This window comes from Flavobacterium flevense (assembly GCF_900142775.1).
In the GTDB taxonomy this organism is placed as follows: Bacteria; Bacteroidota; Bacteroidia; order Flavobacteriales; family Flavobacteriaceae; genus Flavobacterium; species Flavobacterium flevense.
Genome location: NZ_FRCC01000007.1, coordinates 1 through 57,671, shown reverse-complemented (window position 1 = coordinate 57,671; position 57,671 = coordinate 1). Strand labels below are relative to the sequence as shown.

At 34.1% G+C, this 57,671-nt stretch carries 58 protein-coding genes, 1 other RNA gene and 1 pseudogene (1 of these 60 running past the window's edge); 42 read left to right on the top strand and 18 right to left on the bottom strand.

What is annotated here, in order from left to right:
• Positions 1 to 75: the final stretch of a PepSY-associated TM helix domain-containing protein gene (locus BUB89_RS12320; protein WP_073245513.1), read on the top strand. The gene continues 1,521 nt to the left of window position 1, outside the view; only the last 75 of its 1,596 coding nucleotides appear in the window; the start codon falls outside the window, past its left edge; it ends in the stop codon at positions 73 to 75.
• A gap of 67 nt (positions 76 to 142) precedes the next feature.
• On the opposite strand, the gene BUB89_RS12315 is transcribed toward BUB89_RS12320, so the two are convergent.
• Positions 143 to 805 carry a TrmH family RNA methyltransferase gene (locus tag BUB89_RS12315; RefSeq protein WP_073245511.1) on the bottom strand — a complete coding sequence of 221 codons (663 nt, stop codon included), beginning with the start codon at positions 803 to 805 and terminating at the stop codon, positions 143 to 145.
• Between the two features lie 221 nt (positions 806 to 1,026).
• Here BUB89_RS12315 and BUB89_RS12310 point away from each other — a divergent pair, with 221 nt between their 5' ends.
• The 20 genes and pseudogenes from BUB89_RS12310 (at position 1,027) to BUB89_RS12215 (ending at position 21,598) form a co-directional block, all read left to right on the top strand.
• A complete protein-coding gene (locus BUB89_RS12310) occupies positions 1,027 to 1,722 on the top strand; it encodes an SIR2 family NAD-dependent protein deacylase (protein WP_073245509.1) in 696 nt (231 codons plus the stop codon).
• Between the two features lie 221 nt (positions 1,723 to 1,943).
• Positions 1,944 to 3,290 (top strand): adenylosuccinate lyase, encoded by a 1,347-nt coding sequence (gene purB / locus BUB89_RS12305; protein ID WP_073245507.1) that lies wholly within the window; start codon positions 1,944 to 1,946, stop codon positions 3,288 to 3,290.
• Positions 3,291 to 3,430: 140 nt separating this feature from the next.
• The gene (locus BUB89_RS12300) at positions 3,431 to 5,668 is read left to right on the top strand and encodes a cation:proton antiporter domain-containing protein (protein ID WP_073245505.1); all 2,238 of its coding nucleotides are present in this window, start codon (positions 3,431 to 3,433) and stop codon (positions 5,666 to 5,668) included.
• A gap of 226 nt (positions 5,669 to 5,894) precedes the next feature.
• On the top strand, positions 5,895 to 6,794 hold the full coding sequence (locus tag BUB89_RS12295; RefSeq protein ID WP_073245504.1) for a DnaJ C-terminal domain-containing protein: 900 nt from the start codon (positions 5,895 to 5,897) through the stop codon (positions 6,792 to 6,794).
• Positions 6,791 to 7,084, top strand: coding sequence for a chaperone modulator CbpM (locus BUB89_RS12290; RefSeq protein ID WP_174799730.1), 294 nt, complete (start codon positions 6,791 to 6,793; stop codon positions 7,082 to 7,084). Before BUB89_RS12295 ends, BUB89_RS12290 begins: the two co-directional genes overlap by 4 nt.
• Before the next feature lie 230 nt (positions 7,085 to 7,314).
• A complete protein-coding gene (locus BUB89_RS12285) occupies positions 7,315 to 8,529 on the top strand; it encodes a cation:proton antiporter (protein WP_073245500.1) in 1,215 nt (404 codons plus the stop codon).
• Positions 8,530 to 8,791: 262 nt separating this feature from the next.
• Positions 8,792 to 9,247, top strand: coding sequence for a MarR family winged helix-turn-helix transcriptional regulator (locus tag BUB89_RS12280; protein ID WP_073245498.1), 456 nt, complete (start codon positions 8,792 to 8,794; stop codon positions 9,245 to 9,247).
• A gap of 7 nt (positions 9,248 to 9,254) precedes the next feature.
• The gene (locus BUB89_RS12275) at positions 9,255 to 9,887 is read left to right on the top strand and encodes an NAD(P)H-dependent oxidoreductase (RefSeq protein WP_073245496.1); all 633 of its coding nucleotides are present in this window, start codon (positions 9,255 to 9,257) and stop codon (positions 9,885 to 9,887) included.
• 29 nt (positions 9,888 to 9,916) lie between these two features.
• Positions 9,917 to 10,483: a YceI family protein gene (locus tag BUB89_RS12270; protein WP_073245494.1), complete on the top strand. Its 567-nt coding sequence runs from the start codon at positions 9,917 to 9,919 to the stop codon at positions 10,481 to 10,483.
• Positions 10,484 to 10,802: 319 nt separating this feature from the next.
• Positions 10,803 to 12,203 (top strand): anthranilate synthase component I family protein, encoded by a 1,401-nt coding sequence (locus BUB89_RS12265; protein WP_073245490.1) that lies wholly within the window; start codon positions 10,803 to 10,805, stop codon positions 12,201 to 12,203.
• Between the two features lie 132 nt (positions 12,204 to 12,335).
• Entirely contained in the window at positions 12,336 to 12,902 is a 567-nt protein-coding gene (locus tag BUB89_RS12260; RefSeq protein ID WP_073245487.1) for an anthranilate synthase component II, read from the top strand.
• Between the two features lie 95 nt (positions 12,903 to 12,997).
• Positions 12,998 to 13,990 carry an anthranilate phosphoribosyltransferase gene (gene trpD / locus BUB89_RS12255; RefSeq protein WP_073245486.1) on the top strand — a complete coding sequence of 331 codons (993 nt, stop codon included), beginning with the start codon at positions 12,998 to 13,000 and terminating at the stop codon, positions 13,988 to 13,990.
• Between the two features lie 49 nt (positions 13,991 to 14,039).
• A complete protein-coding gene (trpC, locus tag BUB89_RS12250) occupies positions 14,040 to 14,831 on the top strand; it encodes an indole-3-glycerol phosphate synthase TrpC (protein ID WP_073245485.1) in 792 nt (263 codons plus the stop codon).
• A gap of 195 nt (positions 14,832 to 15,026) precedes the next feature.
• Positions 15,027 to 15,632, top strand: a pseudogene (locus BUB89_RS18250) (phosphoribosylanthranilate isomerase); the annotation flags it as partial.
• Positions 15,633 to 15,671: 39 nt separating this feature from the next.
• Entirely contained in the window at positions 15,672 to 16,853 is a 1,182-nt protein-coding gene (gene trpB, locus BUB89_RS18245) for a tryptophan synthase subunit beta (RefSeq protein WP_073245793.1), read from the top strand.
• Positions 16,854 to 16,985: 132 nt separating this feature from the next.
• Positions 16,986 to 17,306 carry a gamma-glutamylcyclotransferase family protein gene (locus BUB89_RS12235; protein WP_073245792.1) on the top strand — a complete coding sequence of 107 codons (321 nt, stop codon included), beginning with the start codon at positions 16,986 to 16,988 and terminating at the stop codon, positions 17,304 to 17,306.
• A gap of 127 nt (positions 17,307 to 17,433) precedes the next feature.
• On the top strand, positions 17,434 to 18,195 hold the full coding sequence (gene trpA / locus BUB89_RS12230) for a tryptophan synthase subunit alpha (RefSeq protein WP_073245483.1): 762 nt from the start codon (positions 17,434 to 17,436) through the stop codon (positions 18,193 to 18,195).
• Between the two features lie 384 nt (positions 18,196 to 18,579).
• Positions 18,580 to 19,338, top strand: a complete 759-nt coding sequence (locus tag BUB89_RS12225; protein ID WP_073245480.1) for a hypothetical protein — start codon at positions 18,580 to 18,582, stop codon at positions 19,336 to 19,338.
• A gap of 212 nt (positions 19,339 to 19,550) precedes the next feature.
• Complete coding sequence (locus BUB89_RS12220) at positions 19,551 to 20,141, top strand: hypothetical protein (protein WP_073245478.1); 591 nt, start codon at positions 19,551 to 19,553, stop codon at positions 20,139 to 20,141.
• Positions 20,142 to 20,215: 74 nt separating this feature from the next.
• A complete protein-coding gene (locus BUB89_RS12215) occupies positions 20,216 to 21,598 on the top strand; it encodes a DUF6055 domain-containing protein (RefSeq protein ID WP_073245476.1) in 1,383 nt (460 codons plus the stop codon).
• Between the two features lie 60 nt (positions 21,599 to 21,658).
• Here BUB89_RS12215 and BUB89_RS12210 read toward each other — a convergent pair whose 3' ends face one another.
• The 4 genes from BUB89_RS12210 to BUB89_RS12195 are packed head-to-tail and all read right to left on the bottom strand — an operon-like array spanning position 21,659 to position 25,298.
• Positions 21,659 to 22,660 carry an NADP-dependent oxidoreductase gene (locus tag BUB89_RS12210; protein WP_073245474.1) on the bottom strand — a complete coding sequence of 334 codons (1,002 nt, stop codon included), beginning with the start codon at positions 22,658 to 22,660 and terminating at the stop codon, positions 21,659 to 21,661.
• Between the two features lie 21 nt (positions 22,661 to 22,681).
• On the bottom strand, positions 22,682 to 23,446 hold the full coding sequence (locus BUB89_RS12205) for an SDR family oxidoreductase (protein ID WP_073245472.1): 765 nt from the start codon (positions 23,444 to 23,446) through the stop codon (positions 22,682 to 22,684).
• A gap of 37 nt (positions 23,447 to 23,483) precedes the next feature.
• Complete coding sequence (locus BUB89_RS12200; protein WP_073245470.1) at positions 23,484 to 24,188, bottom strand: SDR family oxidoreductase; 705 nt, start codon at positions 24,186 to 24,188, stop codon at positions 23,484 to 23,486.
• Positions 24,189 to 24,206: 18 nt separating this feature from the next.
• On the bottom strand, positions 24,207 to 25,298 hold the full coding sequence (locus BUB89_RS12195) for an alkene reductase (protein ID WP_073245468.1): 1,092 nt from the start codon (positions 25,296 to 25,298) through the stop codon (positions 24,207 to 24,209).
• A gap of 96 nt (positions 25,299 to 25,394) precedes the next feature.
• On the opposite strand from BUB89_RS12195, the gene BUB89_RS12190 reads away from it, so the two are divergent.
• Positions 25,395 to 25,808 (top strand): winged helix-turn-helix transcriptional regulator, encoded by a 414-nt coding sequence (locus tag BUB89_RS12190; protein ID WP_073245466.1) that lies wholly within the window; start codon positions 25,395 to 25,397, stop codon positions 25,806 to 25,808.
• Between the two features lie 72 nt (positions 25,809 to 25,880).
• Positions 25,881 to 26,645: a type I methionyl aminopeptidase gene (gene map, locus BUB89_RS12185; protein WP_073245464.1), complete on the top strand. Its 765-nt coding sequence runs from the start codon at positions 25,881 to 25,883 to the stop codon at positions 26,643 to 26,645.
• A gap of 416 nt (positions 26,646 to 27,061) precedes the next feature.
• Here map and BUB89_RS12180 read toward each other — a convergent pair whose 3' ends face one another.
• Together BUB89_RS12180 and BUB89_RS12175 are read right to left on the bottom strand one after the other, a co-directional pair.
• Positions 27,062 to 27,931 carry a DUF3037 domain-containing protein gene (locus BUB89_RS12180; RefSeq protein WP_073245463.1) on the bottom strand — a complete coding sequence of 290 codons (870 nt, stop codon included), beginning with the start codon at positions 27,929 to 27,931 and terminating at the stop codon, positions 27,062 to 27,064.
• On the bottom strand, positions 27,928 to 28,710 hold the full coding sequence (locus tag BUB89_RS12175) for a HipA family kinase (RefSeq protein ID WP_073245461.1): 783 nt from the start codon (positions 28,708 to 28,710) through the stop codon (positions 27,928 to 27,930). The genes BUB89_RS12180 and BUB89_RS12175 overlap by 4 nt, the downstream gene beginning before the upstream one ends.
• Positions 28,711 to 29,114: 404 nt before the next feature.
• Between BUB89_RS12175 and BUB89_RS12170 the strand changes: the two genes are divergently transcribed.
• Complete coding sequence (locus tag BUB89_RS12170) at positions 29,115 to 29,555, top strand: hypothetical protein (RefSeq protein WP_159434579.1); 441 nt, start codon at positions 29,115 to 29,117, stop codon at positions 29,553 to 29,555.
• 70 nt (positions 29,556 to 29,625) lie between these two features.
• Here BUB89_RS12170 and BUB89_RS12165 read toward each other — a convergent pair whose 3' ends face one another.
• A complete protein-coding gene (locus BUB89_RS12165; RefSeq protein WP_073245457.1) occupies positions 29,626 to 30,750 on the bottom strand; it encodes a cysteine desulfurase family protein in 1,125 nt (374 codons plus the stop codon).
• 82 nt (positions 30,751 to 30,832) lie between these two features.
• Between BUB89_RS12165 and BUB89_RS12160 the strand changes: the two genes are divergently transcribed.
• The gene (locus BUB89_RS12160) at positions 30,833 to 31,807 is read left to right on the top strand and encodes a hypothetical protein (protein ID WP_073245455.1); all 975 of its coding nucleotides are present in this window, start codon (positions 30,833 to 30,835) and stop codon (positions 31,805 to 31,807) included.
• A 76-nt stretch (positions 31,808 to 31,883) separates the two neighbouring features.
• Here BUB89_RS12160 and BUB89_RS12155 read toward each other — a convergent pair whose 3' ends face one another.
• Both BUB89_RS12155 and BUB89_RS17995 read right to left on the bottom strand, forming a co-directional pair.
• The gene (locus BUB89_RS12155; RefSeq protein ID WP_073245453.1) at positions 31,884 to 32,432 is read right to left on the bottom strand and encodes a Smr/MutS family protein; all 549 of its coding nucleotides are present in this window, start codon (positions 32,430 to 32,432) and stop codon (positions 31,884 to 31,886) included.
• Positions 32,422 to 32,607 (bottom strand): hypothetical protein, encoded by a 186-nt coding sequence (locus BUB89_RS17995; protein WP_073245451.1) that lies wholly within the window; start codon positions 32,605 to 32,607, stop codon positions 32,422 to 32,424. Before BUB89_RS17995 ends, BUB89_RS12155 begins: the two co-directional genes overlap by 11 nt.
• Positions 32,608 to 32,852: 245 nt before the next feature.
• On the opposite strand from BUB89_RS17995, the gene BUB89_RS12145 reads away from it, so the two are divergent.
• Both BUB89_RS12145 and cysM read left to right on the top strand, forming a co-directional pair.
• The gene (locus tag BUB89_RS12145) at positions 32,853 to 33,644 is read left to right on the top strand and encodes a serine O-acetyltransferase (RefSeq protein ID WP_073245449.1); all 792 of its coding nucleotides are present in this window, start codon (positions 32,853 to 32,855) and stop codon (positions 33,642 to 33,644) included.
• Complete coding sequence (cysM, locus tag BUB89_RS12140; RefSeq protein ID WP_073245447.1) at positions 33,645 to 34,532, top strand: cysteine synthase CysM; 888 nt, start codon at positions 33,645 to 33,647, stop codon at positions 34,530 to 34,532.
• Positions 34,533 to 34,612: 80 nt separating this feature from the next.
• Here the strand turns inward: cysM and BUB89_RS12135 are convergent, their stop codons facing one another.
• The gene (locus BUB89_RS12135) at positions 34,613 to 35,668 is read right to left on the bottom strand and encodes a sensor histidine kinase (protein WP_073245445.1); all 1,056 of its coding nucleotides are present in this window, start codon (positions 35,666 to 35,668) and stop codon (positions 34,613 to 34,615) included.
• A 148-nt stretch (positions 35,669 to 35,816) separates the two neighbouring features.
• On the opposite strand from BUB89_RS12135, the gene BUB89_RS12130 reads away from it, so the two are divergent.
• Together BUB89_RS12130 and BUB89_RS12125 are read left to right on the top strand one after the other, a co-directional pair.
• On the top strand, positions 35,817 to 36,449 hold the full coding sequence (locus BUB89_RS12130; protein WP_083552752.1) for an SGNH/GDSL hydrolase family protein: 633 nt from the start codon (positions 35,817 to 35,819) through the stop codon (positions 36,447 to 36,449).
• Between the two features lie 186 nt (positions 36,450 to 36,635).
• Entirely contained in the window at positions 36,636 to 37,622 is a 987-nt protein-coding gene (locus tag BUB89_RS12125; RefSeq protein ID WP_073245444.1) for an aldo/keto reductase, read from the top strand.
• A 61-nt stretch (positions 37,623 to 37,683) separates the two neighbouring features.
• On the opposite strand, the gene BUB89_RS12120 is transcribed toward BUB89_RS12125, so the two are convergent.
• On the bottom strand, positions 37,684 to 38,580 hold the full coding sequence (locus BUB89_RS12120; protein ID WP_073245442.1) for a LysR family transcriptional regulator: 897 nt from the start codon (positions 38,578 to 38,580) through the stop codon (positions 37,684 to 37,686).
• A gap of 95 nt (positions 38,581 to 38,675) precedes the next feature.
• Here BUB89_RS12120 and BUB89_RS12115 point away from each other — a divergent pair, with 95 nt between their 5' ends.
• Entirely contained in the window at positions 38,676 to 39,287 is a 612-nt protein-coding gene (locus tag BUB89_RS12115) for an NAD(P)H-dependent oxidoreductase (RefSeq protein ID WP_073245440.1), read from the top strand.
• A gap of 48 nt (positions 39,288 to 39,335) precedes the next feature.
• Here BUB89_RS12115 and BUB89_RS12110 read toward each other — a convergent pair whose 3' ends face one another.
• Complete coding sequence (locus tag BUB89_RS12110) at positions 39,336 to 39,788, bottom strand: hypothetical protein (RefSeq protein ID WP_073245438.1); 453 nt, start codon at positions 39,786 to 39,788, stop codon at positions 39,336 to 39,338.
• Between the two features lie 218 nt (positions 39,789 to 40,006).
• On the opposite strand from BUB89_RS12110, the gene ilvD reads away from it, so the two are divergent.
• The 7 genes from ilvD to BUB89_RS12070 all read left to right on the top strand — a co-directional run bounded on the left by ilvD (position 40,007) and on the right by BUB89_RS12070 (position 47,328).
• Entirely contained in the window at positions 40,007 to 41,695 is a 1,689-nt protein-coding gene (ilvD, locus tag BUB89_RS12105) for a dihydroxy-acid dehydratase (protein ID WP_073245436.1), read from the top strand.
• Positions 41,696 to 41,821: 126 nt separating this feature from the next.
• Positions 41,822 to 42,319 (top strand): DUF1905 domain-containing protein, encoded by a 498-nt coding sequence (locus BUB89_RS12100; protein ID WP_073245434.1) that lies wholly within the window; start codon positions 41,822 to 41,824, stop codon positions 42,317 to 42,319.
• A gap of 167 nt (positions 42,320 to 42,486) precedes the next feature.
• Positions 42,487 to 43,200, top strand: coding sequence for a S1 family peptidase (locus tag BUB89_RS12095; RefSeq protein WP_073245432.1), 714 nt, complete (start codon positions 42,487 to 42,489; stop codon positions 43,198 to 43,200).
• Positions 43,201 to 43,391: 191 nt separating this feature from the next.
• On the top strand, positions 43,392 to 43,931 hold the full coding sequence (locus BUB89_RS12090) for a hypothetical protein (protein ID WP_073245430.1): 540 nt from the start codon (positions 43,392 to 43,394) through the stop codon (positions 43,929 to 43,931).
• Between the two features lie 584 nt (positions 43,932 to 44,515).
• Entirely contained in the window at positions 44,516 to 45,928 is a 1,413-nt protein-coding gene (gene rlmD, locus BUB89_RS12080; protein ID WP_073245426.1) for a 23S rRNA (uracil(1939)-C(5))-methyltransferase RlmD, read from the top strand.
• A gap of 70 nt (positions 45,929 to 45,998) precedes the next feature.
• Positions 45,999 to 46,523, top strand: coding sequence for a DUF6452 family protein (locus tag BUB89_RS12075; protein ID WP_073245424.1), 525 nt, complete (start codon positions 45,999 to 46,001; stop codon positions 46,521 to 46,523).
• Positions 46,495 to 47,328, top strand: coding sequence for a DUF6048 family protein (locus BUB89_RS12070; RefSeq protein WP_073245422.1), 834 nt, complete (start codon positions 46,495 to 46,497; stop codon positions 47,326 to 47,328). The genes BUB89_RS12075 and BUB89_RS12070 overlap by 29 nt, the downstream gene beginning before the upstream one ends.
• A gap of 82 nt (positions 47,329 to 47,410) precedes the next feature.
• Here the strand turns inward: BUB89_RS12070 and rnpB are convergent.
• Positions 47,411 to 47,752, bottom strand: an RNA gene (gene rnpB, locus BUB89_RS12065) — RNase P RNA component class A.
• 127 nt (positions 47,753 to 47,879) lie between these two features.
• Between rnpB and BUB89_RS12060 the strand changes: the two genes are divergently transcribed.
• The 4 genes from BUB89_RS12060 (at position 47,880) to BUB89_RS12045 (ending at position 50,668) form a co-directional block, all read left to right on the top strand.
• Positions 47,880 to 48,179, top strand: a complete 300-nt coding sequence (locus BUB89_RS12060) for a hypothetical protein (protein ID WP_073245421.1) — start codon at positions 47,880 to 47,882, stop codon at positions 48,177 to 48,179.
• A gap of 66 nt (positions 48,180 to 48,245) precedes the next feature.
• Positions 48,246 to 48,887 carry a hypothetical protein gene (locus BUB89_RS12055; protein ID WP_141384514.1) on the top strand — a complete coding sequence of 214 codons (642 nt, stop codon included), beginning with the start codon at positions 48,246 to 48,248 and terminating at the stop codon, positions 48,885 to 48,887.
• A 72-nt stretch (positions 48,888 to 48,959) separates the two neighbouring features.
• The gene (gene dnaX, locus BUB89_RS12050; protein ID WP_073245417.1) at positions 48,960 to 50,045 is read left to right on the top strand and encodes a DNA polymerase III subunit gamma/tau; all 1,086 of its coding nucleotides are present in this window, start codon (positions 48,960 to 48,962) and stop codon (positions 50,043 to 50,045) included.
• Between the two features lie 206 nt (positions 50,046 to 50,251).
• Positions 50,252 to 50,668: a DNA polymerase III subunit gamma/tau gene (locus BUB89_RS12045; protein ID WP_073245415.1), complete on the top strand. Its 417-nt coding sequence runs from the start codon at positions 50,252 to 50,254 to the stop codon at positions 50,666 to 50,668.
• Between the two features lies 1 nt (position 50,669).
• Here BUB89_RS12045 and BUB89_RS12040 read toward each other — a convergent pair whose 3' ends face one another.
• From BUB89_RS12040 to BUB89_RS12025, 4 genes are all read right to left on the bottom strand, one after another.
• Positions 50,670 to 51,254, bottom strand: a complete 585-nt coding sequence (locus BUB89_RS12040; RefSeq protein WP_073245413.1) for a TMEM175 family protein — start codon at positions 51,252 to 51,254, stop codon at positions 50,670 to 50,672.
• Positions 51,255 to 51,486: 232 nt separating this feature from the next.
• Complete coding sequence (locus tag BUB89_RS12035) at positions 51,487 to 52,377, bottom strand: Ppx/GppA phosphatase family protein (RefSeq protein ID WP_073245411.1); 891 nt, start codon at positions 52,375 to 52,377, stop codon at positions 51,487 to 51,489.
• Positions 52,378 to 52,405: 28 nt separating this feature from the next.
• Positions 52,406 to 54,478 carry a polyphosphate kinase 1 gene (gene ppk1, locus BUB89_RS12030; protein ID WP_073245409.1) on the bottom strand — a complete coding sequence of 691 codons (2,073 nt, stop codon included), beginning with the start codon at positions 54,476 to 54,478 and terminating at the stop codon, positions 52,406 to 52,408.
• A gap of 3 nt (positions 54,479 to 54,481) precedes the next feature.
• Positions 54,482 to 54,967, bottom strand: coding sequence for a SixA phosphatase family protein (locus BUB89_RS12025; protein ID WP_073245407.1), 486 nt, complete (start codon positions 54,965 to 54,967; stop codon positions 54,482 to 54,484).
• Between the two features lie 578 nt (positions 54,968 to 55,545).
• Between BUB89_RS12025 and BUB89_RS12020 the strand changes: the two genes are divergently transcribed.
• Positions 55,546 to 57,671 (top strand): PKD-like domain-containing protein (locus BUB89_RS12020; protein WP_143161162.1); only part of this gene is annotated, 2,126 nt, incomplete at its 3' end.

Below are 57,671 nucleotides of genomic sequence, written 5' to 3'. Positions count from 1 at the left end.
TTAACCATGGTTTTAGCTGCTCTTTGTATTTTAATAGTGAGTGTGCTTGGATTGATTCTTTTTATAAAGAAATAGTTTCTAAGTTCCTAAGAAGCTAAGATTCTGAGTTCCTTTTCACTTAGAGCCTTAGCTTCTCAGCAACTTACTTAGTATTTTCTTCGAAATATCGTGCTTCAATTCGTTTAATATCTTTAATGGATTTTCGGGCCCAATCTAAACGTTTTTCCAGAATTTCAGCATCGGTTAATTTCCAGTCGATATCCGAACGACGCAACCTGTTAGTCAAATCCTGAATGATAATCGCTGCCGAAACGGATATATTTAAACTTTCGGTAAAACCTACCATTGGAATTTTCAAAAAACCATCGGCTCTTTTCATCACTTCTTCTGACAATCCTTCTTTTTCTGTTCCAAAAAATAAAGCGCTTGGTTTTGAAATATCAAATTTTTCTACCGTGCTGTCTTTTTCATGAGGTGTAGTAGCAATGATTTGGTAACCTCGTTCTTTTAAAGTTGAAATACAGTTGGAAACCGAATCATGTCTGTTGATATCCACCCATTTTTGAGCTCCCATGGCAATTTGTTTATCGATTCTTTTGCCAAAACGCTCTTCTATAACATTCAGTTCCTGAATCCCAAAAACTTCACAACTGCGCATTACCGCAGAAGTATTGTGTAACTGATACACATCTTCTACTGCTACGGTAAAATGTTTGGTTCGGTTGTGTAATACTTCTAAAAAACGTTCTTTACGATTGTCCGTTAATATGTTCTCAAGGAAATTCAGGTAATCTATATCAATCATTGTTGTGGTTTAATTTTTGGGCAAAAATAGTAAAAAAGAAAAAAAGCTAGGAACACAACATATTTCTTTATGATTGAAAACTAAAATTCAATTACAAACTCGTTCTGCTATTTATTAACCACAAATTACACAAATTAGCACTAATTAATTTGCGTTAATTTGTGTAATTTGCGGTTAATTTTTTTTTAAAATTAAAAATTCATTATATCCCTCAAATAAACATGAAAAAAAAATTAGTCGTTTTAACCGGAGCCGGAATCAGTGCCGAAAGTGGCATCAAAACCTTTAGAGATGGAGATGGCCTCTGGGAAGGACATGATGTAATGGATGTAGCTTCGCCGGAAGGCTGGCACAGAAATCCCGAATTAGTTTTGGATTTTTACAATCAAAGACGCCGGCAACTGAAGGAAGTAAAACCCAATTCCGGACATCGGGAATTAGCGCAACTTCAGATTCATTATGACGTTCATATTATCACTCAAAACGTAGATGACCTTCACGAACGAGCGGGCAGCAAAAAGGTTTTGCATTTGCATGGCGAACTTTTAAAAGTAAGAAGCACTAAAAACCCAAAGTTTATTTTAGAGTGGGAAGGCGATTTGAATTTAGGCGATACGGATTCTTTTAATAATCAATTGCGTCCGAATATTGTATGGTTTGGTGAATCTGTACCTGCTTTTGATGAAGCCCTTACAATTACTGAAAGTGCGGATTATTTTGCAGTTATCGGAACTTCATTACAGGTATATCCGGCAGCAGGATTAATAGCTTTTGTGCCTCCACATGTACCTGTTTTCTATATTGATCCTAAACCAATCCAGATTCCTGATTTAAGAAATACATTAGAAACATTTCCACTAGTAGCTTCAGAAGGAGTACTACAATTAAAAAACAGATTATTAGCCGAATTTCAGTAATAAATTCTTCGAATACATAAAAAATCAGCCCACAGATTCAACAGATTCAACGGATAAAAACGGATTTTAAATAACTTTGTCAAAACACAATCTGTGCTAATCTGTAAAAATCAGTTTTATCTGTGTTCCATTTTTTTTTATCGCTAAAATCAATGCTAAAAATAGCCCGGAATTCCTAAAATTCTGCCTATATTTGTGCCTTTCGAAAAAATAAAAACACAATGACGACTTTAAACGAATTGAATGCTATTTCTCCAATTGACGGAAGATATAGAAATAAAACGCTTTCATTAGCTCCTTTTTTCTCTGAAGAAGCTTTAATCAAGTACCGTGTATTGGTAGAAATTGAATATTTTATTGCTTTGTGCGAAGTTCCTTTGCCACAATTAAAAAATGTAAATCCTAATGTATTCGAAAGTTTACGTAACATTTATAAAAATTTCTCTACTGCAGATGCGCTTTGGATTAAAGAAACAGAAAAAGTAACCAATCACGATGTTAAAGCCGTTGAATATTTTATCAAAGATGCCTTTGAAAAATTAGGCTTATCTGAATATAAAGAATTCATCCATTTTGGACTGACTTCTCAGGATATCAACAACACTGCCATTCCGCTTTCTACAAAAGAAGCTTTTGAAAGAGTTTACATGCCTTCTTTAATTGCTTTAATTTCGAAATTAAAAGAATTAAGCGTAGAATGGAAGGACATTCCTTTATTAGCCCGTACTCACGGACAACCGGCTTCTCCTACTCGTTTAGGGAAAGAAATTGCCGTTTTTGTAGAGCGTATCGAAGAACAAATGCGTTTGTTATTCAACATTCCGTTTGCAGCTAAATTTGGTGGAGCAACAGGAAATTACAATGCACATCACGTAGCGTATCCGCAAATAGACTGGAAGCAATTTGGTACTAAATTCGTTCAGGAAAATTTAGGATTACACCATTCATTCCCAACTACACAAATTGAACATTACGATCATTTTGCTGCTTTTTTTGATGCGTTAAAAAGAATCAATACCATCATCATCGATTTAGACCGAGATATCTGGACTTATGTTTCGATGGAATATTTCAAGCAAAAAATCAAAGCAGGAGAAATCGGTTCATCGGCAATGCCACATAAAGTAAACCCGATTGATTTTGAAAACTCAGAAGGAAACTTAGGAATTGCGAATGCTATATTCGAACATTTATCGGCTAAACTACCTATTTCAAGATTGCAACGTGACTTGACTGACAGTACTGTTTTAAGAAATATAGGTGTACCAATGGGACATACTATTATCGCATTTGAAGCCTCGTTAAAAGGATTAAACAAGTTGTTACTGAACGAATCTAAATTCCACGAAGACTTAGAAAACAACTGGGCGGTGGTTGCTGAAGCTATTCAGACTATTTTACGTCGTGAAGCCTATCCAAATCCTTATGAAGCTTTAAAAGGTTTAACCAGAACAAACGAAGCCATTACTAAGAAATCCATGCATGAGTTCATTGGCACACTTGATGTTTCTGATGCCATCAAAACAGAGTTGTTGCAAATTACTCCGGGTAACTTTTTAGGAATCTAATAAGAAAAATTATATTTATTTTTGAAAGCTATCCTAATCGATAGCTTTTTTTATAAATATATTTATAATTAATTCTGAAATAGGAAATAAAAACTGCTTTTACTATATTTAGCAGAATTGTAAAAATAAACAATATTATTATGAGTACAGTTTCCGCAGCTGTTGAAGCATCTCAACATTTAAAACCCTTAATCAGCGATTTAGGTTTAATACTTATGACCGCAGGTATTGCCGTGCTGCTTTTTAAAATAATTAAACAACCGTTAGTCCTGGGCTACTTAATAGCCGGATTTTTAGCGGGAAATCATTTTGATTTTTTTCCATCGATAAAGGATGTTCACAGCGTTGAAGTCTGGGCTGAGATAGGAGTAATATTTTTATTATTTAGCTTAGGGCTCGAATTTAGTTTCAAGAAGCTCATGAAAGTGGGCGGAACAGCCTCAATTACTGCCATAACCCAGATTATAGCGATGGTACTCATAGGCTATCTGGTAGGAAAATGGATGGGATGGAAAGAAATGGATTGTATCTTTCTGGGCGTGATTCTCTCGATATCCTCAACAACGATTATCCTTAAAACTTTTGATGAATTAGGAGTAAAAGCCCAGCAATTTGCCGGAATAGTAATCGGTTCGCTTATTGTACAAGACATTGTTGCCATTTTAATGATGGTATTACTATCTACAGTTGCTGTTAGTCAGCAGTTTTCCGGTAGCGAATTATTGCTTTCTGTACTTAAACTAGGTTTTTTCCTGATTGCCTGGTTTGTGGGCGGAATCTTTTTTATTCCTACATTGCTAAAAAAGACCAAACACCTGCTAACAGATGAAATGATGCTCATTCTTTCATTAGCTTTGTGTTTAATGATGGTAATTTTAGCTTCAAATGTTGGATTTTCTCCGGCTTTAGGAGCGTTTATAATGGGATCTATCATTGCCGAAACTACTCAGGCAGAACACATCGAACATTTAATAAAACCGGTAAAAGATTTATTTGGTGCCGTATTTTTTGTATCCGTAGGAATGTTAATCAATCCCGAAACCTTATATGAATATGCTGTTCCTGTGATTATACTGACTTTGATTACTATTTTTGGTCAGTCTATCAGCTCCACTGTTGGTGCGCTAATTTCGGGGCAACCGCTAAAACAGTCGGTACAAACAGGGATGAGTTTATCTCAAATAGGTGAATTCTCTTTTATCATTGCTACTCTGGGAATGTCGATGAATGTAACCAGTAATTTTCTCTATCCGGTAGTGGTGGCGGTATCTGCGGTAACAACATTTACAACGCCTTTTATGGTGAAAATGGCTGTTCCTTTTTCGGGTTATTTAGAAAAAAAATTACCCCGAAAATGGGTAAAAAGAATTGCCCGCTACAGTACAAATGCTCAGGCCATACGTTCTGTAAGTACCTGGCAAATAGTTATAAGAGCTCATTTACTGCAAATCATATTGCACACTATTATCATTACATCCGTGATTTTGATGTCTTCTAAATTTGTGTTGCCTTTAGTCGAAAATTCTAAATTTGGAAACACAATTGCAGCATTGATTACGATGATTATTATTTCGCCGTTTTTATGGGCACTCTCGCTGCGAAGGGTTGCCGTAAAAGAAGTGGACATGCTATTCGAAGAAAAAAAATACCGTGGGCCTATTTTAATGCTTTTCTTCTTCCGGATGGGACTGGCAGTATTTTATATCGGTTTTTTATTAAATATCTTTTTCTCTCCGGTTATTGCTTTTTTCGCACTGGTAACCGCAATTGTTATTTATTTATTTTTTCCAAAGAAATTACACGAACAATATCATAAAATTGAAAGCCATTTCCTGACTAATCTGAACGACAGAGAAGAAAAGAAAATAGACCGCCGTTATGCTAATTTAACGCCCTGGGACGGACACATGGCCACTTTTGAAATTGCAAGAGAATCAAATTTAGCCGGTAAAACACTTCGTGATATTAAAATGAGGGAATTAGTAGGTGTCAATATTGCTTACATTAAGCGAGGGGAAATTATTATTCAGATTCCCAATAAAACCGAAAGACTCTTTCCCGGTGATGAAATATGCGTTATTGGAACGGATGCACAAATTAAAGAGTTCTCTAACTTTTTAACGCAACATGAAATTGAAATCCCGACAAAAGTAACGGATGAAATTATTTTACGCCAAATTGAACTTACAAATGATGAGTTCATTGGACAAAGTGTAGGACAATCAAAACTTAGAGAACGCACTCATGGTTTATTAGTAGGAATAGAACGAAAAGGGCAACGATTGCTCAATCCTGAATCTCATATTGTTCTTGAAAAAAATGACTTACTGTGGATTGTAGGAGATAAAAAACTATTAGCAGAAACATTCCAGGACTAATTTTTTCGAAATTTAGTTTTTTATAAAAGTAAAATGCCTGAACGATTTATTTGTTCAGGCATTTTTTGTTTTTAAACCAAAAAATAAAAGTATTATATGGCTTTTTTCAATTGAATTTTGAGTAATTTTATAGTAGTAAGACAACAAAAACCAAATCAGATTTTGATATTTCCCTAAGGAAATTCTATAAGAGCGCTAACGAAATAGTAATTAAAAATAATTCAATATGGCATTTATAGACTATTACAAAATATTAGAAATAGACAAAAAAGCAACTGATGCCGAAATAAAAAAGGCTTACCGGAAACTAGCCCGAAAATACCATCCCGACATCAATCCTAATGATAAAGAAGCGGAGCAAAAATTCAAACAAATAAACGAAGCCAACGAAGTTTTAGGCAATGCTGAAAAGAGGAAAAAATATGATGCTTACGGTGAAAACTGGCAACATGCTTCAGAGTTTGAAAAAGCAAATCAGCAACAGAGATATTACAGTAAAAGTCAATCCGATGAAGATTTCAATTCTTACGGAAGAGACGGTGACGATTATTCTGATTTTTTTGATTCGCTTTTTGGAAATAACAGCAGAAGCCGCGGCAGAAGTCATGCCTTTAAAGGTTCCGATTTCAGCAGTGAATTGCAATTAAATTTAGAAGATGCTTACACAACGCACAAACAAACAATTACTGTAAATGACAAGAATATTCGTTTTACCATTCCGGCAGGTATCGAGAACGGACAAACAATCAAAATTGCCGGACATGGTGGTGAAGGCAGCGGCGGTGGTCCTAAAGGGGATTTATACATTACTTTTTCAATTAACAATCATCCTGTTTTTAAAAGAGATAAAGAAAACCTCTATGTAACAGAAACCATTGATTTATACAAAGCCGTATTAGGAGGAGAAATCACCGTAGCGACATTTGACGGAAAAGTAAAATTAAAAATAAATCCCGGAACCCAAAATGGTGCTAAGGTAAAACTGAAAGGAAAAGGCTTTCCTGTTTACAAAAAAGAAGGAGAATTTGGCGATTTATACATTACATTCCAAATCAAAATCCCAACGAATCTTTCGAATAAAGAAACTGAATTATTTACTGAACTTTCTAAATTAAGAACATCATGAATACCGAAAATTTTATTCCTCTAAATACACTCTGTCAACATTATAAATTAGAAGTAAACTTTTTTAATACTTTGAATGAAAATGGTCTGATAGAAATTCAGTTTGTAGACCATGTTCAATATGTTCACAAAGAATCAATTTATGAAATTGAAAAGATAGTACGCATGCACAAAGAATTAGAGGTAAATATTGAAGGAATCGACGTTGTACTGAACTTACTTCAAAAAATTGACGCTTTACAGACCGAATTATTAAAAGTTAGAAACCGCCTTTTATTATATGAAAATTAAATTACTGTTTGTTTCGTAACCTTATAAAAAAACAACTGATTTTAAAGCTTTTATAACAATTCTAAAAAAAAGAGTGTGCAACAACTCAAAAAAATAACTTAAAACCAATTCGCAAAGTCTTTAAATTATATTTTTTTTTATATTTTAACATCTGAATAAAGCATATTTCAGCTTAAAGATACCATCTGGTTCACATTCTTGACTCTTATATGGTATAAAAAATAGAATATATGACAATTATAATTTCACTTTGCATCTTATTATTGGTTTCTTATTTATTTGATCTCAGCGCTTCAAAAACAAAAATTCCTTCTGTTATTTTGTTGCTGCTTTTAGGTTGGATAGTAAAAGAAATAACTACTTTTTTCGTCATAGAACTTCCTGATTTAAGTTCTACCCTACCCATTTTAGGAACACTGGGTTTAATTTTAATTGTACTGGAAGGATCCTTAGAGCTGGAATTAAATAAATCCAAAATCAGTCTGATAAAAAAATCTACTTTAGGCTCTTTTTTACCATTAATTGCCATGGCTTTTGCCCTTGCCTATCTTTTTTATTATTACACTGAATATGATTTTAAAACCTGTCTAAGCAATGCTATTCCGTTTTGTGTAATTAGTAGTTCAATAGCTATTCCCAGTGTTCGTAATTTACGTCAAAGTCACAAAGAATTTGTCATCTATGAAAGTAGTTTATCCGATATCTTTGGGGTTATCTTTTTTAATTTCATGGCTTTCAACACTAGTTTTGGAGTCCATACATTTGCTTATTTTTGTTTAGAAATTATAATTATCATTATTATTTCTTTTGTTGCTACTATTTTACTTTCCTTTCTTTTAAATAAAATAGACCATCACATCAAGTTTGTCCCAATTGTTTTGCTTATCATATTGATTTATGAAATTTCTAAAATATTTCATTTACCGGCTCTTGTTTTCATCATGGTTTTTGGATTATCTATAGGAAACTTAGACGAATTAAAACATTACCGATGGGCACATCAGTTCAGGCTGGATTTGTTAAACAAAGAGGTTCAAAAATTTAAAGAGTTAATTATTGAAGCTACTTTTTTAATCAGAGCTTTGTTCTTTTTACTGTTTGGTTACCTGATCAAAACCTCTGAAATCATTAATCCGGATTCCATTCTTTGGGCTTTAGTTATTGTGGGAATCATTCTTATTTTGCGTTTTTTACAATTAAAAATTTCGAAAATCCCCTTATTCCCTTTATTATTTGTTGCTCCCAGAGGATTAATTACCATCCTTTTATTTTTATCCATCGTTCCGGAAAGTCAAATTCCTTTAGTGAATCAATCTCTTATTATACAGGTAATTCTTTTAACCGCAATAATTATGATGTTAGGAATTATGTTTACCTCTATTAAAAGAAAAAGATCGATTCAGGAAACAAGAAAATTGCTACATCAACAGGAAAATGAATTATAATGCAATTTTATCTTTCCTTTTTGTATACATTTTGAGATAAAATCACTCCTCCTAAAACTGATTTATTAAAAACAAATCGGTTTTAAACTAAAATCAGTATTTTTTTTATTCGAAAGAAAAACAAAAAAAACCAGCAAAATCAGTAGTTCACAGACAAATCACCTGTTTCGACTAAAAAAAAATTAAATTTTTCGTTGTAACATTTGTATATACAAATAAAAAAAGTGTTACATTTGTACCAACAAACAAAACAAGTATTGGAATGAAAATTGAAGATGAAATAAAAAGTACCGTTGCATTAAATATTTCAAAAAAAATTATTCTCAATATCATGTATACACAGAATATTTTAAGTGAAAAATTTAATGAGATTTTGAAACCTTATGATTTATCAGGGGAACAATACAATGTATTGCGAATTTTGAGAGGTCAAAAAGGAAATCCTGCTAATATGTGCGTGATTCAGGAGCGAATGGTGGCAAAAACCAGTAACACAACAAGACTGGTAGATAAGCTATTGTTAAAAGAATTAGTTACCCGAAATGTTTGCCCTGATAACAGACGTAAAATTGAAGTACTGATTACACAAAAAGGATTAGATGTTTTAAGCGAATTAGATCCTAAAGTAAATGCACACGAAAATGCGATGACAAGCAATTTAAACACAACAGAATTAGAACAATTAAATACATTACTGGAAAAATACCGAAATAAATAAAACAATCATGAGCAATTTTATAGAAAATCAAAACTGGAGATACGCAACAAAGAAATTTGATGCAACCAAAAAAATAGCAACAGAAGATTTAAACATCCTGAAAGAAGCAATTCGTTTAAGCTCCTCATCTTACGGATTACAGCCTTACCAAATAATTATTGTTGAAAATCCTGAACTAAGAGCTAAAATTCAACCTGCAGCCTGGGGACAATCTCAAATTACAGAAGCCTCTCACCTTATTATTTTTGCAAATAAAACAAAACTGGAAAATACGGATATTGATGATTACATTAATACTATTAGTACAGTAAGAAACATTCCTGTTGCATCAATAGAAGGTTACGGCGATTTTATGAAATCAAAAATTGTAAGTTTACCGGATGATTCAAAAAATATCTGGACTTCAAAACAAACTTACTTAGCATTAGGCAACTTATTGAATGCTGCTGCTGAATTAAAAATTGACGTAACGCCTATGGAAGGATTTGTTCCGGAACAGGTAAATGAAATTTTAGGGTTGGAAAAATTAAACCTTAACACTTCGCTTATTGCAACATTAGGTTACAGACACGAAGCAGATGACACACAACATTATAAAAAAGTCAGAAAATCAGAAGAAGAATTATTTATCACTCTATAATTATTAATTAAAATCAAATTTAAAACAAAATGAAAAATTTAAAAACAATTGCAGTAGCATTATTCGTAGCAGTAGCAAGCATTTCAGTAAATGCACAAACTAAAAAAATTGACACTAAAGCCTCTACTATCAAATGGGTAGGTAAAAAAGTAACCGGAGAACACTCAGGAACAGTAAACTTTAAAGATGGTGCTGTAGTATTTAAAGGAAAAAAATTAGCAGGTGGTTCTTTTACTGTTGACATGACTTCTCTTACTGCCACTGATTTAACTGGTGAATACCAAGGAAAATTAAACGGTCACCTTAAAGCGGATGATTTCTTTGGAACAGATAAATACCCAACAGCTACTTTAGTTTTCAAAAAAATTGGAAGTAAAGCAAAAGATATTTACAATGTAACTGCTGATTTAACAATCAAAGGAATCACTAAACCGGTTAATTTTGATATTACTGTAAAAGGAAATACTGCCACAACAGCTTTCAATGTTGACAGAACTAAATATGACATTAAATACGGTTCTGGAAATTTCTTTGAAGGTTTAGGAGACAAAACAATCAATGACGAATTTGAATTAGCAGTAGCTTTAAAATTCTAATACATACCCATTTTACTTAAGACAGCCCCGGCATTTACTTGTCGGGGTTTCTTTTTTGCCAAAATTTTGCTTTTTTTTCGAATTAAACGTCATTTTTTTATTTTATAGTATTTGAAAATTAAAATTACATTACTATATTTGCAACATGAAAACAATTATAAATAATACTTGGTGGTGGAACAATTTACGTCAATAGTCGTGAACTAAGCTCCTATGGTATTATTATCTATAAATATATAAAGGCTTGTCATCACGACAGGCCTTTTTTTTATGCCAAACGAATTAAAACAAATGCTTACAAATTTTAAATTTATTCCAATTGAAACAATTTAAACTAAATACAAAATTCAAGCAAATACTGGCTGACACGATCACTCCTGTTAGTGTGTATTTTAAAATAAGAGATAAATTTCCTAACAGTCTTTTGCTGGAAAGCAGCGATTATCACGGAAACGATAATAGTTTTTCTTATATCTGTTGCAACCCGATTGCTTCGATAAAAATTGAAAACGAAACTATTTTCAAACAATTTCCTGACGGAACTACCGAAACAATTGCTATCGATGCACAAACCAATATTCCGGAAGTAATTCAGCAATTCTCAGGACAATTCCAATCAGAGAAAAACAGTTTCAAATTCATCTACAATGGATTGTTTGGATACATTTCTTATGATGCCGTTCGTTATTTTGAAAAAGTAACCATCGCTAAAAAAGAAAACAGCAATACCATTCCGGATGTATATTATGCAGTTTACCAAAATATTATTGCCATCAATCATTTTAAAAATGAGGCTTATATTTTCTGTCACAGTCTGGATGAGCGAAACAATATTGCTGAAATTGAGCAATTAATGCAATCCAGAAATATTCCTTCGTATAAATTCACAAAAGAAGGTGAAGGTTTTTCGAATTTAACTGACGAAGAATTCAAACACAATGTAGCTTTAGCTAAAAAACATTGTTTCCGTGGAGATGTGTTCCAATTGGTTCTTTCCAGACGATTTACTCAAGGTTTTAAAGGAGATGAATTTAATGTGTACAGAGCTTTAAGAAGTATCAACCCATCCCCTTACCTGTTCTTTTTTGATTATGGTGATTTTAAAATATTTGGTTCTTCGCCTGAAGCCCAAATTATCGTAAAAGACCGTAAAGCAGAAATTCATCCCATTGCCGGAACATTTAAAAGAACAGGTGATGATGAAAAAGATGCGGTTTTAGCCAAACAATTATCAGAAGATAAAAAAGAAAACAGCGAACATGTAATGCTTGTTGATTTGGCTCGAAATGATTTGAGTCGTCACGGACACAATGTAAATGTAGAGCGTTACAGAGAAGTTCAGTTTTTCTCCCATGTAATCCACCTGGTTTCAAAAGTTACGGGCCATTTGCATGACAATGCCACCGCTATGCAGGTGGTTGCCGATACTTTCCCTGCCGGAACTTTAAGCGGTGCTCCAAAACACAGAGCCATGCAGCTAATTGAGGATTACGAAAAAACAAATCGTAATTTTTATGGTGGTGCTATCGGTTTTATGGATTTTGAAGGCAATTTTAATCACGCCATTATGATTCGTACTTTCCTGAGCAAAAACCATCAATTGCATTCTCAAGCCGGAGCCGGAATCGTAGCCAGCTCTGATGAAGAAAGCGAAATGCAGGAAGTATATAACAAATTAAGAGCCTTAAATACGGCTTTGGATTTAGCAGAAACAATATAATCCCCTCCTCTCCCGAAGCCTCAGGACTTCCCAAAGGAGATAAAGCGAGACTAAAATAAAAAAATAAAAAATATTAAAAACCTATATTCCCTCAATAGGTTCTCCCCTCTTCGGAGGGTTGGGGGAGAAAAAATGAAGAAAATACTAGTTATAGATAATTACGATAGTTTCACGTACAATTTAGTGCATTATCTGGAAGATTTGAATTGTGAGGTTACGGTGTACAGAAATGACGAATTCGAATTAGACGAAATTGCTCATTTCGACAAAATCCTTTTGTCTCCCGGACCGGGAATTCCTGATGAAGCCGGTTTGTTGAAACCTGTTATTGCAAAATATGGCGCTACCAAAAGTATTTTTGGCGTTTGCCTGGGTCAGCAAGCGATTGGCGAAGTTTATGGCGGAACACTTTCTAACTTAGACAAAGTCTATCACGGTGTGGCTACAAAAGTAAAAACGGTGGTTAACGATGAAATTTTATTTCAGGGATTAGAGAACGAATTTGAAGTAGGCCGTTACCATTCATGGGTGGTTGATGCCACGCTACCGGAAAGTTTAGAAGCGACTTCTTTTGACGAAAATGGTCAGCTAATGTCTTTGCGTCACAAAACGTATGATGTTCGCGGAGTTCAGTTTCATCCGGAAAGTGTGTTGACTCCTAATGGAAAGAAAATGCTTGAAAACTGGGTGAATTCATAGTACTCAGTTAGCAGTTCCGATAGTTATCGGAATTAGTATTCAGTTAATAAAAACTCAGAACCTTAGTTCCTTAGATTCTTAGCAACTTAAAAAAAATGAAAAACATATTAAACAGATTAATCAATAACGAATTGCTTTCGAAAGAAGAGGCTAAAAATGTTCTGGTTAACATTTCTAATGGAGACTATAACAGCAGCCAAATTGCAGCTTTTCTAACGGTTTACATGATGCGAAGCATAAGCATTGAAGAGTTGGCCGGCTTTAGAGAAGCACTTCAGGAATTATGTGTTCGCATTGATTTATCCGATTATAATACCATTGATTTAGTAGGTACCGGAGGAGATGGAAAAGACACTTTCAACATTTCTACTTTAGCCTCTTTTATAACTGCAGGAGCAGGAATTAAAGTGACCAAACACGGGAATTACGGAGTTTCTTCTATTACGGGGTCCAGTAACGTAATGGAAAGTTTAGGCATTAAATTCAGTAATGATTCTGATTTTCTAAAAAAATGTGTGGATCAGGCGGGAATTTGTATTCTTCATGCTCCGTTATTCCACCCCGCTATGAAAAACGTGGGACCTATTCGAAAAGAATTAGGCGTAAGAACCATTTTTAATATTTTGGGACCAATGATCAATCCATCCTTTCCTAAAAACCAATTATTAGGTGTTTTTAATCTTGAATTGGCTCGAATGTATGCTTATCTTTATCAAAATACCGATAGTAATTTTACCATTGTACATGCGTTAGATGGATATGATGAAGTTTCTTTAACCGGAGCTACAAAAGTAATTACACATAGTACCGAAGGAATGATTAATCCGGAAGATTTTGGCGTTCGATTAATCCAACAAAGCGAAATTGAAGGCGGGAAAACCGTGGAGGAATCGGCTCAGATGTTTCTCAACATTATTTCCGGAAAAGGTACTGAAGCGCAAAATAATGTGGTTTGTGCCAATGCTGCGATGGCAATTGCTACCGTAACAGGATGTACGCCTTTTCAAGGATTTGAACAAGCTCAAGAAAGCTTATTCTCCGGAAAAGGATTAGTGGCTTTGAAAAAATTACAAGAGTTATCTCTTTAAAATAAAAACTAAGTACCTCAGTATCTTAGAAACTTAGCATCTTAAAAAAATGAACATACTAGATAAAATAATCGTTGACAAGAAAAGAGAAGTCATTCTTAAAAAATCAATCATTCCGGTTTCACAATTGGAAGCTTCGATTTTCTTTGAGAAAAAGACAATTTCTTTAAGCAACAATTTAAGAAACAGCAATTCTGGAATCATTGCAGAACACAAACGTCGTTCGCCTTCTAAAGCCGAAATTAATTATGGTTTTACGGTGGAAGAAGTAGTAAAAGGCTATGAAAGTGCCGGAGCTTGCGGAATTTCAGTTTTAACAGACGGAAAATATTTTGGTGGTTCTCTGGACGATTTATTATTGGCAAGAGCCTCAGTAAATATTCCGTTATTGCGAAAAGAATTCATTGTGGACGAATACCAAATCCTGGAAGCTAAAGCCCACGGAGCCGATTTGATTTTGCTAATCGCAGCGGTTTTAACCCGCGAAGAAATCAAATCTTTATCAGAATTTGCCAAAAGCTTAGAATTAGAAGTTTTATTAGAAGTTCACAATCAGGAAGAATTAGAAAAATCCATCATGCCTACACTGGATATGATCGGTGTAAACAACCGAAACTTAAAAACATTCGAAGTAAGTCTGGATTTCAGTAAGCAATTAGCTGATCAAATTCCGAATGAGTTTGTAAAAGTTTCTGAAAGCGGTATCAGCTCAGTGGATGCTATCAACGAACTAAAACCTTATGGTTACAAAGGATTTTTAATAGGTGAAAACTTCATGAAAACGGACAATGCTGGTAAAGCCGCAACGGAGTTTATTGAGAAGTTGGGAGTTAGAAGTTAGAAGTTGGGAGATGGAAGTTACAAGCTATCAGCTTAAGCAAGCCTGGAAGTTTCTAAACTTTTCGAAAAAACTTCGTGAATCTTTGCGGTAAAAAAATTAGAAATTAGATTTCAGATTTTAGAAGGCAGAAAAAAACTTTGCGAACCTTTGCGAAAAAACTTCGTGAATCTTTGCGGTAAAAAAAAATAGAACTAAATGAAAACCAAAATCTGCGGCATGAAATATCCCGATAATATTCTCGAGACAGGCTCGCTCCTGCCCGATTATATGGGATTTATATTCTGGGAAAAATCGGCTCGTTATTTTGATGGTGTTATTCCTGAGTTAGCTAAATCCATTAAAAAAACCGGTGTTTTTGTCAATGAAACCATCGAAAATATAATTGATAAAGTTCAAAAACATAATTTACAGGCAGTTCAGTTGCATGGAAAAGAATCTGTAGATTTTTGTTTAAATTTGAAAACTGAATTTCAAAATCTGAAACTTCCTATTGAAATTATAAAAGTATTTTCGGTAGCCGATGATTTTGATTTTTCTGTACTTGCACCATTTGAAGCCGTTTGTGACTATTTTCTTTTTGATACCAAAGGAAAATTACCCGGAGGAAACGGAACCACATTTGACTGGAAAGTTTTAGAGCAATATCCTTCTCAAAAACCATTTTTCCTGAGTGGCGGAATAGGAATTGATGAAATAGATGCTGTTAATGAAATAATAAAAACTAATTTACCGGTTTATGCTATTGATGTAAACAGTAAATTTGAAATAGAACCGGGATTAAAAAACGTACAATTATGTAAAGATGCGCTACAACGCATTGCTACCAATAAAACAAATAAAATGTCATACAACGTTGATGAAAAAGGCTATTATGGCCAGTTTGGAGGAGCTTACATTCCTGAAATGTTATATCCTAATGTTGAGGAATTACGCCAACAATATTTAAAAATCATGGCCGAACCCGATTTTAAGGCGGAGTTTGACCAATTATTAAAAGATTATGTAGGACGCCCTAGTCCGTTGTATTTTGCCAAACGTCTTTCTGAAAAGCACAATACTAAAATCTACCTGAAAAGAGAAGATTTAAATCATACCGGAGCACACAAAATCAACAATACCATCGGACAGATTTTAGTAGCTAAAAAACTGGGTAAAAAACGCATCATTGCCGAAACCGGTGCCGGACAACACGGTGTGGCAACTGCTACCGTTTGTGCTTTAATGGGATTGGAATGTATTGTATATATGGGCGAAATTGACATTGCCCGTCAGGCTCCAAATGTTGCCCGTATGAAAATGCTGGGTGCAACAGTTCGTCCGGCTCTTTCGGGTTCAAGAACCTTAAAAGACGCCACTAACGAGGCTATTCGCGACTGGATTAACAATCCTGTTGACACCCATTATATTATTGGTTCCGCCATTGGGCCGCATCCTTATCCGGATATGGTAACCCGTTTTCAAAGTATCATTTCTGAGGAAATAAAATGGCAGTTAAAAGAAAAAGAAGGACGTGAAAATCCTGATTATGTAGTGGCCTGTATTGGTGGCGGTAGTAATGCTGCCGGTACTTTTTACCACTTTTTACACGAACCCGAAGTAGGAATTATTGCCGTAGAAGCCGCCGGTAAAGGAATTCATTCCGGACACAGTGCTGCTACAAGCAAACTGGGAAAAGTAGGTATCATTCACGGTTGTAAAACCCTTTTGATGCAAACTCCAGATGGACAAATCACCGAGCCTTATTCTATTTCGGCAGGTTTAGATTATCCTGGTGTTGGTCCTATGCACGCCCATTTGGCCGAAACAGGTCGTGCCGAGTTTTTCTCCGTAACTGATGATGATGCTATGGACGCCGGACTTGAATTAAGCAAACTCGAAGGCATTATTCCGGCAATCGAATCTTCGCACGCTTTAGCCGTGCTGAACGATAAAAAATTCAAACCCGAAGATGTAGTTGTCATTTGTCTTTCAGGACGAGGTGATAAGGATTTAAGCAATTATATCGAGCATTTTAAAATTTAACAGGGCGTTACCCCTTAGAAAAAAAGGGGTCGGGCTGTATGCTCCCGCTTCCCGATGAAAAATCGGGAGAGCTCCGCTGCCATCCCTAACGCAAAAACTAATAAAGAACGTTCAATTATCAAACCAGAACAAATGGAAAAATTATTCGCTTACGGAACTTTAAAAGACAAAGACATTCAGGAAAATATATTTGGACGCTCTCTAAAAGGAGTTCCAGACAAATTAGTCGGTTTTGTAATTAACTATATCGAAATTGAAGAAGAATTTGGAATAGAAAAATACCCAATAATTGTTGCTACCGAAAATCCAGACGATATTGTTACGGGATTAGTATATGATATTTCTGAAGAAGATGTACATCTTGCAGATACCTACGAAGGTTTGCATTACAAACGCATCGAAGTAACCTTAGAATCGCTGCAAACGGCTTGGGCGTATATTGTTACTAATTAACAACAAACTAACACACAGTTTGTCATTCCGAGGAACGAAGGAATCTCACTATCTAAATCACTTAATGTGATTCCTTCGTTCCTCGGAATGACTAACTCGACGGATTTTAGGCTTTAAAAAAAATACAATGAACAGAATCGAACAAAAATTACAGGAAGATAAAAAGATCCTTTCCATCTACTTTTCGGCGGGATATCCTAACTTAAACGATACGGTACAAATTATCCAGGATCTGGAAAAGAACGGAATAGACATGATTGAAATTGGTTTGCCTTTCAGCGATCCATTAGCCGATGGTCCTACCATTCAAGCCAGTTCTACCGCTGCTTTACACAACGGAATGACTACCCAAATTTTGTTTGACCAACTCAAAGACATCCGTAAAACAGTTGCTATTCCGTTAGTAATCATGGGATATTTCAACCCGATGTTGCAATTTGGTGTGGAGGCTTTTTGTGCAAAATGTGCCGAAGTTGGTATTGATGGATTAATCATTCCTGACCTTCCGGTAGATGTATATGCGGAAGAATACAAAGCGACTTTTGACAAGTATGGTTTGATTAATATATTCCTGATTACACCGCAAACATCTCATGAGCGTATTCGTTTTATAGACAGCGTTTCCAGCGGATTTATCTATATGGTAAGCTCGGCTAGTGTTACAGGATCTTCAGCTGGTTTTGGAAGCACACAGGAAGACTATTTCAAACGCATTGCCAATTTGAACTTGAAAAACCCACAAATTGTAGGCTTCGGAATCAATAATGCCGAAACGTTCAACCAGGCTACACAATATGCCAAAGGCGCTATTATTGGTAGCGCATTTATCACTCACTTAAAAGAAAATGGAAGCGGAAAAATTGCTGATTTTGTAAAAGCAATTCGATAGTTTTACTTCTTATAAATTTATTTTACCGCAGATTCGCAGATTAAAATTTTGTGAATTTGCGGTATTTTTTTTATGGCGATAGTTCATTCCTATTACAGTTTCTTTTATAACCGCAAATTACACAGATTAACACAGATTATTTTTTTATGTGTTTATTTCAATTCTTCCAAAAAATGATTAAAAAAGAACTGGAAATCCAGTTGGAAACGCTAAGGGAAATTCAAAAAATAAAGTTAGCCAGCTATTTTTTGTAAGATTTTTTTATATATTAGCTAAGAAAATAAACTCTAACGTTTATCACACAAAGCAACCCGATTTTAGGGAGATTGTAGCCATTTATGGCTGCTATATAAAGTTAGCGGTCATTGTAAACAGACACACGAAATGAAATTTAGACTATTATTCTTAATATTACTTATAACTAGAATTGGCTATGCTCAAAGTGAAAAACTTAACGAGTACAAAGTAGCAAATATCAATAATATTATAACTTTTTTCAAAGAGAAAAACATTGATAGCATTTCAAGTATAATTAATCTCCCTTTACACAGAGAATATCCAATACCTAGCATAAAAAACAAGGAAGAATTTAAACAAAGATTTAACGAAGTCTTTGACAAAACTATCATTGATAAGATTGCTAATTCAAAGATAGAGCAATGGTCAGAAGTAGGTTGGAGAGGAATAATGTTAGACGCAGGTCTTGTGTGGATTAATGACGAAGGAAAAATTTTTGCTGTAACTTATCAAAGCATCTTTGAAAAACAACTACGAAAAGACTTAATATTAAAAGAAAGAGATGTTCTACATAAATCATTAAAAATATTTGAAAGCCCAACATATAAAATAAAGTCTAAAAACTATTTAATCAGAATTGATAAATTATCTGATTACAAATACAGATATTCTTCTTGGAAAATTGGAGAACAAGAATCAACAAAACCAGACATTATTTTAAAAAATGGGAAATGGGAATCTGAAGGAAGCGGAGGAAATCACATTATTTCATTCTCAAATGGAAAGTATATTTACAAAGTTTACAGAAATATCATTGGAAAAGATAATGATCCAGACTTTACCATTGAAGTCGAAAAAAATGGAAAAATAATATTAACGGAAGACGGAACATTAATAACTGAATAAAACAACGAACCGCTAACAGGCGTTTGGCAAGATTGCGAATTTTGTAGTAAATACACGTTTACATTTCGCAAGAAATTTTATCTTAGCCGAAAGTACTCTGTTCCACAGCTCGCAACCTCCCCCAAACTGGTGCTCGATTGCATCGAGTACCTACTTACATTAAAAAACAAATCGTAGCGTTTGTAACGCGGCTCATTAAAAAAATCAATAGAATGAACCTAAAAAAAGTATTCATCATTCCTTTATTTTCTTTACTGTTATCCTTTTCCATTAGTTGCAATCGAACTAAAAAAGAACAGATTCCTAACAAGAAATTAAAAGAAAATGAACATGTGGAAAATTTCACATTATCAAACACATTGTATCTTTTAGCCCCAGAATTTAACGTTGAAAAATGCGAATCATTTGGAGAATGTGATTGTTGTACTAGTAACTATTTATTTTTAGATAATGAAAACTTTATTTGTGTTGATTATTGTTTAGAAGCTGACACTTATTATAGTGGAAAATATAAAATAGAAAATGAAAAAGTACAATTAAAATTTAATTCTGTAATGGTTCAAAAAGAATATAATTGGGAAAGCGAAACTGACACAATCAACGATCAACCTAAATATTTTTATAAAACCGAAAAGTGCAAATCATTTGAAACTATTTGGAGAAAATTTGATTGCAAAGGGAAATATTATTTTAAAAATACCATTACCGAAACCAATTATGCTTCGATTGATAAAACACTAACTGCTAAAAATTTCGTGATTAAACTAAAAGGAGAAGGTATTTGGGATAAGTTATTAAATTAGCTGCGTTGCAAATGCTTCATTTTATAAATTTTATTTAAGTAGATAGTGACCGAAAACAACCAAAAAACCAAACCATGAAACCTTTTTCTTTCTTTAAAACCCTTTTTATATTTTCTGTTATCTTAAGTTTTTCTGGTCAAGTTACTGCAAGCACTGTTTCCGATTCTAAAACTACAGCTTCTTCCAAATTCACTTATACTTTTGGCGAAAAGCCAATTGGAGGAAAAGAAATCTACATTCCTGTTGAATTTAAAAACAATGATTTTGATGCTGACGATAGTGAATGGAGTTATCAAAGAAGTGCTTCTTCGGACAACATTATTGTTTTTTGGGAAAAAGGATTTGGACAATTTCCTGATAAGGTTGCTAACACCAAGCTTTCTGTAGATATCAATACGATATTGGCAAAAGCCGAAAAGTATTATTCTTATTATCGTGACACGATGCAATTTGTGGTAAAAGGAAAGTCAAAAACTGATCAATACCGAATGATTATCATACTGCGTTATCAGGAAGAATGGTTGGCCACCGGAGCGGGTTATGACAATGTTATTGGGGCTTTATGGGTTAATCCCTGGGCATTAAGAACCGATTCGGCTTTAGCGCATGAGTTTGGTCATACTTTTCAATATCAAACCGCCTGCGATGGAAATTATGGTTTTAGAGATCAAAATTATGTGGGGCAATTTTGGGAGCAATGTGCACAATTCATGTCCTGGCAAATCAATAACAGCAGTTTCACACGGGAGATTCCTCATTTTTTAGAAAATGCACACAAACATTTCTCACATGAAGATTACCGATACCAATCGATGTATTTTATGGAATTTTGGAAACAAAAACACGGAATAGAATTTTTAGGAAAACTATGGCGAGGTGCTAAAGTTCCGGAACATCCGCTGCAAACTTATAAAAGAATTACAGGAATCAATCAGGAACAATTGAATGATGAATTTTTTGAATATGCCTGCAAAAATGTTGCCTGGGATTATCCTTTAGGAAACCACAATAGGTCTTTTATTAAAGGATTGTCTGCTGTGGATCAAAAAAAACACAGCCATCATACATCTCTTGAAGTTGCTAAAAATGGTTATTATCGAATAGCCAACAAGCAAATTCCTCAAGCTTATGGTTACAATGCCATCCCACTTAGTATTCCGAAATCAGGAACCAAAGTCGCTGTTGATTTCGAAGGATTAAAAGGACAATGGTCTTCTATAGAAGGATGGCGTTATGGTTTTGTTGTTATTAAAGAAAATGACGCTGCAGTTTATGGTAAAATGAAAAAAGACAAACAAGGTACTGCCAAAATCACCATACCCGAAGGAGCCAAAGAACTTTGGTTAGTAGTAACGGGAGCTGCCAGCGAACACAGAAACCATGTTTGGGATGACAAACTGGATAACGACGAAAATTTTCCGTATCAAGTTAAATTTACAAATACCACTATTCAATAACTGAAACGGTTTTACTTTTATAAGTCATTAAAAATCTGAAAATTACAATCAAAAAACAACTTACTTTACCCTAACTACTACTTTTCCTTTGGCACGACCACTTTCAACATAAGCTAAAGCATCATTTGTTTGTTCGAACGGAAAAACCTTATCTAAAACCGGCTTTATTGCTCCCGATTCAATCAGGGATGTAATTTGGCTTAGTTGTGTTCCATCTGCTTTCATAAAAAGAAAAGAATAGTTCACGCCCAGTTTTTTCGCCTTTTTACGAATTCCGGAACTTATAAGAGACAAAATGACTTTGACAAACCAAGGTGCTCCAATTGCTTTTGCAAAATCGGCTGTAGGCGGTCCGGAAATAGAGATTACTTTTCCTCCAGGTTTTACAATTCGCAATGATTTTTCTAAGGTATTGGTATCCTGACTATTCAATACCACATCATACTCTTTCAGAATAGTTTCAAAATCCTGTGTTTTATAATCAATCAGCACATCAGCTCCAAGGTTTTTAAGCATTTCAAAACTTTTTTCACTGGCTGTAGTAGCTACAGTAGCTCCCAGATGTTTGGCTAACTGAATGGCAATTGTTCCCACACCACCTGATCCTGCCTGAATAAATACTTTTTGCCCTTTTTGAAGTTTTGCATTTTCAACAAAAGCCTGCCAGACCGTTAAAGCCACTAATGGAATGGATGCTGCTTCTTCGATAGAAATATTCTGAGGTTTTAATGCCACATCCTTTTCATCTATGGCAATAAATTCGGCCAGTGTACCTATGCGAAAATCAGCAACTCTGGCATAAACGGCATCACCTGTTTTAAACTTTGTTACCTTATTCCCTACCTTAGTAATCACGCCTGCCACATCGTGTCCTAAAATTAGCGGAAGCTTATAAGGTAAAATTAATTTGAATTCTCCCGACTTTATTTTAGAATCCAAAACATTCAAACCCGAAGCATGTACTTCTACCAGAACATCATGCTCTTTTACTTCCGGAATAGCCACATTAGCAAGCTGTAAACCTTCTTTTTTGCTGTATTTATTAATGACAAATGCTTTCATTTTACTTTATTTATGAAATTATTATTTTAAAAACTGATGACTTTTCTTTGGATTAATTAAGCCAAAAGTAAACTTTGGAAAAAAGCGATTCAACAGATAAACGACTTTAGTATCTCCCACACGAATGGTGTATTGATCTCTTTTTAATCCGTCAATCAGGCCTTTTACTAATTCTTCAGCACTTATTTTTTTTTCATCTCTTTCTGCAGTCATCTCAGTAGCAACCAGTGGTGGTAATAATTCAAAAACTTTCACATTGCTGTTTGCTATCTTTAAATGTTCTCGAAGTGACTGGGTGTAAAATGCCAATGCCGTTTTAGATGCCGAATAAGTTGCTTCCAGCAATGAAGGTACATAACTTAAAATAGAAGTGGTATTAATAATGGCACTTTCTTTTCTTGATTTTAACATATCCAGAAAAAGGTTATTCAACCGAATGACACCAAAATAATTGACATCCATTTCATAAATAGCTCCTTCCAGATGTTTTTCATTGGTCAAACCTAAATTTAAGGGTGCTACTCCTACTCCCGCATTATTGTATAAAATATCAATGCCACCTATTTCTTTTATTGTATCAAAAAGTAATAGCGCTTCTGCTGGATTTGCCACATCACTTTGTATAGCGGTCAGTTGTGGATATAATTTTTTAGCGGCATCTAACTTCTGCTGATTTCTTCCGGTGATGATAACCTTTGTACCCAAATCTAAAAATTGCCTAGCTGCTTCCAGACCTATTCCCGAAGCGCCTCCTGTAATCAGGATTGTTTTTCCTTTTAAATTCATTGTCTGCTTTTTTAATGGTAAGAAAGTGATTTTCTGGTTACAAAAGTTCTTTTTGAAAAAACTGTTTGGTATCTCCTACCGGTACATCAAATTGATTTTTTTCCAATGCTAAAAACAATTCATCAGCTACTTCTGACGCAGGTATTCCGTTAGCTCCGCCTATTTCTGCTGAGAATTCTGTGTTTACCAATGGCGGATACACTTCATAAATTTGTACATTTTTCACTTCTTCATAAGTATCTCTTAAAGCCACAGTATAACTATGCAAAGCGGCTTTAGTAGCACCATAAGTGGGTAAAAATTTATGACTGGCAAAAACTGAAATTGAGGAAACATTTATAACCGCGGCTGCGGATTTTTCGACTAAATGCGGTAACATCAATTCAGTAAAATGAATCACACTAAAATAATTAGTATTCATTTCGATAGCTGCTTTTTCGTGTGCATTAGTCGTTTCGCTTAGCAAATAGCCAAAAGCGGCTCCGGCATTGTTAATGATGATATTGACACCAAAATAATCTTCCTTTAACTGTTTTGCAATACGAATTCGATCTGCTTCTATAGATAAATCTCCTTGTATGGCGACAGCATTGTCCAATTCTTTTAAGGCTTTTTGTAGACGTTCTTCATTACGTCCATTAATGATAATCTTGTTCCCTGCTGCGCTTAATTTTTTAGCAATAGCCAACCCAATTCCTGCACTTCCTCCGCTTATAAATACGGTACTTCCTGTTGTTTTCATTATTTTCGAAATATTAAATTATTTTAATGTTGGATAATCGGTATATCCTTTTTCACCGGGTGTATAAAAGGTATTTTGGTCTGGTGCATTAAGTGCAGCATCGGTTTTGAATCTTTCAACCAAATCAGGATTTGCAATAAATGGAACTCCAAAAGAAACCAAATCGGCATCGCCATCATTCAAGACTTGAGTTGCAGTTTCTTTATTAAATCCTCTGTTGATAATGATGGTTCCTTTGTATATTTTTCGAAAATGCTTCGCCACTTCCTGAATAGCATCAGAAATACCGGAAACATCCGTAAAAGGTTCAATCAGATGAATGTAAGCCAAACCATAATCGTTTAATCGGTTTACGATATAGTCATACAGCGCAATGCTTTCATCATCAACTAAAATTCCCATGATTCCGTTTAAAGATGGATTAAGGCGAATTGCTACCTTTTTAATATCAACTACTTGTTTCAATTCGTCCAGAATCTCAAACAAAATTCTGGCTCGATTTTCAACAGAACCACCATATTCATCTTCACGTAAGTTGGTGTTTTTGCTGAAGAATTGTTGCAACAAATAACCATTAGCACCGTGAAGTTCTACACCGTCAAAACCTGCTTCGAAAGCATTGATTGCTGCCTGTTTAAAATCGGCAATGGTTCTTTTGATGTCTTCAATAGTCATTGCTTGCGAAGTTTCAGAGGGTTTAAAACCTTCGGCGGTAAAAACCTGTTGATTCGGATTCACAGCTGATGGAGCCAGAGGTTTTTTTCCATTGTGCAAATCAGGATGTGAGTACGCACCGGTATGCCACAATTGAGCCACGATTTTCCCTCCTTTTAGATGAACAGCTCTGGTGGTTAATTTCCAGCCTTCCACTTGTGCTGCAGTATAAATTCCGGGAACGTTGACAACACCTACCGCTTCTTCACTTATAAAAGTACCTTCTGTAATAATCAAGCCTGCCGAAGCTCGTTGTTCATAATACTTTGCCGTAAGTTCAGTCGCTACATTCTCTGGATTATTAGATCGGCTTCTTGTCATAGGAGCCATCACAATTCGGTTAGTTAGTGCTACTCCATTTAGCTGATAAGAATCAAAAATTGATAAATTTTTCATTATGTTTCTAAATTAATTTGTAAATTTGCTTGCGTTTTGCAAGTACAAATATACAAACAACTTTCAATTTGCAAGTGATTTTATAAATTATTTTTTATGGCAACTACAAAAAAAAGATCCGAATGCCCAATTAGCTGCTCTCTGGACGTATGGGGAGACAAATGGTCATTGCTTATTATCAGAGATTTAATGATATTAAAACAATGTACTTATGGGGATTTTCTAAAATCAGATGAAAAAATAGCAACCAATATTCTGGCAGCCCGATTATTAATGCTCGAAGAAAATGGTATCATCAGTAAATCAAACCATCCTGATAGTAAGGCAAAAGTGCTGTACAAACTCACCTTAAAAGGAATTGATCTATTACCTTTAATGATCGAAATAAACCTCTGGGCAGATAAATATTCTATATTACCGGCTGACAGAAAATCTATCCTGGAAGAAATAAAAAAAGACAAAGAAGGATTTATAAAAAATGCAAAAAGTGAATTAAAAAAAGTGATCTGATAAAATTAGCACTGTAAATTAAAAAGGTTACCTAAATTCGTAAATTTGTTTTCCAAATAAAATAAATAGCAGATGTCAATTACAAAAGAATCGGAACTGGAAGGAATGAAAAAAATTAGTGAAGTGGTTGCCACAACACTAAAAATGATGAGGGCTTACGCCAAAGCCGGAATGTCAACTAAAGAACTGGATAATTACGGAGGTACGATTTTAAAGAGTTACGGAGCTAAATCTGCACCTTATGAAACGTACAAATTTCCAGGATATACCTGTATCAGTATCAATCAGGAAGCGGCTCACGGAATTCCATCTGAGAAAAAAATATTGAAAGAAGGTGATTTAATTAACATTGATGTTTCAGCCGAACTTAACGGTTTTTGGTCGGATAACGGTGGATCTTTTGTATTGGGAAAAGACATTCACAACCACCAGCCTCTTGTTGATGCATCAAAAGAAATTTTGAAAAAAGCAATTCAAAACATCAAAGGTGGCGTTCTGATTTCTGAAATTGGTTTTCTAATAGAATCCGAAGCCAAAAAATCCGGATATAAAGTAATCAAAAATTTAGCAGGTCATGGTGTGGGCAGAAGTTTACACGAAAAACCGGAGAATATTTTAAATTACAGGGTAAAAACTAATCGGGAACGATTTAAAAAAAATACCACTGTTGCCATTGAAACTTTTATTTCAACCCATTCCACTATTGCTGTTGGATTAAGAGACGGCTGGACACTAGTAGGAAACAAAGGCGGATTTGTAACACAACACGAACACACGATTTTGATAACCGACAATGCTCCCGTAATTCTTACAGCAGCAAATGAAATCTGGAATTAAAAAGCAAATCTAAAAAACATATAAAATCCGTCTCGTTTAAAAACCGAAACGGATTTTCTGTTTTAATATGTTTTTTTACTATTGCTATTGTCATTAACATTGCAATTGCAGTTTTTTTAACCACAGATTACACAGATTATTTTTAGTATTGTGTTAAAATTCCAAAATCTGTAGCTAAAATTCAAATTGTCTATTTCATTTTGCCATTGCTATTGCCATTGGTATTGCTATTTTTTTAACCGCAGATTACACAGATTACCACAGATTATTTTTGTTATGTTTTATTTTAATTCTTTCAACAATGATTGAAAAAGAGCTGGAAGAAAAGAACACCTATATCGAGAAACTCGAAATCCAGCTGGAAATAATTCAGAAATAAAGTTAGTTAATTAATTTTGTAAGATTTGTCAATATAATTAAATATCACTATTTTCTTTAGAAACTGCTTCAACAACCTCTTTTGAATACTGTTTAAGATCATTTTCCTCTAAAATTTTAATCGTTTTCGGAAGTTTATGAAGTATATCTAAAGCTTTTGTATAATTACTATATAGTTTCCTATCTGATGGTTTACCAACAATAATAGCACATTTATATTGTGCCTTAACTTCACTTTCTAAATCGGTAAATTCCCCTAAATTATTTCGAGCTTTTTGTATAATTCCATCTCCAGTTTTTAAATCAAAACCAACAGGTTTTACTAAATTCCAAACTCCATTTTTCCAAGCAAAATCAAAATTAAAATTACCTGTATTTGTTTTAACATTAAAATCTTTTTGAACTCTATTTTTATTAACAACCTCATAAAATCCAGATTTTCTAAGTTCACTATATAGATGAGAGATAATTTTTGGCTCTTGTGATTGATTATTTGAAGCTTTAATATCTTCAATAAAATATTGCTCAAAAATTATATCTTCTATTATTGATTCATTTATATCTTGAACATCTGTTTTAAAAGTAGAAAATTGCAAAACACTACTATCTATTGGTAAAATATTATGCTGTAAAAACTCTTTTAAGTTAGAATCATTTAACGGAAAAATATCTTCATTAGTTGATTGATATTTCAGTAATCTATTGTGTATCTGTCTTAAATATTCTTTTACTGTTTTTTCAGGAACATTATTATAAATACTTTTAATGCGGCTTAAATTTTTTGAATACTTAAAGGAAAATCTTTGAGAATCACCAAAATATATAAGCACTCCAATATTAACACTTTCGTCTAAAAAAGGCGAGTGTTTATATTTTAAAAGGCAATATGTGTAAAAGTTATCTTTCATTGTATCATTCCTATTAGATAGTTTTTAATGGTCGTTATATTGTTTTTACACCATTCAAAGTACGCAAAATAATCCAATCTTTCTCCATACTCTATGTTAAATCTATCCATATCATCAAACACACTATTTAAACTGTCAATATTTAAAAGACGTAAGTGTTCTAAAAACTCGTCAAAGATATAACTTTTTTCTTTTATTATTTTTAAATGACTAATCAGCGTATGACAATAAAAAGGGTAATTACGTATATTATTCTCATAATTCCTTGATGGTAGCTTATCACTTATAAAGGATAATGTTAACTCGTGATCGATCATCACTAAACTGTCATCATTTATTAAAAGATTTGGTTTTCCTCTAGATCCCCTATCGGAATTTTGCATTAACACATCAAAAGCAAATATGCCTGCTATTTCATAATCTCTTAAAAAACCGAAAGAAACATATGGATTAAATATAACATATTGGTCTATTTTTTTACTGCAAAATTTATAACCTTTATGAAATTTACGCACTTCATTTTCCGAATAGTAACAAGTCAATTTACTTTCCTCAATATTTATGATGCCATATCTAGGAGTTGGTAAATCAAACATCAAAGCCAATTCACACCCTATTATCTCCTTTGCGGTTGGAAATGTATTTATTCCAATATTTCTAAATGGCTTTGCATAATAGATAGACCTTTGATTATCTTTGTCTAATCCCCAAATCTCAAGTGGATAATTAGAACTATCATTTATTTTTCCGTTAATAAGTAACAGTTGTAGCGGGTGCATAAGCTTGTTTTGACAAGCGAAATGTAGGAAATAAATTTTATACTACAATTTTAACTACTAAAATTAATTTATTTTTCACTGTTATTATCTTTATTTTTAAATAAACATATAGCTAAAAGCAAATTGATAATAAAAGACTAATTTACGATATCTATAAAAATACGTCCTAACACACGCTACAAATTTGAACAATTGGTTTAATAGAAAATTGGTTTTGTATTTGGATGATTTGGCAAATCCGAAGAATGGCTTAATTTAATCCCAAACCCGCTGTAGTACCTGAAAGTTATAACACCTTTCCAAAAATCGATGAAACATCAAATTTATACTATAATTTTAGCGTGCATTTTCCTGTCATGCAATCAAAATGATACAAACAAAATGAGTCAAGAAGATAAATTTATATGGAATGTCAAATGGCTGGCTATGAACATAATCGAGCAGATCAAAAAGGAGAAACTGACTATCAGAATTTTCAGAAAGCTTTCGATTTATTTCCTTGGAATGAACAGATTAAAAAAGCAAATAAATATCCTGATAAAGCTTCGCCTACTATTACAACTAGTGATTTAAAAAACGAAAAAGTTTTTTGGATTTCTATGGCTGAAAATGGTAACGAGTCTGGCTATATTATAGGTTACATTTATCCCAAAGAGAAAAAAACATTTTTAGGATTTGGTAAAACAAAAACCATAAGATGGCTTGAAATGTTCACTGTAGAAGACAAAAATAAGGTTGATGAATTAATCAAATTGTTTTTTAATCGAGATTATTCTTCTTTCGAAACATCAATTAGAAAACTGGATGATTTTGGTCAGATGGAATCTGAAGATTTAGCTAAATAGAAATGTGTTATACCCTATAAAACCCACAAAAAAATCCGTATCGTTTAAAAACCGAAACGGATTTTCTGGTTTATACCGTTTTTAAAGCTTCGATTAAGCCGTCAACATCTGCTGTAGTGTTATGATGGCTTAATGAAATACGTAAACTGGGTTTTCTTATTAAGTGGTCCGGAAGTAATTCGGCCAGTACATGTGATGGTCTGATACTTCCGCTCTGGCAGGCACTTCCGCGGGAAACCGCAATACCCCGCATATCCAGATGGAATAGAATCATCGCAGTTTTTTCTTCTGAAAAAGGCAATAAAACATTCACGATATTATAAAATCCATCGCTGTTTCCGTTGATGGCAAAACCTGCAAAATGTTGCTCTAATTGTTCGATTAAATACTGCTTTACAGCAGTTATGTGTTGTCTTTCCTGCTCTAAATTGGCATACGAAATATCCAGTGCTTTTGCCATTCCTGCAATCTGGTGAACGGCTTCGGTTCCGGCACGGAGGCCTTTTTCCTGTTCGCCTCCATAAAACAAAGGTTGCAATCCGGCATTTTTTCGAACAAAAGCAAAGCCAACACCTTTAGGCCCGTGAAATTTATGTGCACTGGCTACAACGAAATCTACAGCCGCAGCCTGCAAATCCAGTTTCATTTTCCCCATAGACTGTACGGTATCCGAGTGAAACAAAGCATTGTATTGCCTGCATATCAATGCAGTACGCTCCAAATTTAAAATAGTTCCGGTTTCATTATTCACATGCATTAAACTCACTAAGGTTTTCACTTCCTGTGACAACAAAACCGATAAATCAGTTAAATCGACCTCGCCATTAGCTAAAAGCTTAACATAATCTACCTGAATTGAAAACTCTTTTTGCAAGGCCTGTATGGCTGATAAAACGGCGTGATGCTCTATTTTACTGCTAATAATTCGTTTTATACCTAAATCCTGAACGGCCGAACGTAAAATCCAGTTATTGGCTTCGGTTCCTCCTGAGGTAAAAATAATTTCCTGTGCATTCACATTCAGCTGTCTGGCGATGGCTTTTCTGGAAAGTTCGAGGATATTTTTAGCATTTCGGCCAAAACTGTGCGTCGAAGAAGGGTTTCCGTAATCTTCCAGCATTATTTTAGTCATTTCCTGAACCACTTCAGGTCGGATCGCGGTAGTTGAGGCGTTATCGAGGTATATTTTTTTCATTGCTGCAAAGTTATAAAATATCAATTATCAAAAGTGGAATAGCATTTATCATTTTTTACCTATTTTTGTGAAAATTTAAAAAATGAAAAAAGTCCTAAACCTATTACTACTTGTGGCATTATTGACTGCTTGCGATGATGGAGATTTAACTCAGGAAGATATTAGCTTTGAAGATATCACTGCGACCCAAAGTTGTACTAACAATAATATTATATACAAACTTAAAGATCAGGAAGCCTTAATCCTGGAAATCCCTAAAACTAATTTCACTACTGATCTAACTGCTGCGAATGATACTATTGAACTGGATATCAGCACTACGGCTAACAGAGTGGTGTATCGTTTTTATGATGGTGTTTTAACTACAGCTAACATCTGTGAAACCATAGTTCCGGCCACTCCTGTTATTACTGATCAATGGGTAGCGACAGCGGGTAAAATACGCATTGTAACAACAGCATCTAAAACTACTGATGACACTAACAACAGTACTAAAATTACCGGTTACAACTATAATATTGTATTAAAAAATGTAACTTTTGCTAAGTCCAGCGGAGATCAGGTTTATGAAACTTTTCCTTTTGGCGATTATAAAACTAGCATTACCTCTTTACCATTTAATTTTGATCAGACTTTAGAAAAATGTACTGCTACTAATGAGGTGTACAACTACAATACCAGCGAAGCTTTGATCTTAAACATTGATCCTGCTTTAATTGCTAACGTAGTTACTCCGCTCAATACTCCAAGAACGGGACTTATTGGGACTACCACTAATGTGTTAACCTATCGTTCCTTTTTAAATAGTGGTACGCCATTAACTGGAGCTTATTTTTGTCAGGCTACGACTCCTGTTATTCCAACACTTAATCAGCAATGGGACGGTGTCGCCGATGCAAGCGGAGCCACTGGTATAATAGAAGTTACCACTACCACTAATGGAGCCAACAGCTATAAACATACTATTGTTCTAAAGAAAGTTTCTTTACAAAAAGGAATAGTTAATTTTACGCTGGGAGACAGTTATATTTTAGGAGAATTATTTACCACAGACTAATTATGGCTGTATTCTAAATAAAAAACGCTCATTGGTTTTATTCCTAATGAGCGTTTTTTTATACCTGATTATTGGTTTATTTTTTACTTTGTCTGATAAAAACTTCGGTAGCACCTTGTCCGTATTTTTGATAATTGGCTTCCTGAAAATCAATGTTATCATAACGGCCTAATAAAAAATCAAGTTCGGCTTTTAGAATTCCTTCGCCCACACCATGTATAAAAACTATCTTAGGAATACGATTTTTAATAGCAAATTCTATGTGTCTTTGAGCCGTTTCAGCCTGAAGTGTCAAAATATCATAATTAGACATTCCGTTTTTGTTTTTGACTAATTTCTCAATGTGTAAATCAAATTCCGGAACCCCTACTTCCTTTTCTTTTCGTTCTTTCACAAAACTTCTTGGCTTAGGGATCGCTTTTTCCTTTTTAATTTCTTCAATATTGATCCTTCTGACAGCATCCATTAAATTACTGCTGTCATTGGTTTTTATCAGTTCACTTGCTGTAAAATTCATTACAAAACCATCCTCGGTTTCCACAGTAACTTCCTCCCCTTTTACAGACAAAACGATGCCATTAATAGCATCATCAAGTACGGCAACTTTATCTCCTTTATTCAGCATCTTCTTCTTGTTTTTCTTGATTTTTACTTGGTGTTTTAGCACTTAACTGCATCATTCCAAACATAAATACCGCTATGGCAACTACGGTAACATATACATTTTTTTCATTTGCAGTCTGCTCATAAAAAGCTACCGCAATAGCGAGTAACATAATTGGAAAAATTATTTTCTTCATTTTTAGTTGTATCAGTTTTCAAAAGTAATAAATTTAAAATTGTTGTTTTAGGAAAGTCGGTTGCAATTGGGCAAAAATCATTTTTGGCACTCCTGAAAAACTTTTTCACAAAAAATAGAACTACAGCATGAAAGCATCCTGAATGTTGTTCTTATTATTCAAAATAGTTCAATATATTTGTTTTAAATTATCAACACGATTAGAATCAAGTAGCGCTCTTCTACTAACTATACAATCCAAAAGCGATGACAAAGGATCAGATTATAAAAAATATTAGTTTACTTAAAAGCCATACTGCCATTAATTACGGTATTAAAACAAAAGTGGAACTCTTCACCGAAAAAATTTTTTACACCTTATTTGATGCGAATGCACCATTGAGCGAAAGCATTGATGAATTAGAAAAACAATTTAAAGAAATCGCTTCTATTGCCTGTAAAAAACCCTATTCTTTGTGCAATGAAACCTGGGATCATTTTGTAGCCAAATTACCTGCTGTACTTGAAAAATTAAATCAGGATGCCGCATATATTTTAGAAAATGACCCGGCGTCAAACGGTATTGAAGAAGTCTATCTGGGGTATCCGGGATTTTATGCTATTGCTATTTACCGAATCAGTCATGAACTGTATGCACTGGATTTACTGCTTTTTTCCCGTTTAATGAGTGAATATGCACACCGGATTACCGGAACAGATATTCATGCCGGAGCTCAGATTGATTCGCCTTTTTTCATCGATCACGCCACCGGAATTGTTATTGGAGAAACAGCAGTAATTGAAAAATATGTTAAAATCTATCAGGGAGTTACACTGGGAGCTTTGAGCGTAAGCAAAGAAATGAAAGACTCAAAAAGGCATCCTACTGTAGAAAAAAATGTGTGTATTTATGCCAATGCAACCATCCTGGGAGGCCAGACCGTTATAGGGAAAGGCAGCATTGTAGGAGGAAATGCCTGGATAACTAAATCCATTCCCGAAAGATCAATAGTGACAAATACCACTACCACCGAAGTAAAAATAAAAGAATTAAAATAAATGGATCCGCAAAAAATATTAAACCTGATTGGGAATACACCTTTAGTAGAAACAACCAATCTGGTTAAAAACAAAAATGTAAAATTATTATTAAAATTAGAAGGCAATAACCCCGGCGGAAGCGTTAAAGACAGAGCGGCATACAACATGATTGTTTCCGCATTAGAAAGAGGAGAAATTAAAGAAGGAGACAAACTTATTGAAGCTACCAGCGGAAATACCGGAATTGCCCTTGCGATGATTGCCCAGTTATTAAACATTGAAATAGAACTTATCCTTCCCGAAGATTCTACTAAAGAGCGTACCCAAACCATGCGTGCTTATGGCGCAACCGTAATTTTAACTCCTGCCAGTGAAGGAATTTTAGGCTCCAGAGATTATGCCGATAAAAAGGTGGCTGAAGGCGGTTATATCATGCTGAATCAATTTGCAAATGATGACAACTGGAAAGCGCATTATAAAACAACAGGTCCGGAGATATGGAATGATACTCACGGGAGTGTGACACATTTTGTATCAGCAATGGGAACCACTGGAACAATTATCGGGACTTCTACTTATTTAAAAGAGCAAAACAGCGAAATTCAAATTATTGGTGCACAACCCTCTGAGGGATCTCAGATTCCGGGAATCCGAAAATGGCCAATAGAATATTTACCTAAAATTTTTGATCCGTCAAAAGTGGATCGCACTATCGATGTAAGCGAAAAAGAAGCCCGTGAAATGACCAAGCGATTAGCTCTGGAAGAAGGTGTTTTTGCAGGAATGAGCAGCGGAGGTGCTGTGGCAGTGGCTGTAAAACTGGCTGAGGAATTAGAATCAGGTGTAATAGTCGCTATTATTTGTGACCGCGGTGACCGTTATTTATCTTCTGATTTATTTGACTAAATCATTACCATACAAATATAAAATAAGGCAGGTTTTTAGAGAAACCTGCCTTATTATTTTTTTAGAAAACAACTCCTTAATTATGCTATACTGTCAAAAGCAATTGTAAAAGAAGCCCCTTTATTTTCGCCCTCGCTGGTAGCGGTTAAAGTTCCACCGTTTTTTTCAATAATTTGTTTACAAAGATACAATCCTAAACCTGTAGATGTTTCATCGGATGTACCTAAACGCCCCATTTTAGTGAACTTATTGAATATTTTATCCTTTTTATCATTATCAAAACCTACCCCATAATCGGTAATTTTCAGGTATATCTTTTCTTGATCGGTATAACTGGAAAATTGAACCTGCGATTCCGAAAAAGAAAACTTAATAGCATTATGAATGATATTAAAAATCACCCGAATCAGTAATTCGGGATCTATTTTTAATTTTACGGTACTAACGTCCAGTTTTTTTACCAAGCTGATTTTTTTGGTCTTCATCAACAAACGCATCTGATTTTCAATTGTTAGCATCACATCTTCCAGATCAATAATCACCTCGTCTTCAACCACTTTCAATATCTGATCTTGATCTTTCAGCATTTTTATGAACTTGTCAATATATTTAAATTGCTCCTGTGAAGACTGGCAAATCAATTGGGCTAATTCCGCAATTTCTTCAGTAGGATTGGATTCTAAAATCAGTCTTGCCAAAGAATCCGGATGTCCTGAAAATGTTTTTAAATCATGCGATAGCAAGTAAATTAAATCCTGTTTTTCAATAATAAATTTTTCCGATTCAGTAATCGAATTATGAATATTAGACAACAACAAACCCGCTTCATCAGAAAAATGCAACGGCAAAACAGCAACAGTCTTATTCAGCCTGTAATCATTCAACGCTTTAGAAGCTAATTCGATAGGTTGCATTAATTTTTTTAAAATAAACAAGGTTACTCCGGTAGCCAGCAAAGTCATTATCAATGAAAAAACCAGTAAGGCAGCAGTTGAAAAATTAGCTTTTGAATAAAGGACAAAAAACAAAATCCCGATCAATGGAATGTGAATACCAATAAAAGCTACAAAAAGAAATTTATAAACATAACTATTTTTAAGAAAACCAATAGTTGCTAAATTTTGATATAATTTCATAACAGTTGTTTTGCAATCCAATTCAAATGTACGAAAATATCTTGGCTTTCATCTTTCGAATAGCCTTTTTTAAAGTAAATATTAATTTCGAAAAAAATTGTTAGCTTTGTTTTTTAGCACCATTTGAAAGGTAAAAAACAATATTCTTATGCAGGACTGGCCCTATTTATCTAAATACCAGCAAGAAAACGCTTCCCTTCCTCTTCCCATTTCTGATGAAAACCGGGTGGTCTTTTTAGGGGATTCCATAACGGAATTCTGGAGTACGAAACATGCTTATTTTTCTAAAAACAAATCTTATATTAACAGAGGAATCAGCGGCCAGACTACACCACAAATGCTAGTGCGTTTTAGAGCAGATGTAGTTGCTTTAAATCCTAAAATTGTCGTAATTTTAGCAGGAGGTAATGATATTGCCGGAAATACAGGGCCGGCAACGACTGAAATGATTACCAACAATATTTATTCGATGGTTGAACTGGCTCAGGTTCACCAAATCAAAGTAATCCTTTGTTCTGTTTTACCGGCTAATTTTTTCTATTGGAATCCAAAAGAAAAACCGGCAGACCAAATTATAGCACTAAATGCCGTACTTAAGGAATATGCACTGGCTCACAGAATCTCATTTGTAGATTATTATTCTGAAATGGCTGATGAGCAAAAAGGTTTACAAAAACAATTATCAGAAGATGGTGTGCATCCTAACAGTGCCGGTTATGAAATTATGAGTCCGCTTATCGAAAAAGCGATTCAGGAAATAATAAATAGGACTGTCTGCTAAGCGGACTAAATAAAGAATAGACCACAGATGACACTGATTGAACAGATAATAACGGATTTTTTCATAGTTTTTTGTAAATTAGAATCTGCGACAATCCGTTAAAATCCGTTTTATCTGTGTGCTATCTTCAATAATTTGATATAAGAAGCGGATAATCATACTAAATAATTTATAAAATATACAACAATGAACTATCGTAAATTAGGAAAAACAAATTTTGAGATTTCAGAAATCGCCCTTGGAACCTGGCAGGTGGGCGGAAAATGGGGATCTTCATTTAATGATACAACAGCCGATGAACTTTTGAATACCGCTATTGACAAAGGCATCAATTTTATTGATACTGCCGATGTTTATGAAAACGGTATGAGTGAAATTGCTGTAGGAAGAGTGGTTCGTTCGCGTTCAGAACGAATTTATGTAGCTACTAAATGCGGGCGTCAGATTAATCCGCATGTCAATGAAGGATATCAGCCAAAGGTGTTGCAAAAATATGTAGAGGATAGTTTAAAGCGCCTTCAATTAGACACTATCGATTTAATACAATTGCACTGTCCTCCTACTGAGGTATATTATCGTCCTGAAATTTTTGACCTTTTTGACAAATTAAAAAAAGAAGGAAAAATTCAGAATCTTGGAGTTAGTGTCGAAAAAGTAGAAGAAGGATTGAAAGCTATTGAATTTCCAAATGTGACTACAGTCCAGATTATTTTCAACCTTTTCAGACAGCGTCCATCAGAGTTGTTTTTTAAAGAAGCTCAGAAAAAAGATGTGGGAATAATTGCCCGTGTTCCATTAGCAAGCGGACTGCTGACCGGAAAATTCTCTGAAAAATCTATTTTCGACAGTAAAGATCATCGTTATTTTAATCGCGAAGGTGCTGCTTTTGATAAAGGTGAAACCTTTTCAGGTATCAATTATGAATTGGGTTTAATTGCTGTAAACGAATTAAAAAAATTGTTTCCTGAAGTTAGCAATTTGGCTCCTCTCGCCCTACAATGGATTTTAAATTTTAAAGAAGTAAGTTGTATTATTCCGGGAGCTTCTACCGAAAATCATGTATTGTCTAATCTTTCTACTTTAGATTTACCTTTACTAAATCCTGAAAAAATTGCTGCTATGAACGAAATTTATGAGCATTATATCAAAAAAGAAGTACAGCACTTGTGGTAATTATTAAGTTATAAAAAATAAAATTCAACACAGACAGTAAGTAATGACTGTTTGTGTTGATTTACAACATCACTTTCTTAAATAAATCCTTAATTAAATCGAGTTCTTTCTCGTAAGCCGTATTTTTTCTATTGGCAAAATAAAGCGTGTTCTTCAACTTTTTATGTCCTTCCCAAAGCAATTTTACAGTGCCATTTTCTATTTCTTTTTTACACAAAAAATCAGGGATAACAGCTAATCCGTTGGCACCATTTAAACATCGCACAATAGAATGGATATTGGGAACAATATAATTAGGTCTGAAATCAGGGAAATTACCAAAATTAAGTTGCCAAAAACGAAAAAGATGTTCCATATCTCCTGTTGTTCCATACCATTTTTGGTTTTTCAAATAATCCTCAGCTGCTTTGTAATTTTTCTGTTTGACCAATTGCTGAAATTCCGAATCATCAACTTCACTTCCTCCAACCAAAACAATGGTTTCTGACGAAAAAGGCTCATAAGAAATGGCTGGATAACTTCCTTTTTGTGGAGAAATTACCAAATCTAAAATTCCCTTATCTAAATTTTCGAGCATTTCGGGATATTCACCAAAACGAATAATCACATTAAAAGGTAAACTCGAAATGTATTGTTCTAAAGTAATTTGGAAAGTCTCAAAACACATTCCGATACTAATTGTTGGTGTGTGCTTTTCAGTACTGCGTTGAAAATTTTTCTCGGCATCTTCCAGGATTTTCAAACCTTCGGCAATGGCGTTGTATAAAATTTTGCCTCTTTCGGTGGGAATCATTTTACGTCCTGTTCGATCAAAAAGTTTATAACCTACATAACTTTCTAACGAACTTAGATGCAAACTCACTCCCGGCTGAGAAATAAACAAAGCATCGGCAGCACTGGTAAGTGTTCCCGTTTTATAGATTGCTTTAAAAGTGCGATACCATTCTAAATTGACCATAACTATTATATTTATAATACAAATGTATAATTTATATTATTTTAATAATACAAATATCCCTATTAACTTTGTCCCAACAAAAAAGGATACAACTTATGAAAAAGATATTTATTATTAATGCAGGACAGAATTTTGGTCATTCAGGCGGTTTATTTAACAACACAATTACTAAAACAACTGAAAAATTCTTCGAACAATCTGAAGGAATCAGTATTCAAACCACTAGCATACAAAACGGCTATTCAGCAGCAGAAGAAGTGGCAAAATTTGTCTGGGCCGATGTTATTATTTACCACACACCAGTTTGGTGGTTTCAATTGCCCTACAATTTTAAAAAATACATAGACGAAGTTTTTACTGCGGGACACAACAAAGGAATTTATCGCAGCGACGGCAGAAAATCTATTAATCCGGAAATAAATTATGGAACCGGTGGAACAATGCACGGTAAAAAATACATGCTTACTACAACCTGGAATGCTCCTGCCACCGCTTTTACACTTCCCGGAGAATTTTTCGATCAAAAATCCGTTGATGAAGGACCATTTTTTGGTTTCCACCGCATGAATGCCTTTACCGGAATGACTCCGCTAAAAAGTTACCATTTTCATGATGTGGAAAAAAATGCCAATATTGAAAACGATATGAAAGCATACAGCCAACATTTAGAAGAAACATTCGCTGATTGTCTGATTGCTGTAAACTAAAAACAGAAAATCCGTCCCGGTATCTTTCGGGACGGATTTTCATTTAGCTTATTTCTTTACTTCTTCAAAAATAAATTCGGGATTCGAATAATCAATAGGTTCTGTTTTTAAAAAAGAAGGAATGCCCATATAAATTGAAATAATACCTTTGCCTAACAGCCATTTATTCTCTCGTTTCAGCATAGCAATTGGATATCTTTTTAAAACACCGCCGCCATAAGAATGGTAATAAAAACTACCTTTAAGCGTATCACCGGAAATAATTCCCCTAATCTCACCGGAATCTTTTCTAAACTGTCCATAAATCACTTCATATTGACCAAAAAATCGATTATCTTCTAATTTGGTATATCGAAGCAAGGCAGTATCGCTATCATTTACAGCACGATAAGAAAAAGGAATTCCTTTTTCGTTACTCTTTTTACAACTTAAAATAAGGGTAGAAAAAATAAGTAGCAAACATATTATTACCCAACTTTTTCCTGAGCTATTATTATTCATTCTTTTTAAAACTTTAAAGCAAAGATAAAGCAGCATACCAATTAATTATAGTCTCATTATATAAAAAACGCTGTTTAATAAAACAAACTTCGTTTAGGGGAAAAGATTATAACGGGTTTTCCAGTATCAGCAACGGTTAAACCTAAAAGATTATTTATCTTTGGCGCTGAAAAAAAATAAAAATACAAATTTAAAAAGTATAAAAAACCTGGTTTATTATGAGAAGTGATGAAGTAAAAAAAGGACATCAAAGAACCCCGCACAGATCTTTATTCAGAGCAACAGGATTAGTTGATGAAGATTTTGAAAAACCATTTATTGGAGTTGCTAATTCGTACATCGAAATTATTCCCGGACATTTTTTTCTGGACAGAGTTTCGAGAGTAATCAAAGAAGAAATTAAAGCTAATGGTTGTGTGCCGTTTGAATTTAATACAATTGGTGTTGATGATGGAATCGCAATGGGTCACGATGGAATGCTTTTTTCTTTGCCTTCGAGAGAAATTATTGCTAATTCTATCGAAACGGTGATGAATGCGCACAAGTTAGATGCTATGATTGCCATTCCTAACTGTGATAAAATTGTTCCCGGAATGATTATGGGTGCTTTAAGAGTTGATGTTCCAACCATTTTTGTTAGTGGTGGACCAATGAAAAAAGGACATACTAAAGATGGAGTTCCAATCGATTTGGCTACCGCTTTTGAGGCTGTTGGAAAACACGAATTAGGCGAAATCACCGATGAAGAATTAAAAGACATTGAATGTAATGCTTGTCCTAGTGGAGGAAGTTGCTCGGGAATGTTTACAGCCAACTCCATGAATACTTTGATGGAAGCTATGGGAATTGCACTTCCCGGAAACGGAACAATCCTGGCTTTAACTAAAGAACGTGAAGAATTATACAGACAAGCGGCCAGAAGAATTTGCGAAATTGCAAAAGACAGTGCCCAAACTGAAAAATTCAAACTAAAAAACATTCTGAACGAAAATGCAGTACGAAATGCTTTTGCTGTAGACATGGCGATGGGCGGAAGTTCGAATACGGTTTTACACATGTTGGCTATTGCTAAAGAAGCCAATGTTGATTTCAACTTAGAAGACATCAATAAAATCTCAAAAAGAGTTTCTCATATTGCTAAAATTTCTCCAAGTTTATCAACCGTTCACATGGAAGATATCAATACTGCCGGTGGTGTAAATGCGGTAATGAAAGAAATGACAAAAAGAGGTGACGATATTTTGTTAGACAATCTTACCATTACAGGCGAAACCATATTAGAGAAAATCAAAGATGCTTACATCAAAGACACTAATATTATCCACACTATTGACAATCCGTATTCTGAGGTAGGTGGTTTAGCAGTTTTGTACGGAAATTTAGCCGAGCAAGGAGCTGTTATTAAAACCGCAGGAATTACAGGAGATCGCGTTTTTACAGGAACTGCCGTATGTTTTGACGGACAGCCGGAAGCTATCGAAGGAATTCTTGGCGGAAAAGTAAAAGCTGAAAATGTGGTTGTGATTCGTTATGAAGGTCCAAAAGGAGGTCCTGGAATGCAGGAAATGTTAGCTCCAACTTCATTAATTATGGGAATGGGACTTGGAAATTCAGTTGCCTTAATTACCGATGGTCGTTTTAGTGGTGCAACTCGTGGAGCTTCAATTGGTCACGTTTCTCCTGAAGCTGCCGAAGGCGGAATGATTGGTTTAGTGAAAGACGGAGACGAAATCCATATTGACGTAGATCAGTACATTTTATCTGTAAACTTAACCGATGAAGAAATTGCTAAAAGAAGAGCTGAATTTGTTCCTCTTAAAAAACAATTAACTTCAAGATGGTTAGGACAATACCGTTCTCTGGTAACCAATGCTAGTAACGGAGCTGTTTTAAAATCGGATTTGTAGTATTCTATATTGAAAGATTGAAATAACAATCTTTTTAAAATTCTAAACCTCGTTTTCCTCATTAGGATTGGAAACGAGGTTTTTTTGTTCTAATTTTCTATTTTAGCAATAGTTAAAACTTGGTTTATGTCAGTAGAAACAAGCTATACTTTTTTGGCAAGAATTGAAATTATAGGAATCAATCCGTTTGTTTTTGTACCTGAAGAAATTTTAAATGCTATTTTTGAAAAAGCAGGAAAATCCAAAGGTCCTATTCCTGTCAAAGGGACTGTTAATGCTATTCCCTACACCCAAACTTTAATGAAATTTAAAGGAGAATGGCGCTTGTATATCAATACTACCATGCTTAAAAATTCTCCTAAACGAATTGGAGAACAAATAGAAATAAGTATTGCTTATGACCCCAAAAAAAGAGAAATTCCCATTCATCCTAAACTATTACAAGCTTTAAACAAAAACAAAAAAGCCAATACTGTTTTCCAAAATTTGCGTCCTTCTTTACGGCATGAAATCATCCGCTATATTTCACATTTAAAAACGGACGAAAGCATTGATAAAAATATTCCAAAAGCAATTGCATTTTTATTAGGAAAAGGAAAATTTGTGGGGAGAGAGAAGCCTTAATGTTTTTTTTGTAAGAATATTTAAATATATTTGAAAACAAATAAAGCGATAGAAACTTTCGCCAATCTAACCAATTTTAGATGTATATACGAAGGGTTGTTTCGCCTATAAGTGAGTTGTAAGTAATAAGTCGCAAAACCAACAACTTAACATAATAAAAACAAAATATGGATTTTTCAAATGAATATAATAATGTTCAGAATTCTGTAATTCGAGTTATTTCAATAATAAATCAAGGAGGAATTAATCAACAAATCGTAAGTGCAGGAAGTGGAGTTTTAATTGACAACGGAAAAAGAGTATTAACTTGTAGTCATTGTATTGTTGCTAATACTATAACAGTTGGAGTACTATCTGGACAAAATAATGGACAAATTGGAACAGTAATTTTTAATGATGTGAATCTTGATATTGCTATTGTAGAATTTCAACAAACACTTGGTCCAGGTGTTGTATTAGGCAATTCAAATAATACTCAAATAGGACAAGAAGCATTTGTAGTTGGTTTTCCCTCTCATACTACAAACATAACTGCTTTAGGCGCTCATATTGCGGGCTTTGAACCTAATAATGGAATTGAACTGATAAAAATAGATGCTTCTGTCAATCACGGCAATTCAGGTGGCCCTCTTTTTAATTCAGCTGGAGAATTAATCGGAATTGTAAATTCAAAGTTTGGTAATTTATCAAGTTTTTTAAATCAAATTCAACAAGCGAATACTGGTGGTATATCAATGGCAATAGGAGGAATTGATCCTGTTCAAGTTTTACAGCAATTAATTGCAGAAATGAAGAAGAATTTGAATTTGGGAATGGGTTCAGCTGTGCCACTAAGAGCTATCGGTAATGTTACAAATATTATAGGTGATTTATTAGTGTAAAAAAAGTTTACTGCCTATAACACACGCTAAAAGCAATTTGGGCTTTAGGCTTAATTTGAAGATCGTTTTGTATTTGGAAGATTTGGCAAATCCGAAAGATAACGCTAATTTAATCCCAAACTGCTTGTAGCGCGGGAACGTTATGGGCTATTTTGAAGGAAAAACACTTAAAAATTAGGATTAGAGAATAAATGACAAAGAGCAAAGAAGATTGGGTAAAATCACCTTGGACAATAAGTATAGGAACAGCAATATTTAGTTTTCTATTGACAATAGGTTACGACTATTTAAAAGAAAAACCAATTTTATCAACTATTTGGTCAATATTCAAATGGATTGGAAATATGGTCTGGAAAGTTTTAAATTTTGACCTTAAAATTTGGTGGCTTATAATTGTTTTTGGCTTATTCATTTTAATAATTGTAATCATTGACAAATTCAAGAATGAAGAAACATTAAAACCAGACTTTTGTAGTTATAAAGAAGATACTTTAAAAAAGTGGCGATGGACATGGAGTTGGAAATTAGACAATAGAAAAAATGCTTGGATAATCACAGATATGAAAGCGCATTGTCCAAAATGCGCAACCCCAATGATTGAATATTCGAATAGATATCAATTAAGTTTTGACTGTCCAAGGTGCGAATTTAGAGCTAATGATGCAGAATGTGACGAGCCGCATAAAATTGAAAGAATTATTTTAGACAACATTGACCGAAAAAGAAGCTGAAAAGAAAAACAGCCCAGACCGCCCGGATATATCAACGCAACGATAACGGATTTGCAATCCGTGCCCGCAAAGTTGAGCAACGACAAAACCAAAAAGTTCAATTTTAAATAGTATTTTATCCTATTGAAGCGTGCACGGAAGACAACTCGGCTATCAAAACTTAAAAACATAAACCAAACCTCGTTCCATCAAACGAGGTTTCTTTTTATCTAAAAACTCAATATTCCCACAACTCCTCTGCCCCCGATTGCAGCGAAAAACCCGGAGTTGCGACAGCTTACAAATTCGTGCTGAAAAAGAGCGACTATAAGAAGCTCCTTTTACAGCCGAATTTGTGCTGGAGAAACGAGGATTTGTAGCGGAAAGCGGGAATTGGCTCATAAAAAAAATCATTAAAAACGGTTCTCGATACATTTTTTGTTTCGTCCCGTCCCGATGTTTCGGGATCAGGACTACACAAAAAACACTCGAACTGACGTTTTTAATAATTACGACCAAAACAGAATCCAGATAAAAATCAACACTTTTTAAAAATATTTCCCAATTTGAATTCATAAAAGGCAACAAACACTTATTTTTGCGCCATGGGTAGAAAAAATACAGACAAAGTTGTCTTTCATCAGATAAAAGTCCTTGATGCAGGTGCAAAAGGCGTTTCGGTAGCAAAGGCTCCCGATGGAAAAGTAGTGTTTATTCCGAATGTGGTTCCGGGTGATGTGGTGGATGTGCAAACTTTCAAAAAGCGCAAAGCGTATTACGAAGGAAAAGCAGTGAAATTCCACGAATTATCAGAGCATCGTGTAGATCCTGTTTGTGAGCATTTTGGGGTTTGTGGTGGTTGCAAATGGCAAAACATGAACTACGACCAACAATTGTTTTACAAACACAATGAGGTTAAAAATCACTTGCAACGTATTGGGAAAATTGAACTTCCTGAATTTGAACCTATTTTAGGTTCGGAGAAAAAGTTTTTTTACAGAAATAAAATGGAATTTTCGTTTTCTAACAGCCGTTGGTTAACCGAAGCTGAAATAGGAAGCGATGAAGATTTAGGAAACAGAAATGCTCTTGGTTTTCATATTCCAAAAATGTGGGACAAAATCCTGGACATTAAAAAATGTCATTTACAGGAAGATCCTTCGAACGCTATCAGAAATGAAGTGCGTGATTTTGCTAACGCCAATAATCTGACTTTCTTTAATCCCAGAGAACATTCCGGTTTGTTGAGAACCCTGATGTTGCGTACGGCTTCGACTGGCGAAATCATGCTTTTGATTCAATTTTTCGAAAATGATAAAGCCAGCAGAGAATTGTTATTAGATCATCTTTATGCTAAATTCCCGCAAATTACTTCGTTGCAATATGTGGTGAACAATAAAGCAAATGATACGCTTTACGACCAGGACATTAAATTGTACAAAGGGCGTGATTACATTCTGGAAGAAATGGAAGGTTTAAAATTTAGCATCAATGCCAAATCTTTTTACCAAACCAACTCTGATCAGGCTTACGAATTATACAAAATCACCAGAGATTTTGCCGGATTGACAGGCAATGAAACCGTTTACGATTTATATACCGGGACGGGAACTATTGCGCAGTTTGTTTCTAAAAAAGCTAAAAAAGTAATTGGTGTCGAAAGTGTTCCTGATGCGATTAAAGATGCTAAGGCCAATGCCGAACGCAATAACATTGACAATTGTGAGTTTTACGTAGGAGATATGAAAGTGGTTTTCAACGATGCTTTTATTGCACAACACGGACAACCGGATGTTATTATCACTGATCCGCCACGAGACGGAATGCACAAAGACGTAATTGAACAAATTATGAAAATTGCTCCTGAAAAAGTAGTTTATGTAAGCTGTAATTCGGCTACACAAGCCCGTGATTTGGCTTTAATGGACGAAAAATACAAAGTAACCAAAGTGCGTCCTGTAGACATGTTTCCGCAAACGCATCACGTGGAAAATGTAGTGCTGTTGGAAAAAAGATAAATAGTCCTTAGTACCTAGTCCTTAGTTTTTCACTATGGACTAAGGACTAGGCACTAACAACTAAAAAAATATGAAGAAAACGATTCTGCTCTTATTAATACTCAGTTTCTCCTTCTCCGGTTGTGAGAAAGATGATATTTGTGATGCTAATACCGTTACCACATCGCGGCTAGTAGTTACTTTTTATGACTACAACAATTCTTCGGTAGAAAAGAGTGTCTCCAATCTGACGATAATTGCGGATGGTATGGAAGAAGGTATTACCTATAACGGAAGCACGTTAATTAATGGAAGTACTGTTGCTATTCCGCTGCAAACTACCGCTGAGACGACTACTTTTCGTTTCATCCGTAATTTTGGAAGTACTAATCCGGCAGCACTGCCTAACGAAGATATTATTACCTTTAATTACACCACCGAAAATGTATATGTGTCACGTGCCTGCGGATTTAAAACTAATTTTGCTTTAGATCCCATCACACCATTTGTACAAACAGATGCTGCAACACCTGATTTATTATGGATGCAACTTATTGCAGTAAGAAATTATAGTATCGCTAACGAAAATGAAACACATCTTGAAATCTATTTTTAGTCTCTTTTTTCTTTTTTCGTTGTTTTTTGCAAATGCGCAAAGGAAAGAAGCACCCAAGCCCAAAATAAAAGATACGGTTACAGTTAATACTGTCCCTGCTAAAACTGTTGTTGTTAAAAAGGACACTGTTATAAAAACAGATACGATTATAGCTCCTGTTAAAACAGATCGTTACGGGTTACGGCTGGGAATTGATTTGTTTAAGCTGAGTCGTAGTTTTTATGACAAAGATTATAAAGGACTGGAATTAGTGGGAGATTATCGCTGGAGCAAAAAATACTATATCGCTGCCGAAGTAGGAAATGAAAATAAAACTACCGATGATGCACGCCTGAATTTCACCACTAAAGGTTCGTATATAAGAGTAGGTTTTGATTATAACGGCTACGAAAACTGGCTCGACATGGAAAACATTATTTCTATAGGTATGCGTTATGGTTTTAGTACTTTTAACCAGCAATTAAACAACTATAAAATTTACAACACCAACCAATATTTTGGAGAAATTCCGCCAGTTACTTCGGGACAAAAATACAATGGCTTAACGGCCAGCTGGATTGAAGTTGTAGCCGGAATGAAGGCTAAGGTGTTTAACAATGTGTTTATGGGATTCAGCCTTCGATTCAACAGACTGATTACTAACAAACAACCCAATAATTTTGAAAACCTGTATATTCCGGGATTCAACCGAACCTATAATGGCGATTTTGGAGTTGGTTTTAATTACACGGTAACTTATTTTGTACCTCTTTATAAAAAGAAAGTAAAACCCGCTGAAGAAGTTAAAAAAACACCGAAAAAATAATTTTTCAGATTTCGCAATAAAATATACCAAATAAAAAATGACCGATATGGATTTCCAATATCGGTCATTTTCTTTTAAAAATAAAAAAAACAGACCTGTAAGCCGGATTCTGTTCTCGTCCCGTTCCAAAAAACGAGACAAGACCTTATCATTTATCTAGCCTTGTTGTTACCAACAAGATCGAGCTACCTACCCTTCAACAACGGACGAGAAATCCTTAAATGCTGATATACTTGGTATTTCACCGCATAGAGTTTACCTGGTTTCACTACAGCATTACCTGTACATACTTTCTGTTGCACTTGTCCTATCCCGTCCCGAAAGACGAGATGACGGGTGTTACCCGCTATGCTTCTCTGTGGTGTCCGGACTTTCCTCTTTAATCGAATTTGATTCGGAATAAAGCGATAAGGCGGTCTGTGCTGCAAAAGTACAATAATTAAACCATGTCAACAACTCTGATAAAAGTACATTAGTCCGTATTTATGCAACGCATTCAAAATAAATTAGTTATATTTAAGATTCTTTTTAACTTCTAAAAAACCAATATCATGGATGCTATATACCACTACAAATCGGTTTCTAAAGCTTTAGACGAATTGAGCGAAAATGGTTTTAATTATGACTTTAATCAACATGAAGATGTGATTTTAAAAAACCCTGCTAATTACGAGATTAAACACATCTATCGTTATGAAGGAGAATCAAATCCTGATGATGAAGCCATTGTTTTTGGTATCCAGTCTAAATCCGGAAAGAAAGGAGTTTATGTAACCGGTTTTGCTGCTAATTCTATTACTGAAACGGCTCAGTTATTAATAGATCTCAGCATTAAAGCGAGGAAAAAATAGAAAATTAGTTAGTATTAAATAAACTTAGTGTTAATCTTACAAATTAATATCTGTATAAAATTAAAAATGAAAAACTGTTTCTTATTAATACTTTGCCTATGGTTCAATACTATTTATTGTTGTGATTGTCCACCACATTTAAGAGAAACAATGGTTTCGAAAGGACTTAAATATTCAAATATTGTTTTTTATGGAGAATTAATAAAGATTGATACAATAGAAAGAACCTATTCTTTTAGAATTATTGAACTTTACAAAGGAAATTATAAATCATCCCTCATTAAAGGAAAGTTTATAAATTCAAATTGTGAAATATTCCCGTTTAAAAAAGATTTATGGATTGTATATGCTAACTTCAATAATGACAAAACAATAAAATTAGATTATTGCCTACCGACTCAAACAATAGAAATTCCACCTGGATTCCTACCTCCAATTCCATTATTTACAAGTTCTGAAAGAAAAACTACAAAAATAGATTCATTAAGCAATGAAATTGATAATTTAAAAATCAGAAACGAAACAATGTCTAATTGGTTCTATCAATTGGAACAATTAAGGGCATACAAATTATCACAAAATTTAAGTACAGAAAACACAATAGAGGATTTTAACTTTAAAATCCTTATTACTTCATTAATAATTAATGGGATACTTTTCTTAGCTTTAATTGTCCTTTTGTTAAAGAACAGAAAATCTAAAATTTAAACTCTCCTTTAGATTTTTGAATTTGTTTTTTGAATTTTCAAACCCTATATTTGCTTTCGAATAAAAATTTCTATGGAACAATTTATAGTATCAGCTCGCAAATACCGTCCACAAACATTTAATGATGTTGTGGGACAAAAGGCGATTACCAATACGTTATTGAACGCTATAGAAAACAACCATTTAGCTTCTGCCCTATTATTTACAGGTCCCAGAGGTGTTGGAAAAACTACCTGCGCCAGAATTCTGGCCCGAAAGATCAATCAGCCCGGTTATGATGATCCTAACGAAGATTTTGCTTTTAATGTTTTCGAATTGGATGCCGCATCTAACAACTCGGTAGATGATATTCGTAATCTGATAGATCAGGTTCGAATCCCGCCACAAACCGGAAAATACAAAGTTTATATTATTGACGAGGTACACATGTTGTCTTCGGCGGCTTTTAATGCTTTCCTGAAAACATTAGAAGAACCACCTAAACATGCCATTTTTATTTTGGCTACGACCGAAAAACATAAAATCATTCCAACAATTTTATCGCGTTGTCAAATATTTGATTTCAAAAGAATTACCGTAAAAGATGCGAAAGAACATCTGGCTGAAGTAGCACAAAATCAAGGAATTGATTTTGAAGATGATGCGTTGCACATTATTGCCCAAAAAGCAGATGGTGCTATGCGTGATGCTTTGTCTATATTTGACCGTGTTGTTTCCTACTGCGGAACTAATTTAACCCGTCAGGCGGTTACTGAGAACCTAAACGTACTGGATTATGAAACCTACATCAGTATAACCGATTTAATTTTAGAAAATAAAATCCCTGATTTATTGATGGCATTCAATGATATTCTTGCTAAAGGATTTGATGCGCATCATTTTGTAGCCGGATTAGCTTCGCATTTCAGAGATTTATTGGTCAGCAAAACACCTGCTACTTTAACTTTATTAGAAGTAGGTGAACAAGCACAAAAAATGTACGGAATTCAGGCTCAAAAATGTACTCAGGAATTTCTTTTACAAGGAATTGCTATTGCAAATGACTGTGATTTAAAATACAAACTAAGTCAAAACCAGCGATTACTGGTTGAACTATGCTTAATGCAATTAGCCTCTGTCACTTTTGACGGAGAAAAAAAAAAGCTGAGTCCTTTATAATTCCGCCCACTTATTTTAGAAAAAACGATTATTCAATAGCAGAGCAACCTAAAAAAACGATTGAAACTCCTGTTTCAGCTCCAGTTCAAAAAGAAGCTCCAATTACCACTACACCAGCTCCGGAAATTCCAAAGAAAACAGAAAACGAAGCTACAGGACCTCAGTTTTCGGCTTTATCCTTATCGAGTATTCGTGCCAAAAAAGCATTGGAAGAAAGTAAAAAAGTAGTAGTACGGGAAACTGTCGATTTGCCTACTGAAGAATTTACAGAAACCGAAATGCTCTTGCAATGGACGAATTATGCCAAAAGATTAGGCGATAAAGGTTTTAGAATCATGGAATCTTTATTACTTATAAATGATCCTGTTTTAAACGGAACAACTATCAGTATTGAATTACCAAATGAGGGTTCTAAGCTGGATTTTGAAAAAGAAATGAACGGTCTTTTAGGACACCTGAGAGGACATCTTCACAACCACAATATTAATATTGAAGTCATTGTAAACGAAAATGTATCTATCAAGAAAGCCTTAAACGATCAGGATAAATACAATCGTTTACAAGAAATAAATCCAAATATAGACCTTTTACGTTCTACATTTGGATTAGATATCAATGCTTAATTTAATTTTGATTTTCTAAAATCTTCTTTTCTATTCGGGAATCAGGAATCAACCACATTAAGGCAACTATAAGATAAATGGCCAGTGAAATCCATTGGTTGAAAAAAGAAACTATAATTGCTGCTAAATACAATCCGTCTGATAATTTTCCTTTAATATCTTTTCCTATGGCTTGTGCCAAAAAAGATTTTTTACCATCTAAACAGATAATGGTGGTTTGCAAAATAACAAATGCTACCGCCGACATAAAAAGCACAATTCCGTAAACGGTGACCGTAGCTTTCGCAAAATTATGTTCTCCCATCCAGGCAGTAGAAGCCGGAATTAAAGAAAGCCAAAAAAGCAAATGAAGATTTGCCCACAAAATTTTACCATTTACTTTTGTTGCGCTATGTAACAAATGATGATGATTGTTCCAATAAATCCCAACATAAATAAAGCTTAAAATATAACTCATAAATACAGGAAAAAGAGGAAGCAAATCACTAAAATGTTCCTCTTCGGGCATTTTTAATTCTAAAACCATAATGGTAATTACAATCGCTAAAACACCATCACTAAAAGCTTCTAATCTGTTTTTATTCATTTTTTTTATATTTTAGACTATCCGGTTCTTATACCAATCACTGGATAAACGCACGAGTTTTATTTTTGCCACGAATTACACTAATTAGCACAAATATTACTGATTTTAAAAAAGATTACACAAATTTTTATCTGCCTTTGGCAGATTCGTGGAATATTATGACATCTCAATTTGTGTTATTTCGTGAAATTAGTGGCTTTTTTTTATTTAGTCCGCTCAGCGGACAGTCATATTATATTTTATTAAAATACATGGCTTTCACAATTCCGTCAGAAAGACCAATTTTAGGTACATAAATGTTTCTCGATCCGCTCCATTTCATGGCATTCAGATAAATACGAACGGCAGGAATAATTACGTCGGCACGATCTGGATTTAACCCAAGTTCTGAAATTCTCTGATTATAAGTAAGCGAATTTAAAAAGGCATATTGGGAATTGATATACAAATAAGACATTGGTTTATCCTGCATTTTTCCTGACATTTTAAACAACTTATTGATGTTTCCTCCGGAACCTATTAAAGAAATCTCATCAAAATCGGCTGTGTTTGATTTAATCCATTTCTCAATTTCCTCCCACACTACATCGCAAACCATATTGTTTAATAAACGAACGGTACCCACTTTAAACGATCTGGAATTCACTATTTTTCCATCTGAAAACAAAGTAAATTCAGTACTACCACCACCTACATCGACAAATAAATAGGTTTTATCCGTTTTTAATAAATGATGTAAATCAGTCGATGCAATAATAGCAGCTTCTTTTTTACCATCAATAATTTCGATTTTTATATCGGCTTTTTTCTTAATCAGTGCTACAACTTCTTTCCCGTTGTAAGCTTCACGCATGGCTGATGTTGCAAAAGCTTTATAAGCTTCCACCTTATGAACTTTCATTAAAAGATTAAATGCTTTCATAGCATCTACCATTCTATCTGAATTTTCTTTAGATATCTCACCTACTGTAAAAGCATCCTGTCCCAGACGAATAGGAACACGTACTAAAGCACTTTTATTAAACTGGGGTTCTTTCCCTTCCTGCTCCACAATATTGACTACTAATAAACGCATGGCATTAGATCCAATATCGATGGCAGCATATTTTTTAATTTTAATCATTATTCTCTTTGGTGTTTTAATTTCTTTATTAAAGAATAATTTTCTCCAATAAACCTACTTTTCTTTGGTAATATTTGTAAGTCTCAATTTGTGCTCTGAATATATTTTCACCGTCATTACTACGGTATTTATTGTCTAATTTATACGAATGAAAACGGGCTTTTACATTTCCTTTCCAGCCAATATCAAAATTCTCGATTAACTCATTTTTAATATTTTCATCATATATAGGACAAGTAACTTCGACTCTTCCATCTAAATTTCGGGTCATAAAATCGGCTGAAGAGATATACACTTCTGTTTGTCCTCCGTTACCAAAAATATAAATACGGGAATGTTCCAGATAATTATCTACAATACTGATAGCCTCTATATTTTCGCTCATCCCTTTAATACCGGGAATTAAGGAGCAAATTCCTCTTACTTCTAACTGGATTTTAACCCCGGCATTACTTGCTTCATACAGTTTATCAATCATAGCAAAATCAGACAAACTATTCATTTTTAGCTTCATATACGCTATTCTGCCGGCACGTGCATGAGAGATTTCTCTTTCTATAAACTTATAAAACTTTGTTCTGGTATAATGCGGTGAAACAATAAGATGCTTGTAACGATGCACCCTGTAGTTGATATTAAAAAACTCAAATATTTTTGAAATATCTTTTAATATTTGCTGATGACTGGTAAAAAGTGTTACATCGGTATAAATTTTCGCAGTCGCTTCGTTGAAATTTCCTGTAGAAATAAAACCATAACGCTTCGTTTTTCCGTTTTCATTTCTTTCGATAACACAAATTTTACTGTGAACTTTTAAACCTTTGATACCAAAAATAAGATCAATTCCTTCTTGTTGCATTTGCTCTGCATAAGAAATATTAGAAGCTTCATCAAAACGAGCCTGCAATTCAATCTGAACTGTTACTTTTTTTCCGTTTTTAGCGGCATTAATTAAGGAACTGATAATCTGAGAATTTTTAGCCAGACGGTATAAAGTAATTTTTATCGAAGTTACTTTAGGATCTAAAGCAGCTTCTCTTAAAAACTTAGTTAAATAAGAAAAAGACTGATAAGGAGCGTGCAACAGGTAATCTTTTTGACTGATTTTTTCTAAGAGACTGCCTTCTAAATTTAATCCCGGAATAGGTAAAGGAATATTTTTTTTATACAATAAATCAAATCTTCCCAGATTAGGAAAATCCATATAATCCCTTCTGTTATGGTATCTTCCTCCTGGAATAATACTATCAGTAGAAACAATTTTCATTTTATCCAGAAAAAACTCTAAGGTATCATCCTCAATCATTTGGTCATAAATAAAACGCACGGGTTCCCCTATCCTTCTCTCTTTTACACTGGTCGAAATTTTTTCAAGCATACTTTTACTCAAATCACTATCAATATCTAATTGTGCGTCTCTGCTTATTTTAATCATGTGGGCAGAAATACTGGTACAATCAAAAATATTGAAAATACTTTTTAAGTTATGCCTGATGACATCATCAATAAGAATAACATAGTGTTTATGATCTTTTGAAGGTAAAACAACAAAACGATTCATTGTTTTAGGAATTTCGATGATGGCATAATGAACAGCATCATCTTTTTTCATTACTAATTTTACAGCTAAATATCCTACATTATCTTTTAACAAAGGAAATTCGGCCAAATCGTTTAAGATAATTGTCACTAGTTCAGGACTCAAAGTCTGAATAAAGTAATCCTTTAAAAAAACTTCCTGTTCAGTCGAAATTTCATTTTCATCAATAATAAAGATGTTTTCTGTCTCTAATCTTGATTCTATTTCTCTAAGGATTGCGAGACTTTCGGTTTGATGCTCAATTACAATTTCAGTAATATCTTTTACTAATTGCTGTGCTGATATTCCTCCTAAAATTTTCTCACCGGATTTTCCCGATAAGCTTAATCGGCGAATTGCAGCAAATCGAACTCTGAAAAACTCATCTAAATTATTGGAAAAAATTCCTAAAAACCGTAATCTGTCTAATAATGGAACCGAACCGTCTGCGGCTTCCTGGAGTACTCTGGCGTTAAATGCTAACCAACTTTTTTCTCTGTCAATATACTTTTGATCAAACATTTTTTATTTTAAATCTTTTGGAATTATTATTTTTTTAGTTTTTCCTTTCTTTATTTCTTCCCAGCTATCGTTTTCAAATTGAAGCGAAACAAAGCCGCTGGTAGGCACATTTTCTATAAATTTATCTCCAAATTTATTAACAAAATTTGTAATGGCAGCATTATGCCCAAAAAGAATTACACTATCAAAACTATTATTACACGATTTGATAACTTCTTCTAATTGTTTTTCATCAAAAGTGTACAAATCTTCTTTGTACAAAATATTTTCGATAGGATATAAAATATTCTGCGCGAAAATAACCGCTGTATCCGAAGCTCTTTTAGCAATACTACTCCAGATGATATATTTTGCCGGAATATGTTTTTGAATATTCGAAGAAACTAAATGAGCATCATATAGCCCTCGCTGATCTAAAGGTCTGTCTCTATCTTTCAAAGGCATATCCCAATTAGATTTAGCATGCCTTACTAATATTAAATTTTTCATATACTTATTTTTATGAGGGTCTGTTTTGCAAACTTCTTTCACAGAAAGATACAATTAATCTTGGAATAAATTATAAGTCGAAACAAAATAAAACAGCTGCTCCTTTATCAGTAAACTTGATTTCAATGTTTTAAAAAACCGATTATTTTGTAATACAAAACTTCATTTTGTTAATTTTTAACGCATTTTATCCTTATTTTTTGCATTTTGTCGACTTTTTTATTTCAGGATTCATTTATTAGCTTTAAGTTTGATTTAAATTTGAAACCAAAAATATATTTTCTTAAAAAAATGGAAAACGAATATTTTATTAACAATTTATCGGTTAATAAAGTAAAAAAACAAAATCGGGTTTTAACAGATTTTTCAGAATTGAATTGAAGAATAAAGAGAAGTTTAACGAAGTTATAAGTTTTGTTTCACAATTAAAAATGCTTTTTAACGAGTTTTTAGGTTGTTTGAAGATTAAATTTATTCTGGAAATTTAATGTATTTAGATTCGCTTTAAATTATAGCTTGACCTATTTTTCAATACGAGACATAACACTTAGCTCCAACAATATCTAAAATTGATTATTATGAAAACAACTTTACCCAACCAAAAAATAAAACAAACAATACTTTTTGTTCTATTTTTACTACTTTTCAGTATATCTAATGGTTTTGGACAATCAGAAAGTGGCACGGATGGAAACTATTGCCCAATACCAGGAAGCGCAAACGATGAATATGCTACTGGTACTGTGTTTAAACAAATTATAAACAGTAATGCTTCAACAACTTGTGCAATAAATACAATTTGGGCAAAAGTTAATACTCAAAGCCAAGTATTAAAAATCGGTATAAAAATTGGTAATTCTGGTTCAGCTCTATTCAGAATGTATTTGGATACAGATAATAATGCATCAACAGGATTAACAACTGATTCTTTTGGAGGTACCATGTCTGTAGCTGGTGCAGAATATATTTTAGAACTTGATGCTAAAAATAATTCAACTTTTATTTTATACAAAGCAACTTCATTTAACACAAAAACCATTACAGCAAACAATAACTTTAGTGCTACTAATGGAAATTCTAATAGCTGTACTACAAGTGGTGATGGTCAATTTCTTGAATTTAATATTCCGTTTGGTAGTATTGGAATAAATATATGTGATTCAAATAATCCTGGACTAATAAATATTGCAAAACTAGCATCTGTTAGTGGTGGCTCTTCAACTTCAAATATTTGCAACGATATTCCTTTAACATTTGGAATCCCTCTTAAAGGTTCTGTAGGCCCAAACTCAACAGTTTGTTCAGGTATCAATAGCACCAATTTATCCGTTAGTGGTTTAACAGGAAGTTCGACTATAACAAAATGGGAATATTCAATTAGTCCATTTTCAACTTGGACAAGTATTGCAAATACTACTTCAACACATACAGCAACTAATTTAACTGAAACTACTAAATTTAGAGCAGTTATTTTAAATACTGGTTTATGTACAAATGGATTTAACACTAGTGAAGCAACAATAACAGTCGAATCTTGCTGCACTACACCAGTAATAGCAAATAAAATTGCTACAATTTGCAGTGGTACTTCGTTTACTGTTACTCCTGTCAATGGAGGTTCAGAAGTGGTTCCTACTGGTACTACTTACTCTTGGAGCGCTCCTACTAATGCAACAGGCATTTCAGGTAACTTAGCTGGAACAAACCAAACCAGTATAAGTGGAACTTTAACAAATTCAAATAATTTCCCATTAAATGTAATATACACTGTAACTCCAAAATCAGGTACATGTACTGGTACTCCTTTTACAGTAACTGTTACTGTAAATCCAAAACCAACAGCAACTATCAGCGGTACTAATGCAGTATGTAAAGATGCAACCGCCCCAAATATAACTTTCACAGGAGCTTCAGGAACAGCTCCCTATACTTTCACCTATAAAATAAATGGAGGGAATGATTTAACAGTGACTACTACAAGTGGTAATTCTGTTACAGTGGCAGTACCAACTACTACTGCAGGCTCATTTGTTTACTCACTAGTAAGTGTCAAAGATGCAGGCTCAACAACTTGTTCTCAAGCACAAACAGGTTCTGCTACAATTACTGTAAATGATCCACCAACAGCTACCATCACTGGTGATTTATCAGCTTGTTTGACTACAACTTTAACAGCTAATACAAACGCTTCTTCTCCAACTTATGTATGGTACAAAAACAATGTTGTTATAAATGGACAAACAGCATCAACTTTAATAGTTACTGCCAATGGAGATTACAAAGTAAAAATAACAAATGGTTTAACTTCTTGTGAAACTACTTCAGCAGTATCAACAGTTGTTGTTGAAGATGTAACTAAACCTGCAAAACCAGTTTTAGCTGATGTAACGGGTGAATGTTCGGCTACAGCTATTGCTCCAACTACAACAGATAACTGTTCTGGAACAATCACGGCTACTACAACTAATCCTTTAACTTATACCACTCAGGGAACTCATGTAATCACATGGACTTTTGATGATGGAAATGGAAATGTAGAAACAGCTACTCAAAATGTAATTGTAAAAGATATTAGCAAACCTGCAAAACCAGTTTTAGCTGATGTAACGGGTGAATGTTCGGCTACAGCTATTGCTCCAACTACAACAGATAACTGTTCTGGAACAATCACGGCTACTACAACTAATCCTTTAACTTATACCAC

Excerpts from the sequence above, each read along its gene's own strand:
- BUB89_RS12215 (WP_073245476.1), top strand. The coding sequence starts at position 20,216 with ATGAAACCTTTTTCTTTCTTTAAAACCCTTTTTATATTTTCTGTTATC.
- BUB89_RS12190 (WP_073245466.1), top strand. The coding sequence starts at position 25,395 with ATGGCAACTACAAAAAAAAGATCCGAATGCCCAATTAGCTGCTCTCTG.
- BUB89_RS12035 (WP_073245411.1), bottom strand. The coding sequence starts at position 52,377 with ATGATTAAAATTAAAAAATATGCTGCCATCGATATTGGATCTAATGCC.
- BUB89_RS12135 (WP_073245445.1), bottom strand. The coding sequence starts at position 35,668 with ATGAAATTATATCAAAATTTAGCAACTATTGGTTTTCTTAAAAATAGT.
- trpD (WP_073245486.1), top strand. The coding sequence starts at position 12,998 with ATGAAAAACATATTAAACAGATTAATCAATAACGAATTGCTTTCGAAA.
- purB (WP_073245507.1), top strand. The coding sequence starts at position 1,944 with ATGACGACTTTAAACGAATTGAATGCTATTTCTCCAATTGACGGAAGA.
- map (WP_073245464.1), top strand. The coding sequence starts at position 25,881 with ATGTCAATTACAAAAGAATCGGAACTGGAAGGAATGAAAAAAATTAGT.
- BUB89_RS12165 (WP_073245457.1), bottom strand. The coding sequence starts at position 30,750 with ATGAAAAAAATATACCTCGATAACGCCTCAACTACCGCGATCCGACCT.
- BUB89_RS17995 (WP_073245451.1), bottom strand. The coding sequence starts at position 32,607 with ATGAAGAAAATAATTTTTCCAATTATGTTACTCGCTATTGCGGTAGCT.
- BUB89_RS12145 (WP_073245449.1), top strand. The coding sequence starts at position 32,853 with ATGACAAAGGATCAGATTATAAAAAATATTAGTTTACTTAAAAGCCAT.
- BUB89_RS12170 (WP_159434579.1), top strand. The coding sequence starts at position 29,115 with ATGGAATGTCAAATGGCTGGCTATGAACATAATCGAGCAGATCAAAAA.
- BUB89_RS12235 (WP_073245792.1), top strand. The coding sequence starts at position 16,986 with ATGGAAAAATTATTCGCTTACGGAACTTTAAAAGACAAAGACATTCAG.
- BUB89_RS12060 (WP_073245421.1), top strand. The coding sequence starts at position 47,880 with ATGGATGCTATATACCACTACAAATCGGTTTCTAAAGCTTTAGACGAA.
- BUB89_RS12040 (WP_073245413.1), bottom strand. The coding sequence starts at position 51,254 with ATGAATAAAAACAGATTAGAAGCTTTTAGTGATGGTGTTTTAGCGATT.
- BUB89_RS12290 (WP_174799730.1), top strand. The coding sequence starts at position 6,791 with ATGAATACCGAAAATTTTATTCCTCTAAATACACTCTGTCAACATTAT.
- BUB89_RS12195 (WP_073245468.1), bottom strand. The coding sequence starts at position 25,298 with ATGAAAAATTTATCAATTTTTGATTCTTATCAGCTAAATGGAGTAGCA.
- BUB89_RS12115 (WP_073245440.1), top strand. The coding sequence starts at position 38,676 with ATGAAAAAGATATTTATTATTAATGCAGGACAGAATTTTGGTCATTCA.
- BUB89_RS12155 (WP_073245453.1), bottom strand. The coding sequence starts at position 32,432 with ATGCTGAATAAAGGAGATAAAGTTGCCGTACTTGATGATGCTATTAAT.
- BUB89_RS12110 (WP_073245438.1), bottom strand. The coding sequence starts at position 39,788 with ATGAATAATAATAGCTCAGGAAAAAGTTGGGTAATAATATGTTTGCTA.
- BUB89_RS12180 (WP_073245463.1), bottom strand. The coding sequence starts at position 27,931 with ATGAAAGATAACTTTTACACATATTGCCTTTTAAAATATAAACACTCG.
- BUB89_RS12200 (WP_073245470.1), bottom strand. The coding sequence starts at position 24,188 with ATGAAAACAACAGGAAGTACCGTATTTATAAGCGGAGGAAGTGCAGGA.
- BUB89_RS12225 (WP_073245480.1), top strand. The coding sequence starts at position 18,580 with ATGAAATTTAGACTATTATTCTTAATATTACTTATAACTAGAATTGGC.
- rlmD (WP_073245426.1), top strand. The coding sequence starts at position 44,516 with ATGGGTAGAAAAAATACAGACAAAGTTGTCTTTCATCAGATAAAAGTC.
- BUB89_RS12210 (WP_073245474.1), bottom strand. The coding sequence starts at position 22,660 with ATGAAAGCATTTGTCATTAATAAATACAGCAAAAAAGAAGGTTTACAG.
- BUB89_RS12090 (WP_073245430.1), top strand. The coding sequence starts at position 43,392 with ATGACAAAGAGCAAAGAAGATTGGGTAAAATCACCTTGGACAATAAGT.
- trpC (WP_073245485.1), top strand. The coding sequence starts at position 14,040 with ATGAACATACTAGATAAAATAATCGTTGACAAGAAAAGAGAAGTCATT.
- BUB89_RS12125 (WP_073245444.1), top strand. The coding sequence starts at position 36,636 with ATGAACTATCGTAAATTAGGAAAAACAAATTTTGAGATTTCAGAAATC.
- BUB89_RS12270 (WP_073245494.1), top strand. The coding sequence starts at position 9,917 with ATGAAAAATTTAAAAACAATTGCAGTAGCATTATTCGTAGCAGTAGCA.
- BUB89_RS12280 (WP_073245498.1), top strand. The coding sequence starts at position 8,792 with ATGAAAATTGAAGATGAAATAAAAAGTACCGTTGCATTAAATATTTCA.
- ppk1 (WP_073245409.1), bottom strand. The coding sequence starts at position 54,478 with ATGTTTGATCAAAAGTATATTGACAGAGAAAAAAGTTGGTTAGCATTT.
- trpB (WP_073245793.1), top strand. The coding sequence starts at position 15,672 with ATGTCATACAACGTTGATGAAAAAGGCTATTATGGCCAGTTTGGAGGA.
- BUB89_RS12295 (WP_073245504.1), top strand. The coding sequence starts at position 5,895 with ATGGCATTTATAGACTATTACAAAATATTAGAAATAGACAAAAAAGCA.
- BUB89_RS12315 (WP_073245511.1), bottom strand. The coding sequence starts at position 805 with ATGATTGATATAGATTACCTGAATTTCCTTGAGAACATATTAACGGAC.
- BUB89_RS12120 (WP_073245442.1), bottom strand. The coding sequence starts at position 38,580 with ATGGTCAATTTAGAATGGTATCGCACTTTTAAAGCAATCTATAAAACG.
- cysM (WP_073245447.1), top strand. The coding sequence starts at position 33,645 with ATGGATCCGCAAAAAATATTAAACCTGATTGGGAATACACCTTTAGTA.
- BUB89_RS12310 (WP_073245509.1), top strand. The coding sequence starts at position 1,027 with ATGAAAAAAAAATTAGTCGTTTTAACCGGAGCCGGAATCAGTGCCGAA.
- BUB89_RS12025 (WP_073245407.1), bottom strand. The coding sequence starts at position 54,967 with ATGAAAAATTTAATATTAGTAAGGCATGCTAAATCTAATTGGGATATG.
- dnaX (WP_073245417.1), top strand. The coding sequence starts at position 48,960 with ATGGAACAATTTATAGTATCAGCTCGCAAATACCGTCCACAAACATTT.
- BUB89_RS12275 (WP_073245496.1), top strand. The coding sequence starts at position 9,255 with ATGAGCAATTTTATAGAAAATCAAAACTGGAGATACGCAACAAAGAAA.
- BUB89_RS12260 (WP_073245487.1), top strand. The coding sequence starts at position 12,336 with ATGAAGAAAATACTAGTTATAGATAATTACGATAGTTTCACGTACAAT.
- trpA (WP_073245483.1), top strand. The coding sequence starts at position 17,434 with ATGAACAGAATCGAACAAAAATTACAGGAAGATAAAAAGATCCTTTCC.
- BUB89_RS12130 (WP_083552752.1), top strand. The coding sequence starts at position 35,817 with ATGCAGGACTGGCCCTATTTATCTAAATACCAGCAAGAAAACGCTTCC.
- BUB89_RS12055 (WP_141384514.1), top strand. The coding sequence starts at position 48,246 with ATGAAAAACTGTTTCTTATTAATACTTTGCCTATGGTTCAATACTATT.
- BUB89_RS12160 (WP_073245455.1), top strand. The coding sequence starts at position 30,833 with ATGAAAAAAGTCCTAAACCTATTACTACTTGTGGCATTATTGACTGCT.
- ilvD (WP_073245436.1), top strand. The coding sequence starts at position 40,007 with ATGAGAAGTGATGAAGTAAAAAAAGGACATCAAAGAACCCCGCACAGA.
- BUB89_RS12100 (WP_073245434.1), top strand. The coding sequence starts at position 41,822 with ATGTCAGTAGAAACAAGCTATACTTTTTTGGCAAGAATTGAAATTATA.
- BUB89_RS12205 (WP_073245472.1), bottom strand. The coding sequence starts at position 23,446 with ATGAATTTAAAAGGAAAAACAATCCTGATTACAGGAGGCGCTTCGGGA.
- BUB89_RS12075 (WP_073245424.1), top strand. The coding sequence starts at position 45,999 with ATGAAGAAAACGATTCTGCTCTTATTAATACTCAGTTTCTCCTTCTCC.
- BUB89_RS12070 (WP_073245422.1), top strand. The coding sequence starts at position 46,495 with ATGAAACACATCTTGAAATCTATTTTTAGTCTCTTTTTTCTTTTTTCG.
- BUB89_RS12285 (WP_073245500.1), top strand. The coding sequence starts at position 7,315 with ATGACAATTATAATTTCACTTTGCATCTTATTATTGGTTTCTTATTTA.
- BUB89_RS12300 (WP_073245505.1), top strand. The coding sequence starts at position 3,431 with ATGAGTACAGTTTCCGCAGCTGTTGAAGCATCTCAACATTTAAAACCC.
- BUB89_RS12175 (WP_073245461.1), bottom strand. The coding sequence starts at position 28,710 with ATGCACCCGCTACAACTGTTACTTATTAACGGAAAAATAAATGATAGT.
- BUB89_RS12220 (WP_073245478.1), top strand. The coding sequence starts at position 19,551 with ATGAACCTAAAAAAAGTATTCATCATTCCTTTATTTTCTTTACTGTTA.
- BUB89_RS12095 (WP_073245432.1), top strand. The coding sequence starts at position 42,487 with ATGGATTTTTCAAATGAATATAATAATGTTCAGAATTCTGTAATTCGA.